The sequence below is a fragment of the Myxococcus sp. CA056 genome (assembly GCF_013336715.1).
Classification (GTDB): Bacteria; Myxococcota; Myxococcia; order Myxococcales; family Myxococcaceae; genus Myxococcus; species Myxococcus llanfairpwllgwyngyllgogerychwyrndrobwllllantysiliogogogochensis.
Genome location: NZ_JABUMT010000001.1, coordinates 571,015 through 626,374, shown reverse-complemented (window position 1 = coordinate 626,374; position 55,360 = coordinate 571,015). Strand labels below are relative to the sequence as shown.

At 69.6% G+C, this 55,360-nt stretch carries 51 protein-coding genes (2 of these 51 running past the window's edge); 29 read left to right on the top strand and 22 right to left on the bottom strand.

Annotated features, from left to right (window positions below):
* Positions 1–292 carry the 5' end (the start) of a hypothetical protein gene (locus HUA76_RS02540; RefSeq protein WP_174457353.1) on the bottom strand. The gene continues 320 nt to the left of window position 1, outside the view, so only the first 292 of its 612 coding nucleotides appear in the window; its start codon is at positions 290–292; its stop codon lies beyond the left edge, outside the window.
* Positions 293–393: 101 nt separating this feature from the next.
* Between HUA76_RS02540 and HUA76_RS02535 the strand changes: the two genes are divergently transcribed.
* Positions 394–1,167: a hypothetical protein gene (locus tag HUA76_RS02535; protein ID WP_174457352.1), complete on the top strand. Its 774-nt coding sequence runs from the start codon at positions 394–396 to the stop codon at positions 1,165–1,167.
* A gap of 11 nt (positions 1,168–1,178) precedes the next feature.
* On the opposite strand, the gene HUA76_RS02530 is transcribed toward HUA76_RS02535, so the two are convergent.
* From HUA76_RS02530 to HUA76_RS02510, 5 genes are read right to left on the bottom strand one after another with little or no spacing between them, the layout of a single operon-like run.
* Positions 1,179–1,379: a hypothetical protein gene (locus HUA76_RS02530; protein WP_174459892.1), complete on the bottom strand. Its 201-nt coding sequence runs from the start codon at positions 1,377–1,379 to the stop codon at positions 1,179–1,181.
* Positions 1,380–1,381: 2 nt separating this feature from the next.
* The gene (locus HUA76_RS02525) at positions 1,382–2,230 is read right to left on the bottom strand and encodes a hypothetical protein (RefSeq protein ID WP_174459891.1); all 849 of its coding nucleotides are present in this window, start codon (positions 2,228–2,230) and stop codon (positions 1,382–1,384) included.
* A gap of 40 nt (positions 2,231–2,270) precedes the next feature.
* Complete coding sequence (locus HUA76_RS02520; protein ID WP_174459890.1) at positions 2,271–3,431, bottom strand: TadE/TadG family type IV pilus assembly protein; 1,161 nt, start codon at positions 3,429–3,431, stop codon at positions 2,271–2,273.
* Positions 3,432–3,441: 10 nt separating this feature from the next.
* Entirely contained in the window at positions 3,442–5,070 is a 1,629-nt protein-coding gene (locus tag HUA76_RS02515) for a TadE/TadG family type IV pilus assembly protein (RefSeq protein ID WP_174457348.1), read from the bottom strand.
* A 26-nt stretch (positions 5,071–5,096) separates the two neighbouring features.
* Positions 5,097–5,936 carry a TadE/TadG family type IV pilus assembly protein gene (locus tag HUA76_RS02510; RefSeq protein WP_174457347.1) on the bottom strand — a complete coding sequence of 280 codons (840 nt, stop codon included), beginning with the start codon at positions 5,934–5,936 and terminating at the stop codon, positions 5,097–5,099.
* A 351-nt stretch (positions 5,937–6,287) separates the two neighbouring features.
* Between HUA76_RS02510 and HUA76_RS02505 the strand changes: the two genes are divergently transcribed.
* The 3 genes from HUA76_RS02505 (at position 6,288) to HUA76_RS02495 (ending at position 10,939) form a co-directional block, all read left to right on the top strand.
* On the top strand, positions 6,288–9,431 hold the full coding sequence (locus tag HUA76_RS02505; RefSeq protein WP_174459889.1) for a PAS domain-containing protein: 3,144 nt from the start codon (positions 6,288–6,290) through the stop codon (positions 9,429–9,431).
* Positions 9,428–10,573, top strand: a complete 1,146-nt coding sequence (locus HUA76_RS02500; RefSeq protein WP_174457345.1) for a HAMP domain-containing sensor histidine kinase — start codon at positions 9,428–9,430, stop codon at positions 10,571–10,573. Before HUA76_RS02505 ends, HUA76_RS02500 begins: the two co-directional genes overlap by 4 nt.
* 159 nt (positions 10,574–10,732) lie before the next feature.
* Positions 10,733–10,939 (top strand): hypothetical protein, encoded by a 207-nt coding sequence (locus HUA76_RS02495; protein ID WP_174459888.1) that lies wholly within the window; start codon positions 10,733–10,735, stop codon positions 10,937–10,939.
* A gap of 12 nt (positions 10,940–10,951) precedes the next feature.
* Here the strand turns inward: HUA76_RS02495 and HUA76_RS02490 are convergent, their stop codons facing one another.
* The 3 genes from HUA76_RS02490 to HUA76_RS02480 form a co-directional block, all read right to left on the bottom strand.
* Entirely contained in the window at positions 10,952–11,740 is a 789-nt protein-coding gene (locus HUA76_RS02490; RefSeq protein ID WP_141643021.1) for an FRG domain-containing protein, read from the bottom strand.
* Positions 11,741–11,814: 74 nt separating this feature from the next.
* Positions 11,815–12,225, bottom strand: coding sequence for a response regulator (locus HUA76_RS02485; RefSeq protein ID WP_256433617.1), 411 nt, complete (start codon positions 12,223–12,225; stop codon positions 11,815–11,817).
* Between the two features lie 159 nt (positions 12,226–12,384).
* Complete coding sequence (locus tag HUA76_RS02480; RefSeq protein ID WP_141643023.1) at positions 12,385–12,621, bottom strand: hypothetical protein; 237 nt, start codon at positions 12,619–12,621, stop codon at positions 12,385–12,387.
* Between the two features lie 348 nt (positions 12,622–12,969).
* Here HUA76_RS02480 and traC point away from each other — a divergent pair, with 348 nt between their 5' ends.
* Together traC and HUA76_RS02470 are read left to right on the top strand one after the other, a co-directional pair.
* The gene (traC, locus tag HUA76_RS02475; RefSeq protein WP_371746238.1) at positions 12,970–14,730 is read left to right on the top strand and encodes an outer membrane exchange accessory lipoprotein TraC; all 1,761 of its coding nucleotides are present in this window, start codon (positions 12,970–12,972) and stop codon (positions 14,728–14,730) included.
* 284 nt (positions 14,731–15,014) lie between these two features.
* Complete coding sequence (locus HUA76_RS02470; RefSeq protein WP_174457343.1) at positions 15,015–16,478, top strand: M57 family metalloprotease; 1,464 nt, start codon at positions 15,015–15,017, stop codon at positions 16,476–16,478.
* Positions 16,479–16,556: 78 nt separating this feature from the next.
* Here the strand turns inward: HUA76_RS02470 and HUA76_RS02465 are convergent, their stop codons facing one another.
* Together HUA76_RS02465 and HUA76_RS02460 are read right to left on the bottom strand one after the other, a co-directional pair.
* The gene (locus tag HUA76_RS02465) at positions 16,557–17,816 is read right to left on the bottom strand and encodes an MFS transporter (protein WP_174459887.1); all 1,260 of its coding nucleotides are present in this window, start codon (positions 17,814–17,816) and stop codon (positions 16,557–16,559) included.
* Between the two features lie 329 nt (positions 17,817–18,145).
* Positions 18,146–18,733 (bottom strand): hypothetical protein, encoded by a 588-nt coding sequence (locus HUA76_RS02460; protein ID WP_174459886.1) that lies wholly within the window; start codon positions 18,731–18,733, stop codon positions 18,146–18,148.
* 131 nt (positions 18,734–18,864) lie between these two features.
* On the opposite strand from HUA76_RS02460, the gene HUA76_RS02455 reads away from it, so the two are divergent.
* The 5 genes from HUA76_RS02455 (at position 18,865) to HUA76_RS02435 (ending at position 23,029) form a co-directional block, all read left to right on the top strand.
* Positions 18,865–19,836 (top strand): LysR family transcriptional regulator, encoded by a 972-nt coding sequence (locus tag HUA76_RS02455; protein ID WP_174459885.1) that lies wholly within the window; start codon positions 18,865–18,867, stop codon positions 19,834–19,836.
* On the top strand, positions 19,833–20,738 hold the full coding sequence (locus tag HUA76_RS02450) for an AEC family transporter (protein WP_174459884.1): 906 nt from the start codon (positions 19,833–19,835) through the stop codon (positions 20,736–20,738). The genes HUA76_RS02455 and HUA76_RS02450 overlap by 4 nt, the downstream gene beginning before the upstream one ends.
* A gap of 90 nt (positions 20,739–20,828) precedes the next feature.
* Complete coding sequence (locus tag HUA76_RS02445; protein WP_141643628.1) at positions 20,829–21,683, top strand: nucleotidyltransferase family protein; 855 nt, start codon at positions 20,829–20,831, stop codon at positions 21,681–21,683.
* A 100-nt stretch (positions 21,684–21,783) separates the two neighbouring features.
* Positions 21,784–22,455 (top strand): hypothetical protein, encoded by a 672-nt coding sequence (locus HUA76_RS02440; protein ID WP_141643627.1) that lies wholly within the window; start codon positions 21,784–21,786, stop codon positions 22,453–22,455.
* A 181-nt stretch (positions 22,456–22,636) separates the two neighbouring features.
* A complete protein-coding gene (locus tag HUA76_RS02435; protein ID WP_141643626.1) occupies positions 22,637–23,029 on the top strand; it encodes a hypothetical protein in 393 nt (130 codons plus the stop codon).
* 54 nt (positions 23,030–23,083) lie between these two features.
* Here HUA76_RS02435 and HUA76_RS02430 read toward each other — a convergent pair whose 3' ends face one another.
* The gene (locus HUA76_RS02430; RefSeq protein ID WP_141643625.1) at positions 23,084–23,293 is read right to left on the bottom strand and encodes a hypothetical protein; all 210 of its coding nucleotides are present in this window, start codon (positions 23,291–23,293) and stop codon (positions 23,084–23,086) included.
* 242 nt (positions 23,294–23,535) lie between these two features.
* Here HUA76_RS02430 and HUA76_RS02425 point away from each other — a divergent pair, with 242 nt between their 5' ends.
* Both HUA76_RS02425 and HUA76_RS02420 read left to right on the top strand, forming a co-directional pair.
* Complete coding sequence (locus tag HUA76_RS02425; protein ID WP_174459883.1) at positions 23,536–23,730, top strand: hypothetical protein; 195 nt, start codon at positions 23,536–23,538, stop codon at positions 23,728–23,730.
* A 100-nt stretch (positions 23,731–23,830) separates the two neighbouring features.
* The gene (locus tag HUA76_RS02420; protein ID WP_141643623.1) at positions 23,831–24,109 is read left to right on the top strand and encodes a hypothetical protein; all 279 of its coding nucleotides are present in this window, start codon (positions 23,831–23,833) and stop codon (positions 24,107–24,109) included.
* A gap of 10 nt (positions 24,110–24,119) precedes the next feature.
* Here HUA76_RS02420 and HUA76_RS02415 read toward each other — a convergent pair whose 3' ends face one another.
* Positions 24,120–25,319 (bottom strand): hypothetical protein, encoded by a 1,200-nt coding sequence (locus tag HUA76_RS02415; protein WP_174459882.1) that lies wholly within the window; start codon positions 25,317–25,319, stop codon positions 24,120–24,122.
* A 99-nt stretch (positions 25,320–25,418) separates the two neighbouring features.
* On the opposite strand from HUA76_RS02415, the gene HUA76_RS02410 reads away from it, so the two are divergent.
* The 5 genes from HUA76_RS02410 to HUA76_RS02390 all read left to right on the top strand — a co-directional run bounded on the left by HUA76_RS02410 (position 25,419) and on the right by HUA76_RS02390 (position 36,042).
* On the top strand, positions 25,419–28,496 hold the full coding sequence (locus HUA76_RS02410; RefSeq protein WP_174459881.1) for an MG2 domain-containing protein: 3,078 nt from the start codon (positions 25,419–25,421) through the stop codon (positions 28,494–28,496).
* Complete coding sequence (locus HUA76_RS02405) at positions 28,493–30,922, top strand: alpha-2-macroglobulin family protein (protein WP_174459880.1); 2,430 nt, start codon at positions 28,493–28,495, stop codon at positions 30,920–30,922. Before HUA76_RS02410 ends, HUA76_RS02405 begins: the two co-directional genes overlap by 4 nt.
* A 200-nt stretch (positions 30,923–31,122) precedes the next feature.
* Entirely contained in the window at positions 31,123–32,157 is a 1,035-nt protein-coding gene (locus HUA76_RS02400; protein ID WP_174457335.1) for a trypsin-like peptidase domain-containing protein, read from the top strand.
* Between the two features lie 44 nt (positions 32,158–32,201).
* Complete coding sequence (locus tag HUA76_RS02395; RefSeq protein WP_174459879.1) at positions 32,202–34,805, top strand: hypothetical protein; 2,604 nt, start codon at positions 32,202–32,204, stop codon at positions 34,803–34,805.
* A gap of 184 nt (positions 34,806–34,989) precedes the next feature.
* Complete coding sequence (locus tag HUA76_RS02390) at positions 34,990–36,042, top strand: alpha/beta hydrolase (RefSeq protein ID WP_371823419.1); 1,053 nt, start codon at positions 34,990–34,992, stop codon at positions 36,040–36,042.
* Here HUA76_RS02390 and HUA76_RS02385 read toward each other — a convergent pair.
* Both HUA76_RS02385 and HUA76_RS02380 read right to left on the bottom strand, forming a co-directional pair.
* The gene (locus HUA76_RS02385; protein WP_174457333.1) at positions 35,988–36,320 is read right to left on the bottom strand and encodes a hypothetical protein; all 333 of its coding nucleotides are present in this window, start codon (positions 36,318–36,320) and stop codon (positions 35,988–35,990) included. The two genes, HUA76_RS02390 and HUA76_RS02385, sit on opposite strands and share 55 nt — an antisense overlap.
* Positions 36,317–37,366, bottom strand: coding sequence for a triacylglycerol lipase (locus HUA76_RS02380; protein WP_254613964.1), 1,050 nt, complete (start codon positions 37,364–37,366; stop codon positions 36,317–36,319). Before HUA76_RS02380 ends, HUA76_RS02385 begins: the two co-directional genes overlap by 4 nt.
* 712 nt (positions 37,367–38,078) lie before the next feature.
* On the opposite strand from HUA76_RS02380, the gene HUA76_RS02375 reads away from it, so the two are divergent.
* Genes HUA76_RS02375 through HUA76_RS02365 form a run of 3 tightly spaced genes read left to right on the top strand, consistent with a single transcriptional unit; the run spans position 38,079 to position 39,836 of the window.
* Positions 38,079–38,393, top strand: a complete 315-nt coding sequence (locus tag HUA76_RS02375; RefSeq protein ID WP_174459878.1) for a double-CXXCG motif protein — start codon at positions 38,079–38,081, stop codon at positions 38,391–38,393.
* A gap of 45 nt (positions 38,394–38,438) precedes the next feature.
* Positions 38,439–39,110, top strand: a complete 672-nt coding sequence (locus tag HUA76_RS02370; RefSeq protein WP_174460438.1) for a TIGR02269 family lipoprotein — start codon at positions 38,439–38,441, stop codon at positions 39,108–39,110.
* Between the two features lie 6 nt (positions 39,111–39,116).
* Entirely contained in the window at positions 39,117–39,836 is a 720-nt protein-coding gene (locus HUA76_RS02365; RefSeq protein ID WP_174459877.1) for a double-CXXCG motif protein, read from the top strand.
* 21 nt (positions 39,837–39,857) lie between these two features.
* Here the strand turns inward: HUA76_RS02365 and HUA76_RS02360 are convergent, their stop codons facing one another.
* Positions 39,858–40,667, bottom strand: a complete 810-nt coding sequence (locus tag HUA76_RS02360) for an SDR family oxidoreductase (protein ID WP_174459876.1) — start codon at positions 40,665–40,667, stop codon at positions 39,858–39,860.
* Between the two features lie 158 nt (positions 40,668–40,825).
* On the opposite strand from HUA76_RS02360, the gene HUA76_RS02355 reads away from it, so the two are divergent.
* The 6 genes from HUA76_RS02355 to HUA76_RS02330 all read left to right on the top strand — a co-directional run bounded on the left by HUA76_RS02355 (position 40,826) and on the right by HUA76_RS02330 (position 48,811).
* Positions 40,826–41,500, top strand: a complete 675-nt coding sequence (locus tag HUA76_RS02355) for a MotA/TolQ/ExbB proton channel family protein (protein ID WP_141643607.1) — start codon at positions 40,826–40,828, stop codon at positions 41,498–41,500.
* Between the two features lie 2 nt (positions 41,501–41,502).
* Entirely contained in the window at positions 41,503–41,928 is a 426-nt protein-coding gene (locus tag HUA76_RS02350; RefSeq protein ID WP_141643606.1) for a biopolymer transporter ExbD, read from the top strand.
* A gap of 10 nt (positions 41,929–41,938) precedes the next feature.
* Complete coding sequence (locus HUA76_RS02345) at positions 41,939–42,727, top strand: energy transducer TonB (protein ID WP_141643605.1); 789 nt, start codon at positions 41,939–41,941, stop codon at positions 42,725–42,727.
* 164 nt (positions 42,728–42,891) lie between these two features.
* Positions 42,892–45,618 (top strand): TonB-dependent receptor, encoded by a 2,727-nt coding sequence (locus tag HUA76_RS02340; RefSeq protein WP_174459875.1) that lies wholly within the window; start codon positions 42,892–42,894, stop codon positions 45,616–45,618.
* Positions 45,618–46,541, top strand: coding sequence for a hypothetical protein (locus HUA76_RS02335; protein ID WP_174459874.1), 924 nt, complete (start codon positions 45,618–45,620; stop codon positions 46,539–46,541). Before HUA76_RS02340 ends, HUA76_RS02335 begins: the two co-directional genes overlap by 1 nt.
* Before the next feature lie 95 nt (positions 46,542–46,636).
* Positions 46,637–48,811: a caspase family protein gene (locus HUA76_RS02330; RefSeq protein WP_174459873.1), complete on the top strand. Its 2,175-nt coding sequence runs from the start codon at positions 46,637–46,639 to the stop codon at positions 48,809–48,811.
* A 10-nt stretch (positions 48,812–48,821) separates the two neighbouring features.
* Here the strand turns inward: HUA76_RS02330 and HUA76_RS02325 are convergent, their stop codons facing one another.
* Complete coding sequence (locus tag HUA76_RS02325) at positions 48,822–49,601, bottom strand: alpha/beta fold hydrolase (RefSeq protein WP_174460437.1); 780 nt, start codon at positions 49,599–49,601, stop codon at positions 48,822–48,824.
* A 95-nt stretch (positions 49,602–49,696) separates the two neighbouring features.
* Here HUA76_RS02325 and HUA76_RS02320 point away from each other — a divergent pair, with 95 nt between their 5' ends.
* The gene (locus HUA76_RS02320; RefSeq protein ID WP_174459872.1) at positions 49,697–50,215 is read left to right on the top strand and encodes a nuclear transport factor 2 family protein; all 519 of its coding nucleotides are present in this window, start codon (positions 49,697–49,699) and stop codon (positions 50,213–50,215) included.
* A gap of 64 nt (positions 50,216–50,279) precedes the next feature.
* On the opposite strand, the gene HUA76_RS02315 is transcribed toward HUA76_RS02320, so the two are convergent.
* On the bottom strand, positions 50,280–51,116 hold the full coding sequence (locus HUA76_RS02315) for a ceramidase (protein WP_174459871.1): 837 nt from the start codon (positions 51,114–51,116) through the stop codon (positions 50,280–50,282).
* 32 nt (positions 51,117–51,148) lie between these two features.
* Positions 51,149–52,519 (bottom strand): hypothetical protein, encoded by a 1,371-nt coding sequence (locus tag HUA76_RS02310; RefSeq protein WP_174459870.1) that lies wholly within the window; start codon positions 52,517–52,519, stop codon positions 51,149–51,151.
* Positions 52,520–52,715: 196 nt separating this feature from the next.
* Between HUA76_RS02310 and HUA76_RS02305 the strand changes: the two genes are divergently transcribed.
* Complete coding sequence (locus tag HUA76_RS02305; protein WP_174459869.1) at positions 52,716–53,099, top strand: hypothetical protein; 384 nt, start codon at positions 52,716–52,718, stop codon at positions 53,097–53,099.
* A gap of 63 nt (positions 53,100–53,162) precedes the next feature.
* Here HUA76_RS02305 and ureG read toward each other — a convergent pair whose 3' ends face one another.
* The 3 genes in view from ureG to ureC are tightly spaced (at most 16 nt apart) and all read right to left on the bottom strand, a layout consistent with a single transcriptional unit that may run on beyond the window.
* The gene (gene ureG / locus HUA76_RS02300) at positions 53,163–53,900 is read right to left on the bottom strand and encodes an urease accessory protein UreG (protein WP_141641000.1); all 738 of its coding nucleotides are present in this window, start codon (positions 53,898–53,900) and stop codon (positions 53,163–53,165) included.
* 12 nt (positions 53,901–53,912) lie between these two features.
* Positions 53,913–54,575, bottom strand: coding sequence for an urease accessory protein UreF (locus HUA76_RS02295; protein WP_174459868.1), 663 nt, complete (start codon positions 54,573–54,575; stop codon positions 53,913–53,915).
* 16 nt (positions 54,576–54,591) lie between these two features.
* Positions 54,592–55,360: the final stretch of an urease subunit alpha gene (gene ureC, locus HUA76_RS02290; RefSeq protein WP_141640998.1), read on the bottom strand. The gene runs 947 nt beyond the window's last position; 769 of the gene's 1,716 nt are visible here — the last part of the coding sequence; its start codon lies beyond the right edge, outside the window; its stop codon occupies positions 54,592–54,594.

Below are 55,360 nucleotides of genomic sequence, written 5' to 3'. Positions count from 1 at the left end.
GGACGTTGTTGGAGCCGAAGCGGTCGCCCTCGACGAGGAATTGGATGGTGATGCGGCCCGAGGAGGGGACCTCTATCTCCATCTCGAGCCATCGTCCGCGCTTCTCCTGATAGCGCCCCGGCGCGCCGACCTTGACCACGAAGCGCGAAGGGCCGTCCGTGGCGAGGGCTTCGTAGCGCGCCCAGCCTCCCTCGCGCGGAACGATGGGGAGCTCGGGAAAGCCCTGGGGAGTCGCCACCTGGGCCTGGACCAGCACGGCCAGCAGGGAGAGCAGCGCCGCGGCACCCATCATCCACATCCTTCCCATTCGCAACCCCTCGCAGTGGAGGAGGTCTCCAAATCAAAGACATGCATTGGATTGGGGCGCGAGGGGGAACCATATAGGATTGCCCCATGTCCCGCATTCCGACGGCCTTGAGTGTTTCCTTCCTGCTGTTCGGTGCCTGCTCCGACTCCCGGCGGGGAGCGGAGGACGCCGGGCAGGGATTGGCCCTGGTTCCCCTGACGCCGCCGCCCGCCCCACTTCCGGTGGCGGAGGTCGAGGACGCGGGAACCACCGCCCCGGCCGCGCCCATCATGGTGGACTCGTCCCGCCTCAAGGAGGCCCGGGCGCTGGTTCCCGCGCCCTTGCTGTATGGCCAGCTTCGCCCCGTGCTCGGGACGTGGGTCGACTATGCGCTGCGAAGCAAGGAGACCCAGTCGCGGGTCCGTATCTCCCTGGTGGGGGAGACGGTCCGGGAGGATGGCACGCCGCTGTATCAGCTGGAGCTGGACCATGAGACCTCGCCGCGCACGCTCGTGGTCCTCTGGGTCCGGGGAGGAGCGCGTCCCTTCGTCGACCGGCTCGCCATCTCCGTACCGCCCCATGCGCCCCTCTCCATTCCGGTGGACCTCCATGTCGACCAGCCAGAGCTCAGGGGCGTGCTGGAGGGGGAGCGGGACACCGTGCTGCGCGAGGGGCCCTTCGCGGGCAAGGCGCGCGAGCAGACCTTCCGTCGGGAGGATGGAGGCCTCGTGGGTGTGGTGAGCACCGAGCGGGTTCCGCTGCTCGGCGTGGAGTCCATCCGCGATGCGGAGACGACCTGGGTGGTCCGGGCGACGGGGACGGGCGCGAAGCCCGCGCTGGACTCGGTCCCCATCGCCATTCCCCGCGTGCCCGGGCAGTGAGGGCGTGCCACTCAGCCCAGAGGATAGCCGAGCACGACGTAGAAGCCGCGCACGTAGATTGTGTACACGGCGAAGATGTCCGGCGCGAAGGCGGACAGACCCAGGGTCCCCACGATGAGCACCGCCAGCAGCAGGGAGAACTCCGTCAGCGCCTGTCCGCGTGAGCGAGGGCGGCGCAGCCAGCGGTAAGAGGAGGTCAGCCATCCGTTCATGTTCAGGGCTCCTGAGCTGAGTCGGTCCGTTCGAGGACCACGGTCACGAGTGTCTCCCCCGACTCCGGGCCACCCATGGGGGACAGGGACAGGGAGATGCGCTCCCCGGGCTTCTGGAAGTCGAGCAACTGCACGCCCTCGGCTTCGGAGCGTGCGTCCTTCTGGACGTAGCCGCGCTGTTCGAACTGTTGCCGGTAGAAGCTCGCGAGGCCGACGGGCGTGCCTTGCGCCACCTCGGTGATGGTGGTGTTGCCCTCGGTGGGACCCTTGTTGCGGTCCTCGAGGCGCAGCATCGTCGTGGCGCCAGGGGGGCGCGGCAGCGAGGCGGGCACCACGGCCTTCAGGTGCATGCCTTCGGGAGCATCGATGATGGAGGGGAAGACCTGGGTGCGGGGAGGCTTGCCGCCGATGCCCACGGTGGTGACGGAGACGAGTGCTCCGCGCTTCGCGTCGTAGTAGCTGATGGCGCCACCCCCGGCCCCATCCGGCTCGGTCGCGGTGCGGTGGCCCTGCCGGCGGAACTCGCGGGCATAGAACTCCATCACCTCTCCGGCGGAGTCGGTCGTCTCGAAGTACGCCATCTCCATCGGGTTGCCGTTGGCCTCCAGCCGTCCCATGGGAATGGCCTTCGCGCGCGGATAGGCGGGGAGGAGTCCCTGGAAGCGCTTCGTCATGGGCTGCGCGTTGGGCGGCGCGGAGACCAGGGCTCCCGTCGTCGTCGGAGGCTTGGGGCGCGGAGGTGGCTCGGGAGGAGGCTCACGGAGGGTGGCCGCCGTGGCCACCACCAGCAACACGCCGCCCAGCCCGATGACGCGCGTCAGGGCGCCCGTGCGGTCCGCCAGGCGCTTCATCGTGTGCCCTCGGAAATGGAGACCCACGTGCGCACTCGCGCTACTCCTCTTTCTTCTCGGAGCACGCGAGGTCTCCGTAGGTGAAGTAGTCCTCGCCCTTGCGCTTCGAGCGCGCGTACTCGGACTCCGGCTCCTTGGAGTCCACCGTGCCCTGGAAGTATTTGCCTCGGCAGTTGTAGGCCCGCATGGGCCAGTTGAAGTGGCCATACTCCGTGCGGGCCCTCCCGCGCTTCTCCTTGATTTCGTCGGGCTCGCAGCTGTCGAAGCACGCCCGGGTGTCGTTCTTCCAGTAGGCCGCCAGGAGCTTGTCGCCGGGGACGGTGCGCGTGTCGCCACCTCGGGGCTTCCGGACGGCATTGTAGCGGCCCCCTTCCTTCACGTGACGGATGAGGACCGAGTCGCGGATGTAGTCTGACTTCAGGGGGAAATCCAAACCCAGCACGGAGAGCACCGCGCCAATGGTATCGAGCGCACCGCCTTCGGACGCGAGGCCCGCGTAGGCGATCTGCTTCACCCGGTCATGGGTGAGCTGCTGGACGCGAGGATACGAGTTGGCGGGGTCGTCGCCATGGCCCCAGGCGCGCCACGTGTCGTGGACCAGGAAGAACGTCTCCTTGAAGTTCAGGTCCAGTCGGTCGTCGTCGATGCGGCTCGTGAGGAAGGCGATTTGCGGGGGGATGATGCCGTTCTCGATGTGGACCTCCACCTGGGCGCGAACGGCGCCCTCGTCGGGGTCCAGGCCCATGGCCTTCGCGACATAGCCCGCTGTCGAGCCCAGGACTCCCAGCACCTTGCCCATGAACTGGGTTGCTCCTCCCTTGCTCCCGCGTTCGGAGAGGGATTCCTCCTGGAGCGCCGCGTTCGCGTTCTCGACGCGCACGTTGAGCGTGAGCCGGTTCTGATGGCCCAGTCCGGTGGGCAGCTCTCCCGTCTTGGTGGAGCCGTCGAGGTCCTGGTAGCGCTCCTGCGCTTCGGCGGTGATGCGGCCCAGGTCCGGGCGCACGGTCCGCTCGAAGGCGACGTAGCGCGCGAGCTCCGCGGCCTTGAGGCGCACGTGCTGCACCTCCCAGAAGTAGCTCGTCCCCAGGATGAGCACGACCATGACGGGGGCCAGGAGGGCGAACTCCGTCGTCGCCGCCCCCCGGCGTGCGCGCCTGCCTGGTTGCCAGCTTCTTCGCTTCGTGGCGATTGGAGTCGTCATGGCCATCCCGTCAGTAGTTGAGGGCGTCGGCGAATTCCGACTCGGCGGTGTGCCACCCATCAATCAGGTCGCCCAGGGCGCTCTCCTCCCAGTGGGTCTTCGCGGGCGCCAGGCGGGCGGTCCACAGGGGGTTGAAGAAGTTGGGCTCCTCCTTCCAGTCACCCGGGCGGTGGTAGATGGCGCGGCCCACGGCCATGGCCATCATTCCCCCCGTCTCCTCGCGGAACTTCTGGGCCTTCTTGTCCTGGACCCCGCCCGCGAGCCTCCAGGTGATGTCGAGAAAGCCTCCGGTGACCTTCTCTTTCTTGTCGTCGTGCTTCCCGGAGCTGGAGCCCGCCATGAAGCCCTTCTGGCGCATGCCCTCGAGGTGGAACGGCGGGATTTCATCCCCCGCGCTCGTGGGAATCATGTTCTTGGACAGGATGGTGAGGTTGCACGGATAGCTGAAGTGGTTGTGCCACGGGTCGACGAAGCTGGTGTCCGACGTGAGGAAGGGCGTGAGGCCCCACCAGTTGTGATGGTCATCCGTCTTGCGTCGACCGTAGGTCTGGTGGAAGCCGCCCTGGTTGTCCGCGGCGACCCGGAAGTTGATGGACAGGATGTTGTTCCAGCCATCCTCCCTGCCGCCGAAGAGATAGGGGCAGGGGCTTCTCCACTGAATCTTGATGTCGTCGGAGGCGAAGAGCTGGTCCCTGCGGTTGTCCTCGAACCCCTCGTCGAAGCTCTTGACCTGGCTGTCCGCGACCTTGGCGACGCGCAGCTCCACGAGCAGGACGCAGAGGTTCAAGGACCACTTGCGGCCAATGAGAGGAATCTCCTTGCCCACGGCCGTCCATTCTCGCCGTGCGCCATTGACGAGGTTGCCCATCAGCAGCCGGTACTTGGCCATGTCGGGCTTGGACAGCTTGTTGTCGTCCTTGCTCAGGAGCTTGGAGCGCTTGCCCAGGCCCGTGGGGTCGGTGAGGTCGAACGTCTTGTCCTTGCTCGCGGGGCCGTCGTCGATGACGTGCAGGAAGTTCTTCAGGTTGGAGAAGTTGACGTTGTACTTGCCCATGATGGCCCCGAGCCCCGGGCCGGCGGACATGACCGAGCCTGGCCTGGCCTTGGGGTCCGTGCCTCGGATGACGCCCTCGCTCGAGTTGAGCAGCAGGTCCTTCATGGTCCCCAGCATCATGGCTTCCTGGGCGAGCCATAGGCCCACGTTGAGCGCCGATAGGATGGGGATGAGGAGTCTGGCGACCCACTCCACGGCTTTCTTCCAGGCTTTGATGACCTGCTCGACGGCGGTGAAGATGGCGCTGACGACCGGGATGTACTTGGCGTACTTGGCGATCTTCCCGATGGTCATGTCCAGGTACAGGGCATGGCTCACGTACGACATGAAGGTGAGCATGGCCGAGTAATGAACAATCATCGCGCGGTTGGTGTAGGCCAGGAAGTTGTAGGCCCGGGCTTCCTTCACCGCGAGGGAGTACGCCTGCGCGTCGGCGGCGTCCTGGAGCTTTATCTTTTCATAGACACCGTGGCCAATGCTGACGGAGGCCATGACGGTGACGGCGAGCACGAGCATGGCGACGGTGCCGATGACCAGGGCCTGACCCCGTTCGTCCCTGCGCAGCCTTCGAAGTAGCGAGAACATGGTCATCCCCCGGGAGCGGTGACGGGTCAGCCGTCGACGGCGCACCGACCAGGTCCGTGCTGGTCATTGTTGAGATAGTTGGACTGCATGCGCATGGACCAGGTGGCGACCAGCGGCATCACGTACTTGCTCTTGTTGCCGCCCAGCCGTGCCAGCGACACGATCTTCCCGTGGTCCGGGCTCAGGTTGCGGCCTCGGTCCTGGAGGTACTGGGTCGCGTTCCTGCCACCGACGCGCTGGCTTTCGAACTGGAAGCCCTTGAGCTGATCCAGATAGTCGCGCCCCAGATAGAAGCTGTGGAGCTGCCAGTTGGCGAAGGGGATGCGCAGTTCGTAGAAGTAGGTGAGCCGCACCGAGAGAAGGTTCGCCTCGATGACGCGGTCATCCCGGACGTCGTCGTAGTCGATTTCTCGCGCATCCAGGTGCGAGCCGTAGGTGCCGAAGAGTTCGTCCAGCTCCCCCTTCTTCGGGTTGACGACGTCGACGCGGAACAGGGGCAACCCCACGTCCGTGTAGAACATCTTCATCACGCTCGTCGCGAGCAGCTTCCGTGAGTAGGCTTTGTGGACACCCACCGCGTACTTCACCGTGTCGACGCGGCCTTCCTTGCCATCGAGCGGCGGCAGCGTGGGCAACAGCGACGCGAGCGCCGCCTTCTCCATCAGCTTGCAGTCGCCGTGATTCACGATGCCAGCCCGCACCGCGCGGTAGGCGCCGTACTCGGTCATCAGTCTGGCGTTGTGCACCATGCCGAGCTGGATGATGCCCAGCACCATGAACACCATCATGGGCGCGATGAGGGCCGTCTCGACGGCGGCTTGTCCGGACTGTCCGGAGGCGACTCCAGGTCTGTCTATCGAGCGCATGGCCCTCCTCGGGCACGACTTCACTGCACCCCCGGCCCTCCCCACCCGCTGAACCCAGACTCTATGGAAGAACGCGCTACGAAGGAAACGTGTGGCTCCATTTGAAGTCGCAAGGATTCTGGAAATCCGCCAGTTCGTGGCTTTTGCAACACCGTGGCTATGACGTCAGGGTTTCCCGGTGGGTGTGCGGGGCATCCCCGGTCCGGCGAGACACCGGAGGCACCGGAGACACCGGAGACACCGGAGACACCGGAGGCACCGGGTCCCTGGGGACCGATTGTCGGGTGGTGGAAAGCGCGCGGGGCCCGAAAGGGTGGCGCGGGTGCGGGCTGTTAATGTGAGGTGCGTTCCATGTTTCCGTCCCATCCCCGCCCGGAGAAGGTGGCCGAGGAGTTCGCCGTGTCGTCGGAGCTGTCCCAGGGAGCGTTGTCCTGGCAGGTCCTGGAGAGTCTTCCCCAGCTTGTCTGGATGACGCGGCCGGATGGGCAGCACGTCTATTTCAACCGGCGCTGGTACGAGTTCACCGGCCTGTCCCCCGAGCAGTCGCTCGGCGACGGCTGGCGGCGCATCTTCCATCCGGACGACATGGCGGAGGCGGACAGGCGCTGGGCACACTCCCTCCGCACGGGCGAGCCCTACGAGGTGGAGTTCCGCTGCCGGCGCCATGACGGGACGTGGCGGTGGATGCTCGGTCGCGCCAATCCGCTGCGGGACGCCGAAGGCCACATCCTCCAGTGGTTCGGCACCACGACGGACATCGAGGAGCCGAAGCGGGCCTCGGAGTCCATGCGCTTCCTCGCCGAGGCCGGCGCGCTGCTGTCCTCCTCCGCGCTGGATTTGGAGGGCACGCTGTCGTCACTGGCGCGGCTCGTCGTCCCGAGGCTTGCGGACTGGTGCGCCGTGGAGTTGGTGGAGGAGGACGGCCGCTCACGCCAGGTGGCGGTGGCCCACGTGGACCCCAGCCGGGTGCGGCTGGCCGAGCAGGTCCGAGAGCGCTACCCGCCGCGCCCGGATGACCCCCACGGCGTGCTGGCCGTCATCCGCACCGGCGCGCCCGTGTTGCAGGAGGTCATCTCCGAAGAGACGCTGGTCTCCGGCTCCCGGAGCGCCGAGCACCTGGACTTCCTGCGGCAGCTCGGGCTGCGCTCGGCGGTGATTGTCCCGCTGAAGGCGCGCGGACGCATCCTCGGCGCGCTCACGCTGGTGACGGCGGAGTCCGGCCGGCGCCTGGGCCCGCAGGACCTGACGCTGGGCGAGCAGCTCGCGTCGCGCGCCGCGCTGTCCGTGGACACCGCGCGCCTGCACCGCGAGACGCAGGAGTCGCTGCGCCGCAGTCAGGAGGAGCGCCGCACCGCGGAGACGCTGCTGCGCATCGGCGTCTCGCTGTCCTCGGAGCTGGACGCGGCGGTGCTCGTCCAGCGCATCACCGACGAGACGGTGGCCCTCACCGGTGCGGGCTTCGGCGCCTTCTTCGAGAACCGGGTGGACGAGCGAGGTGAGTCGTACCTGCTCTACACGCTGTCCGGCGCGCCCAGGCAGGCTTTCGCCCACATGCCCATGCCGCGCAACACCGCCATCTTCGGCCCGACGTTCCGGGGCGAGGGGACGCGCCTCTACGACGACGTGACGCTCCAGCCCGACTACGGCAAGAGCGCGCCCTTTCACGGGATGCCGCCCGGCCACCTGCCGGTGCGCAGCTACCTCGCGGTGCCCGTGAAGGGCCGCTCCGGCGAGGTGCTCGGCGGCCTGTTCTTCGGACACGAGGAGCCCGGGCGCTTCCGGGAGGAGCACGCGCGACTGGTGGAGGGCGTGGCCTCGCAGGCCGCGGTGGCCCTGGACAACGCGCGACTGTTTCGCGACGCGCGACGGGCCGAGGAGCGCTTCCGCTCGCTCGTCACCGCCACCGCCCAGGCGGTGTGGGTGACGCGCCCGGATGGCCTCATCGAGGAGGACAGCCCCTCCTGGCGCGCCTACACCGGGCAGACGTATGAGCAGTGGCGGGGACAGGGGTGGTTGGACGCCATCCACCCGGAGGACCGCGAGCCGGCCGCCCGCGCGTGGCAGGCGGCGGTGACGGACGTGCGCCCCTACGAGGTGGAGTACCGCCTGTGCCGTCCGGACGGCTCGTACTCGCCCACGCTGGCCCGCGCCGTGCCCGTGCTCAACGTCAGCGGCACGGTGCGCGAGTGGGTGGGCACCAACACGGACATGACGGCCCAGCGCCGCGTCGAGGAGGGGCTGCGCCGGTTGGACCGCGAGCAGGGGGCGCGACGGCTGGAGGCCCTGCGCGCGGAGGTCAGCGGCGCGCTTTCGCGCGAGGGCACCGTCGGCGAAATCCTCCAGAGCTGCGCGGAGGCGCTGGCCCGTCACCTGGGTGCGCAGGTGGCGCGGCTGTGGATGTACTCGCGGGACGCGGCGATGCTGGAGCTGGTGGGCAACGCGGGGCCGTCCGCCCCGCCTCCGGACCGCTGGGCCCGCGTGTCCCTGCATGGCCCGAGCCTGGTGGCGGAGGTGGCCCGCAAGCGGGAGCAGGTCTGGGTGGACCAGATGGAGCTGGATGCCCGCGTCCTGGACCGGGCCTGGGTGCGGGAGCAGGGCGTGCGCTCGTTCGCCGGCATTCCCTTGCTGGTGCGCGGTCAACTGGTGGGTGTCATGGGCCTCTACAGTCGCGACGTGCTGGGCGAGGACGCGATGGCGGCGCTGGCCACGGTGGCGGACGCGCTCGCCCAGGGCCTGGAGCGCCGCAGGGCGGAGGAGGCGCTCCGGCTGCGCGCGCGGGAGCTGGCCCACTCCAACGAGGAGCTCCAGCAGTTCGCCTACGTGGCCTCGCATGACTTGCAGGAGCCCTTGCGCATGGTGGCCAGCTACACGCAGCTGCTCGCCCGTCGCTACCAGGGCAAGCTGGACGCGGACGCGGACACCTTCATCCACTACGCGGTGGACGGCGTCACCCGCATGCAGCAGCTCATCCAGGACCTGCTGGCCTACTCACGGGTGGGGACGCAGGGGCGGGAGCCCAGGCCCGTGGACGCGAACCAGGCCCTGGCCCGCGCGAAGGCCAACCTCCGGGTGGCCCTGCAGGAGTCCGGCGCGGACTTCCGCGCGGGGCCGCTGCCCACGGTGCTCGCGGACGAGACGCAACTGGCGCAGCTGTTCCAGAACCTCATCGGCAACGCGCTCAAGTTCCATGGTGATGCGCCCCCGCGCGTGGAGGTGACGGCGGAGGCGCGAGGCGCGGAGGTCCGCTTCTCCGTGCGGGATTGGGGCATTGGCATCGACGCGCAGGACTTCGAGCGCATCTTCGTCATCTTCCAGCGCCTGCACGGCAAGGAGGCCTTCGCGGGGACGGGCATCGGGCTGGCCATCTGCAAGAAAATCGTCGAGCGGCTGGGCGGACGCATCGGCGTCGAGTCGCGGCCGGGGGAGGGGAGCACGTTCTGGTTCACCCTGCCCTGGCCGGCGGCCGGAGCCACGGTGTCCGAGGCGTCGTCATGAGTGAGATTGGCTCGAACGAGCGTCCCCTGCGCCTCTTGCTGGTGGAGGACAACCCGGGTGACGCGCGGCTGCTCCAGGAGGAGCTGCGCGAGGTGGGCACCACGCGGTTCGAGGTGCTCCACGTCGAGCGACTGGCGGACGCGGTGCGCGTGGTGAGCACCGACCCCCAGGTGGACGCGGTGCTGTTGGACCTGTCGCTGCCGGACGGGCACGGGCTGGGCAACATCCCGCCCCTGCTCCAGGCCGCGCCGTCCATCCCCCTCGTCGTGCTCACCGGCACCGACGACGAGCGACTGGCGGTGCGCGCGGTCCACGAGGGCGCGCAGGACTATCTGGTGAAGGGCCAGGTGTCGGGCCCGCTGCTGGTGCGCGCGCTGCGGTATGCGATTGAGCGCAAGCGGGTGGAGGAGGGCCTCAAGCGCGAGGAGGCCGCGCGGCGCACGGCGGTGTTCCGCGAGCAGTTCCTCGGCATCCTCGGCCATGACCTGCGCAACCCGCTCCAGGCCATCTCCGGCAACGCGTCGCTGCTCTTGCGCCACGGCGGCCTGAGCGAGCCCCAGCGCAAGGCCATCAACCGCATCTCCATCTCCGCGGACCGCATGGCGCGGATGATCAACGACCTGCTGGACTTCACCCGCACGCGGCTGGGCTCGGGCTACGTGCTCGAGCGCGCGCGGATGAACCTGCACGAGGTGCTGCGCCAGGTGGTGGAGGAGCTGGAGGTGGCGCACCCCCGGCGTCAGTTCGAGCTGAGCCTGACGGGCAACGGCTGGGGGGACTGGGACGCGGACCGCATCGCCCAGGCGGCGTCGAACCTGGTGGGCAACGCCGTGCAGTACTCGCCGGAGGACACCTCCGTGCGGGTGATGGTGGCCGACGCGGAGAGCGGCGTGAGGGTGGAGGTCCACAACTGGGGCCTGCCCATTCCCACCGAGCGGCTGTCCTCCATCTTCGACCCCTTCGTGCGCGCCCAGGACATGCGCAGCGCCCAGCGCAACGGCCTGGGCCTGGGGCTCTACATCACCCACGAAATCGTGCGCGCCCACGGGGGCCTGCTGGGCGTCTCCTCCTCCTCCGAGGAGGGCACGTGCTTCTGGCTCAGCCTGCCGCGCCAGTACGTCGCCTCGGGTCTGGGCGGTTGAGCGACGACGCACGGCGCCTGCCTGCCCGTGGTGAAAGCAGGCGAGCCGCGAGGGAGGAAGTGAGCGCGTGTCGCGGCGCGCGGAGGGAGGACCCATCTTTGACGGGTGCATTCAACCCGGCCGTCGTCTCCAGGCGGCCCCACTCCTGGAGGTCCGGCGATGGTGATGCTCGGTGCAGCCCTCTTTGGTACCCTCTTCTTCCTCGTGGCCCTCTTCGCCGTCATCCTGCTCGGCGCCGCGGGCAACAAGTGGGAGAAGGACATTCGCGCGGTGACGGAGCGTGAGCGCGCCAACGGCCTGCTCGGTGATGTCACCTTGAAGGACCCCGACATCGCGCGGGGGCCCCACGTCCACGCGCACGCCTGAGCCACGCGGGCTTCAGCGGGGCCGCGGGCTGTAGTAGCGACGCAGCCAGCGGCTCAGCCCGTCCAGGCCGGGGAAGAGCACGCGCTCGGTGACGTTGGCCTGGTCCAGCTTGTCCCGCACCTCCCACTTCAGGGCCGCGGGGATGATGAGCTTGCGCACGCCCTGCTTCTGCTTCTCCAGGAAGGTGTCCAGGCGCAGGTCCGGCCCGTTCATCACCGAGAAGAGGGCGAACTGGTTGACGATGCGCGCGTCCAGCGACGGCGGCTCGAAGAAGAGCACGAAGGGGTGCTGGGTCAGCCGGTCCAGCTCCGCCATGGAGCCGGCCGCCGCCGCCAGCATGTCCCCGGTGAACACGTCCGCTCCCTCCTTGCGCAGCTGCGCCTTGAGGGGGCGGGGGAGCAGGCGGTTCGTCTCCCGGTAGTCCACGCACCACACCACGCCGTCCGCGCCGGCCAATTCGCTGTCCTCGGTGAGGAAGTGCAGCGCGACGTAGGGGCTGAACGTCCAGTCGAGCATCCGCGTGGGCAGGCCGTGGTGCTGGGCCAGGGCCAGCCAATCCCAGACGGAGTCCAGGGGCTCGCGAGGCGTGCCCCGCGCGTACTTGCGAAAGGCGCGCAGGAGGTCGCGCTCCTGGCGGATGAACATGCCCTGGCGGTTGAGCGCGGTGGACAGGTCGTGCTCGACATGGGGCATGCCCCGGAAGACGAAGTTGGAGCGGTGACGGCCGAGCGCCTCGTTCCAGGAGTCGGAGAACAGGGAGTCCTGGAGCTCCAGCCACGTGGTGACGCGATGCTCTTTCATGACGAGGGCGGGCAGTGCCCTCGGGCCCGCTGTCCCCGAAGATGCGGCGTGCCGGGCGGGGACGGAAGCGGGCGTCAGGCCACGCGTTGGTCGCGGGGCGCCACGGTGGCCGGAGGCGGGCCCGGCTGGGTGAGGCGGTGCAGGATTCGCGACAGCTCACCTGGGGCGAAGGGCTTGCGCAGCAGGCACACCGCTCCCTCGAAGCTGGGCAGCTCCAGGTCGAGCCCCGTCGTCAGGACGATGGGCAGCTCCACCAGCGAGCGCTGCGCGTGCAGCATCCGGATGAGGTCCTGGCCCTCGATGTCGGGCAGCAGCCAGTCCAGCACCAGCACGTCCACGCGAGGCTCGGAGAAGAAGGCCTTCAACGCGGTGAAGCCGTTCTCACAAGCGAGGACCCGGTAGCCCTCCAGCTCCATGGTCTCGGCCATTGCGTCTCTGAGGAGGCCATCATCCTCGGCCAGGACGACCACGGGGCGATAAGGCATGCGCAAGGCTCGCGAAGACCGGAGGAGAAGGGCTCAAGCGGCGCGCGGGTCCGGGCTTCCCACCGCCACCGTTGGGCAAGAACCCCGGAGGCGGTGCGCCTCGTCCCGGCCTCCACGCGAAGGTGGAGGGCCGGCACGTCGGCTGCTCTTCGAACCGGGCTAGGGCCTGCCCGTGTCCGCTGGCTGGTTGAAGGCGTACTGGTCCGCGCCCGGCGCGGCGTCCTGCTGGAACATGGGGCACTTGGCGCAGGTGAAGCTGTCCCAGTCCTCACGCACCGCCATGTCGATGCAGCCGCCGTAGAAGCGGCAGTGCACGTTGCGGTGGTCCTCGACGGAAAAGGACTCCGCGCGCATGGGCAGGCGGAACTCTGTGGGACGCGGTTGTGGACAGGACATGTTGTCTCTCTTGCCCCCCTCGTGGGTGCGTTGAATCGTCTACCGGCTGTTGCGACGCGTCATTCCCGGGGCGGACTCCCAGGCCCGCGCGATTCACGGCGAACCTCATAAAGGCCAGCAGCAGGGGTTGCCATCCACGCCGGCCGTCCGGCCGTGGGGCGGGGGACCGGGCTCGGGGCGCCTCCGAGGCGCGACGGGTGGTGGATCACGCCCGACAAGCCCGCCGAGGGGGCCAGGCAGGGGGCGTCGACATGCGAACACTTCACCCGGTGCCGGCTTTCCCGGAAGATGCGAGGCGTGTCCGCCCCCCTTCGTCCCCTTCGTTCGGCTCCTGGCGCATCTCGTGGCGTGCTCGGCGCCCTGGCCCTGGCCTCGCTGCTCGTCCTGACGGCCTGTTCGGCCTTCTCCCGCGCCGTGAAGGAGGGCGACTCGGCCAGCCAGCAGCAGAAGTGGGCGGAGGCGGAGGCGGCCTACCTGCGCGCGCTCGCCGCGGACCCGGAGGCCTCCGAAATCACGGTGAAGCTGCGCGAGGTGCGCCGCGCGTGGAGTCAGGTGGTGCTGGAGGAGGCCCGGGGCGTACACGACGCGGGGGACCTGGATGGCGCCATGAAGCGGCTGGTGCGCGCGCTGGAATTGGACGCGGAGAACACGGCCGCGCGAGAGCTTCTGGGGGTGACGCTGGATGAGCGCGTCGCGGCGGGCCTGGAGGCGCTGAAGGCGGACAAGCTCCAGGAGGCGCGCGCGGAGCTGGACGCGGTGCTGTCGGTGGCGCCGGACCACGCGGGCGCGAAGAAGGGCGTGGACCTGGTGCAGGTGGCGTGGGCGAAGCGCTGGTTCAACACCGGAGACGGCCTGGAGAAGGCCGGCAAGCTGGGCAACGCGCTGGTGGCCTACGTGCGCGCGGACCAGGAGCGCGTGGGCGCGACGGCCGCGCGGGAGCGGGCGGAGGCGGTGCGGCAGAAGCTGCGCGACGAGGTCGCCTTCCTCGTCGTCGCGACGCCGGTGGAGGACAACGCCGGAGCGCCGGACGTGGCGCAGCGGCTGGCGGCCGGCAGGCTCGCGGCCATGCTCCCCACCCAGCTCCCCCTGCGCGTGGTGACGGAGGCCCCCGAGGGCCGCGAGGGCGTGAAGCTGGACCTGTCCCTGGAGCGGGTGCTGCCCCTCAAGGCGGTGGAGGACTCGCAGCGCTCGCACCGCTACCTCGCCGGCAAGACGTCCGTGCCCAACCCCCGCCGCGCCGGCTTCGAGACGAAGCTGCTCCAGTCCGAGCGCGCCCAGGAGGAGGTGGACCGCAAGCAGGCCGCCGCCCTGCGCGAGTACCTGCGCATGCAGACGGAGATGAACCTGCTGCGCGCGGGCGCCGAGCGCTGCCGTGAGCGCGAGCGCCGCGAGTGCCTGGAGGCGCTGCAGGAGTGTGGCGAGGCCGCGCGCGAGGCGGAGAAGCCCGGCACGCTGCCCGGCGAGTGCAGCCCCGCGCGCTGCGCCAGCGGCCTGTGCGCGAAGGAGGAGCAACTGCTGACGCTGATGGTGGTGGCGGTGAAGGACAAGGAGACGAAGCTGGAGGCCGCCCTGGACAAGTCGGAGTCGCAGCGCATCGAGGTGCAGCGCCACCGCGATACGACGTTCCGCGAGCCCGTCACCGTGGAGGAGCCCATGTTCTCCGACTTCGTCTACGACGTGCAGCTGCACCGCCTCACCGTGACGGCCTCCGTCACCGCGGTGATGCGCGATTTGCTCAAGGCCCAGGTCCCCGCGCCCCACACCGACGACTTCGCGGTGACGCACGAGGATATGGCGCACAAGGGCTACGACAGGTACGGCGTGCTGGCGGACCCGGTGCAACTGCGCAACGAGCTGGAGCTGCGCGTGGAGGTGGGGGACAAGGCCGTCTCCGACCTGGCTCGCCGCGTGAAGGAGCGCTTCGACGCGTACCGTGGCAAGCGCGTGGAAGATGCCCGCCGCGGCATGGTGCGCCCCGGCGCCGAGGATGTGGTGGAGACCGCCGTGCGAGCCCTGCTGCTCACCGCGGACGCGCCCCCGCCGGATGTCCTCCAGCCCCTGGCCCGCGCCCGCGGCCTCAACCGCCCCGAGACGCTCCTGGGCCTGTAGTCCGGCCTGACCCGCGACACTTTACAACGGGGGTGTCCTCTTCCTGGACACCTCCGCCGCGGCGTTCCAAACATTTGAAATCAAAGGAGTTTTGTTTCGGAATGTTACGGGGTTTTACAGCCGGGGCGTGAAACGTGGAGTCAGCGTGCTCCGGGTATCTCCAGCGTTTCCGTGAAAAGCGTGAGGGAAATCCACTAGTTGCGGGCTTGGCATGGCGGCTGCTTCGTCGCCGGTCCCCGAGCTGTGGGAGCTCTGGCAGTACCCCCTCTGCAAGAAGGATGTTCATGTCCCAGTCCAAGTTGATCGGTGCCCTCGCGGGCCTGGCGCTGCTGGCCGGTTGTGGTGGCGGCGAAGGGTCCACCCCCGCCCCCGAGGCCGTTGGCCAGGGGATGTCGTGGGAGCAGTTCCTCTCGGTCGTCTACCAGGAGCCGGACACCGGCATCTTCATCGCGGATGGCGACACGACGTTCGCCAACGAGAAGCTGCTGCGCGAGTTCTACGAGAACAACGTTCGTAACGGGCAGCTCATCGTCCATACGGCCGGCGGCGCGGATGCCGCGTGGAACGCGACGCAGAAGAAGAACATCACCTACTGCGTGAGCACGACGTTCGGCTCCAACTACAACGCGGCCGTGCAGGCGATGGCGAACGCGGCGGCGGCGTGGGAAGCGGCGGCCAACGTCGACTTCGTCTACGTCAGCGCGCAGGACGCCAGCTGCACCGCGAGCAACGCGAACGTGGTGTTCGACGTGCGTCCGGTGAACTCCGGTGGCCAGTACCTGGCGCGCGCGTTCTTCCCGAACGACACCCGCGCCAACCGCAACGTGCTCATCGACAACACGGGCTTTGGCAACACGTCGCCCTGGACGCTGACGGGCATCATCCGTCACGAGCTGGGCCACACGCTGGGCTTCCGCCACGAGCACACCCGCCCCGAGTCGGGCACGTGCTTCGAGGACAACAACTGGCGCGCGCTGACGACGTACGACTCCGCGTCCGTCATGCACTATCCCCAGTGCAACGGCTCGCAGACGGGTGACCTGGTCCTGACGGCCAAGGACATCCAGGGCGCCGTGGCGCTCTACGGCGCGCCGGGTGGCACGGACCCCGAGCCGCCGGGTCCGGGCACGGGCACGCCGACGACGGAGACCCGCTCGGGCTCCGTGGCGACGGGCAGCAACACCAGCTACGGCCCCTTCAACGTGGTGGCCGGCACCAGCTTCAGCGTGGCGATGACGGGCACGGGCGACCCGGACCTGTACGTGCGCTTTGGCGCGGTCCCCACCACGACGACGTATGACTGCCGTCCCTACCTGAGCGGCGCGTCTGAGTCCTGCAACGTGACGGTGCCCGCGGGCGTGACGACGGCGTACATCATGGTGCGTGGCTATGCGACGGGCACGTTCAACCTGACCATCAACTACACCAAGCCCGCGGCGGGCGGCACGCCGGCCACGGATAGCAAGACGGGCAGCGTCGCGGCGAACACCAACGTGAACTTCCCCGCGTACAGCGTGCTGGCCGGCTCCACCTTCCGCGTGGCGATGACGGGCACGGGCGACCCGGACCTCTACGTCCGCTTTGGCGCGGCGCCCACCACCGCCACGTACAACTGCCGTCCGTTCCAGACGGGCGCCACGGAGACGTGCGAGCTGACGGTGCCCGCGGGTCAGACGACGGCGTACGTCATGGTGCGCGGCTACACGGCGGCCACGTACAACCTGGCCATCAACTACACCAAGCCGTAGTCGCTTCCGGCTTCCGGTGTGGAACACGGGCGGTCTCCTTCGCGGGAGGCCGCCCGTTGTTTTCGTGGCGTGGCGCTTTCAGTCGATGAGGGGACTCAGGTCCGTGCGCACCGCGCGCTGCGAGTCCAGGCGTCGGCGCCGGGGGCCCGCGATGGCCAGCTGCCAGACGGCGCAGACGAGCCCCAGCGCGAGACAGCCGAGCCACAGCGCGGACGTGCCGGCGCGGCCGAGCACCCAGCCCCCGAGCGCGGGCGCGGCGCTGGACGCCAGGCCCCAGAGCATGTGGTACGCGCCCTGGTAGCTGCCGCGCAGTCCGGACGGGGCCAGGTCCGCGACGACGGAGGGCGCGACGGGGGCCTGGGCCATCTCTCCCAGCGTCCAGATGGCCACGGCCAGGGCCGCGAGCGCGACGTTGCCCGTCAGCGCGTGCAGGCCAAAGCCGATGCCGGTGAGGACCGCGGCCAGGGCCAGTGCCTGGGCGCGGCGCAGGCGGCGCAGCACCGGGTTCGTGAAGGGCTGGAGCGCGACGATGAGCAGGCCGTTGACGGACAGCACCGCGCCGAACTGCGCCTCCGTCAGCCCGCGCGAACTCAGGTCCATCGGGAGCGACACCTGGCTCTGGTAGAAGATGAGCGCCACGCCGAAGTAGGGGACGGCGAAGGCGACGAAGCTCGGGTCCAGGAAGGGGGCCAGCAGGGAGCCCATGGCGCCCGGTGCCTGGGTGTCCGACGTGGCCGGAGGCTTCGCGGGGCGCGTCTCCGGCAGGAGCAGCCAGATGCAGCAGCCATAGGTGAAGGTGGTGATGGCGTCGACGATGAAGAGCGTCAGGTAGCCGTAGCGGACCATCAGTCCGGCCATGGGCAGGGCGATGGCGAAGCCCACGTTGACGACCCAGTAGAGCAGGCCGAACGCGCGCTGACGGTCCTCGGGGGAGACGACGTCCGCGACGGCGGCGGACACGGCGGGACGGTAGACCTCTCCGCAGATGCCCAGGCAGAAGGCCGCCGCGGCGATGGCGGCGGGCTCGCGCGCGAAGCCGAGCAAGAGCATGCCCACCGAGCCCAGCCACAGTCCGCCGGCCAGGGTGATGCGGCGGCCCACGCGGTCCGCGAGCATGCCGCCCAGGGGACTCGCGATGACCGCGCCCACGCCATAGAGCGACACGGTGAGCCCCGCGCGCTCCACGCTGAAGCCCCGCTCGCGGGTGAGGTACAGCGCGAGGAAGGGGACGACGAAGCTGCCCAGCCGGTTGACCAGCGTGCCCACCCACAGCACCCAGTACGTGCGAGGCAGTCCGCCGGCCATCTCGCGCAGCGCCCGTCGCAGCGCGCCCGTCATGAGCGCCCTCCCTTTGTTGCCGCGAGGAGATGCGAGGGGCACCGGAGGACGAATCGAGAAGCCATGGCCGCGCGCGAGCATGCGCCAGCGTGTCTCGCGCTCCAAGCCATCCTTGAACAGGGCGCCAGAGTCCGGAGAGTCGATGTCTTGCTTTGGGTTCCGAGCATTTGCGCGGGAATGACGAAGAGCCCGGGCCGCGCCTGATAACGCGTCCGGGGCCTGGGGAGTCCGACGCCGCGTGGGTTGCGACCCATGCGCACCGTCACCTCAGGGGCGCCGTCATCGCCGTACGGCCGCGACGGCGCATCCCATGCCAGGGCTGACGCGCTTCAGTGCTTGACGACGGGGTGGGTGGCCAGGGCTTGCGGACGCTTCTCCGGGGCGCACAGGTCATTGTCGGCGGGGCGCTGGCCAAAGAAGAGCTGGGTGCCTTCCACCTTCACCACGTCGTGGTCCCTGCCGCACTCGGTCAGCGGCTTGAATGACAAGCACGCGCCAGGGACGGGCTGCTCCACGCCCACCGTCCACGCGCCCGTGCCGCAGCCCGACTGGGTGAAGACGTCCGCCAGCGGCTGCAGGTGCGCGGTGAGGTAGCGCTCGCCGAAGGTGAAGGTGCCCTCGGTCGCGCCCGACACCTTCTCCGAATCCTGTCCCAGGCTGTAGGGGCCGACGACGCGCGCGGTGAACAACTTCGTCTGGCAACCCGCGTCGCGGAAGAAGTCCAGGCGGAGCGTCCAGGCGGACTCGGTGAGCTGGAAGTGGCGCTGGAGGTAGTTGTTCGAACCGTCGCCGTTGGGGACGGCTTCACATGTGGCGCTGTCCCAGGTGCCGGCGAGGTCCTGGGGGCGGACGTGGGACTTCGCTCCTCCGCACGCGGCGGCGCAGAGGGTGACGAGGGCAATGGCGAGGATGCGCATGGCGAGACTCCGTGGGTGGCTCGGGAGACCGCGAGTCGCGGCCTGTTTCCGGTGACGCCATGAATGCGCCAGGAGGCGGCCTGCGGAAACGCTGGAGGTTGCAGGGAGGGGCTGCGAGATTGCAGGGCACCATGCTGGACTGGAACGACCTGCGGTACTTCCTGGCGGTGTCGCGAGAGGGGACGCTCGCGGGCGCGGCGCGGGCGCTGAAGGTGGATGCGACGACGGTGGGGCGCAGGCTCGCTGTGTTGGAGGAGACGCTGGGGGCGCGGTTGTTCGAGCGGACTCCGGGGCGGCTCGCCCCGACGGCGGCGGCGCGAGGCATCCAGGGGCCCGCGGAGGAGATGGAGGGGGCGATGCTCGCGGTGGAGCGTCGAGCGGGAGGGGAGGACGCGCGGCTGGAGGGCGTGGTGCGGGTGACGACGACGGAGGCGTTCGCGGTGAACACGTTGTTGCCGCGCTTCGCGCCGTTCCGGGAGCGGCATCCGGGCATCGAGGTGCGGTTCCTCACGGACTACGGTGCGTTGGACCTGACGCGGCGTGAAGCGGACGTGGCGGTGCGGCTGACGCGGCCGAGCGAGGCATCGCTGGTGGCGCGCAAGGTGGGGGACATCGCGATTTCGCTCTATGCGTCGGAGGCGTACGTCGCGCGCCGGGGGTTGGCGGACCCGGCCACGGGGTTCGCGGGGCATGACGTGATTGGGTACACGGGGGCGGCGGCGAAGTGGCCAGAGGCGCGGTGGTTGGAGTCGGTGGGGTCGTCCGCGAGGGTGGGGGTGCGGTGCAACTCGTTGCTGTCGGTGATGGCGGCGACGGGTGGGGGATTGGGGTTGGGGTTGATGCCGTGTCTCCAGGGAGACCTCACGCCGGGTTTGCGGCGGTTGTTGCCTCCGGTGGTGGCGTTGCGGCGTGACATCTGGCTGGTGGTTCACGCGGACCTGCAGCAGAACGCGAGGGTGCGGGCGGTGATGGATTTCCTGGCGGAGCTCATCCAGCGCGAGCGCGCGTTGTTGTCGGGAGGCGGGGTGGTGGGCGTTGGGAAACAGGAGTCACGGTCGCCGCGCGCGGGACAGCGTCGACGCGGGAAGGCGCGGGCGTCATGAGTCAGGTCATCGGGTTGTTGGGGACGTGTCTGGTGCTGGGGGTGCTGGCTCGGCGCAGTGGGAAGTTCCCCGAGGGCTCGGCGGGGCCGTTCAACACGTTCGTGCTGTACGTGGCGTTGCCGGCGCTGGTGTTGCGGGTGATGCATCGGCTGGAGTTCGTGCCGTCGCTGCTGGTGGCCGCGGTGGTGCCGTGGCTGTACTACCTGGCGGCGGGGCCGTTCTTCCGGTGGCTGGGGCCTCGTCTGGGGTTGTCGAAGGAGTCGGTGGCGGCGTTGGTGTTGACGGGAGGGTTGGGCAACACGGCGTTCGTCGGCTTGCCGATGGCGGAGGCGTTGCTGGGTTCGGAGGGGCTGGCGGTGGCGGTGGTGGCGGACCAGCTCGGCTCGTTCCTGGTGCTGTCCACGTTGGCGACGCTGGCGGCGGCGCGAGCGAGCGCGGAGGTGGAGCTGCCGCTGAGCGCGCTGGCGAGGAAGGTGGCGACGTTTCCGCCGTTCGTGGCGTTGGTGGTGTCGCTGCTGTTGCGGCCGGTGGGGTATCCGGTCTGGGTGGAGTCGGTGCTGGAGCGGCTGGGGGCGTTGTTGACGCCGCTGGCGTTGTTCTCGGTGGGGTTGCAGTTGCGGCTGTCGGGCGTGAAGGCGCGATTGCCGGCGCTGTCGCTGGGGCTCTTCTACAAGCTGGTGCTGGTGCCGGGGGTGGTGACGCTGGGGTTGTTGGCGTTGCCGGGGTTGTCGCCGGTGGTGGTGCAGGCGACGGTGCTCCAGGCGGCGATGGCGCCCATGGTGAGCGCGGCGATTCTCGCGGCCGAGCATCGGTTGGACCCGGAGCTGGCCGTGCTGATGGTGGGCGTGGGGATTCCGCTGTCCTTCGTCACCGCGCCCCTGATGTTGTGGCTGGTGCGGTGAACCAAGTGGGCCGTCGCCCGCTCGCCTGCCCTTCGGGCGGGTGCGCGGACGACTCGCTGACGTGCCGGCCCTGCTCCCCTATCTTCCCTCATGGCCGAGCAACCACCGAAGGCCTCCGGGGCACCCGGAGGAGACCCGAGGCGGATGGAAGTGCGGCGCTCCGTGGCGGAGCTGGGCGCGCGCACCTACGCCATCCAACTGCTTTCCGACGCTGGCATCCCCTTCCTCGTGGGCGGCGCCTACGCCTTCGCTCACTACACGGGCATCTATCGCGATACCAAGGACCTGGACCTCTTCCTCCACCGCAAGGATGGAGACCGCGCCCTCGAACTCCTCGCGCGCAACGAATGGCGCACCGAGAGCGAGGTCCACGGCTGGCTCCACAAGGCCTTCTGGGCGGACTTCCTCGTCGACCTCATCTACGGCTCCGGCAACGGCATCACCGCCATCGACGAAGCCTGGTTCGAGCACGCCGTCCCCGCGCAGGTACTGGGCTGCCCGTGCCGCGTCCCTCCCGCCGAGGAAATCTTCTGGAGCAAGGCGTTCGTCCTCGAGCGAGAGCGCTTCGATGGCCACGAACTCACCCACCTGCTCCTGAAGACCGGCGCGACGTTCGACTGGGAACGCCTGCTGCGCCGCTTCGACCGCTACTGGGAAGTCCTCCTCTCCCATCTGCTCTTCTTCCGCTTCGCCTATCCATCCGACCGCGCCATTGTCCCCGACTGGCTGATGCGCGAATTGCTCTCCCGCGCGGACAGCTCCGTGGACCACGGGAACTGGCAGGAGCGCATCTGCCGGGGACGACTGCTCTCACCCACCAGCTACCGCGTCGACGTCGACGAGTGGGGCTACGAGGACGGTGACTCCTGGGACAAACGCGAGCGCAAGCGCGATGACCCGTCCCTCGCGGCAGGCGGCGCTCCAGGCGCTCACGGGCCCCACTGAGCCCGTCCCTCCATGCGAGCCCACGGGGTGCACGGCCATGCCCGCCCCGGGCTCGCGACCCTACCTTCCCTCCAGTGCCCAGAGGAAAGGCAGGTGCCCCGTGTCACGCCCCGAATCCGGACCCCGAGGAGCGCTCGGCAGGCTGAGCGCGGTGCTGCTGTCGCTCGGACTCGCCGCGCCCGCGAGCGCGCAGCTCGCCGTCTCCGAACGCGGCGGTCCCATCCGCTTCCAGGTAGGCGAAGAGTCCCTCACGGTGTCCCTGAGTCGCGACGTCGTGCGCGGCGGAGGCTTCGACCTGCGTCGCACCGGCTCCTCGCTCAAGGGCCGCCTGCGCGGCGGTGACGTGGACCTGCGCTGGCCCCAGGGGCCCATCGTCGGACGCGTGGGCGTGGAGGACAGCCGGCTCGAACTGTCCCGCATGGCCTCCGAGCAGGGCCTGCGCGTGGATGGCGAACTCGCCCACTGGCCCACCTCGCTCGTCATCTCCCCCGTGGGCATCTCCGGCGACGTGGGCGGCTGCAGCTACACCCTGACGGTGGCGGGGGGCCACTACACCGGTTGGCGCACCTGTCAGCCCGACGTGGACGGCGAGCCGACCTCCGTCTCCCTCAGCCTGCCGAAGACGATGGAGGTCCTCGGGGAGAAGGAGCAGGCCGCGCTGCTGTCGCTCTTGCTCTCCGCGCAGGGCCTGCCGCCCGCACCGCCTCGGGAGGCCTCCGACTCCGGGCGCACCCTGGAAGGCCCCGGCCTCGACGAAGGTCCGCGCAGGTGAGGCCCCCGCACCCCACCGTGTCCGCTCTGCTCGAAATAGTGAAATCGAAGTGCAGATGCCACGGTGAGTCATGGGCCCGTGCCTGACGGGGCACCCGCGGGTCATGCTTCAATCCCTCTCCAGCGCGCACGCACGTGCGTGATGGGCCATCGCCCATCCTTCGCTGAAAGAGAGCCCACCCATGAAGCTGTCCCTGACGGTGCTGTCGGCGCTGGTCGTGTCCGGTCTGCTGGCCTGTGGTGGAACCGAGGCCGTCGAGGCGCTGGAGCCTCTCGCCCAGGAGGAGAGCGCGCTCGAAACGTGTACGACGACCTGTTCGAATGGGTCGACGGTGTCCTGCACGGGCACCACGTGCAACACCTACCCGGGCGAGTCCGTCGAGTGCGATGGGCTGCACAAAATCTGCCCCATTTCGCTGCCCTCCATCTGCCTGCAGCCCAACAGCTCCTGCTTGAGCCTCGCGGGCAAGGCGTGCTCCCCGGCGGGCAGCGGCACGCGCTCGTGCTGCATCAACCGGCGCGTCGGAAACTGCTTCTGCACCATCCAGGGGGTCTGGGCCTGCTCCGCGAATTGAGCCTGCCCGTGGGGTGAGCGCGTCGAGCCTCGTGGATGCTCGACGCGCGGGACATCAAGCCGTGGCCGCCGCGCCGAAGGACAGCTCCACGCCGTTGTCCTTCACGCGCATGCGAGGTTTGGACAGCCAGTGGCAGTGGGCGCAGTAGCTGTGCGCCCCGGAGGGGCTGGCGCGCACGTTCACCGCCCCACCGCAGAGCACGCAGCCGTCGGGAAGGACGAATTCGGCGAACCGCTCGCCGATGTTGCTCTCGAATTCAGTCATGCCTCTGAGTTAACGCAGGAATCGCGCGGCACAAGCAGACCGCTCCGGGCCCTGGGTACGCGCCCTGGAGGGCATCGCACCCTTCCACCCCACGAGCAGGCAGGCAGGCGAGCGTGGCTGCATTCCTTACCGCCTCGCGGCCGACTGACGTCCCGTGGACACCGCAACCCCGGGCATCCGCGTGGACTGACTGGCACGGTGATTGATCTCCAAGACGCCAGGAAACGGGAGAGGGGGACGGCATGGGTGGCGTGGAGCGCGTGGACGTGAGCGAGGACAGGAAGGGCTGGGGGGTGGAGGTCGTCACGCCGGAGGGCGAGGTGCGGCGCTACCGGTACCGGAGCGAGGCCCAGGCGCGCTACTTCGCGGCCGTCTTCGCGCTGGGGCCCCGGGTGCTGCCCCCCGTGCGCCGGGGGAAGGCCCGGAAGGCCGCTTGAGGGCCTCATTCCGGGGGGATGTCCGGGGACCAGGCCTCCAGGCGCCGTCACCGTGGCTTCCCACTACCCTTGCGGGCGGGTTTCGGGGAGGCTTTGCGTCATGAGCGACGCGAGCAAGCCCTTCCTCATCCCCGCCAACCGGCAGTACATCACCAAGGAGCCGGACCCCGCGGGCCGCTGGTCCACGCTGTTCCCGGACATGATTGGCTACAAGAACCAGGGTGGCGGCAAGGTGCCGGCGGACTTCGGCTGGAACACCAACCCCAAGCAGTGGCAGGAAGAGATGACGCCGGGCACGCTGGCCGAGCGCTTCAACGAGCTGCGCGTGCTGCCGTCGAAGGCGGAGGCTCCCGCGCTGCCCGCCGACACGAAGAAGTAGTCGCGGCCGCCTAGCTGAAGGGCAGGGCCGCGAGGCGCTCCCGGAAGCGCTCGAGCAGGCCGTATGAGCCCGTCTCGGCCAGTCCCTCGGCGGCCTCCTGTCGCGCCTTGCGCAGGAAGCCGTCGAACGGCGCCGAGCGGCCGTACAGCGCCGCCGCCGTGTCCACCGCGTCCGCCAGCACGCGCGCCGCGCCTGGCGAGCCGAGCGTCAGGTGCATCTCCGCCTGCTCCAGCTTCGCGCCACACGCCGCCCACAGCTCGCGGTCATGCACGACGAGCCACGTGCGCGTCACCTCGTCCATGGCCTCCTCCAGGAAGGCGAGGAAGGGCTCGACGAGCGAGGGCAGCACGTCCGCCGCCAGCTCGGGCTGTCCTCCCGCGTCCTGGAGGCGCGCGCGGAAGGTGAGCACGTGGTGCTTCTGCGGCGTGCGCAGCGCCACCGAGGCGGACAGGGTGATGAAGGCCGACACGCTCTCCGCCATCTGTCGGGCCAGCGGGGGTCGTGACGGGGCCTCCGCCTTCGTCGCGCGCTCCAACCGTCCTTGCAGCGAGCGGCGCAGGTCCGCCGCCGCCCCGCGCAGCGCCGAGCGCGCGCCCACCTGGTGCACGTAACCGGGCACCACGTCCTCGCGGCGCACGTCCTCGAAGGCCGCCGCCGTCAGGTAGACGAGGTCGCCGATGCGCACGCGGAAGTCGGCGCGGAACGCCTGGAGCTTGGCCATCAGCGTCCAGCGGTCGCTGACGACCTCCGGCTTTCGCATCTGCTGGCCCAGCTCCGACACCCGCTTGGACAGCCGCTCCGCGGTGGCGTGGAGCACCGCCTCCACCTCCTGCGCCAGCCGCTCATCGGAGCTGGCGGGGGGCGGTGCCCAGCCGGTGTCCCCGGTGCTCGCGGCGCGCGCGGGCGGAGGGAACTGCTGGTGGATGGCGCTGACGAGCTGGTTGACGCCCACGAGGGTGTCGCCGATGGCCGGGGCCATGGTCTCCCAGAGGGACAGGTCCGCGCCGCCGTCCGACTCCAGGGAGGTGGGCTCGTAACGGGCGATGCTCAGGTGTCCCAACTGGTCGATGGCCACCGCCGCCGCGCGATGGACGCGCTCCAACCGGTCCGCCAGGTGCCGGTCCGTGAGCGACTCCAGCAGCGTCTCCAGTCGCGAGGGCAGGGCATCCGGGGGAGCTCGGGCGGCACGGGGCTTGGGCGACGGGAGCATGAGACGCGGGACGCTACCGCACCGGCGCCGGGTGCGCGAAGAAGGGGGCTCGGCAGCCAGGGGGACTCCCGGCATAGAGTGCGGCCTCGGGGAGGATGCATGACAGAGCGTTTCCGCCGTCGGGCGAAGAAGGGGGGGCTGGCGGCCCTGCTGCTGGTGGGGGTCTGGGCCTTCGCGGCGTGGGACGTGTGTTTGAGCGCCTGGGTGCTGCGTGGGGTGAAGGTGCCCCAGTGCCCGGACGGACAGTTCCGCCAGACGGTGGGCCTGGATGTCCGCTCGGTGGCACGAGGGCTCTCCGGACGCGTCATCATCTGGGCGGACGCGCACGCGCCGGACGCTCGGGGCAGCCTGATGACCGCGCGGGTGCGGCGGGGCTCCGCGGAGCTGTTCCTGGTGGATGCCGAGGGGAAGCAGACGCCCCTGGAGCCGGAGAAGAAGTCCCCGTGGACGCGCGACTCCGACGACACGCTGGGGGCCGAGGTGAAGCTGCCCGAGGTGCCGGACGGCGACTACAAGCTGCGCGCCCGCGTCACCACGCCCCTGGGCACGGACACGGTGGACGCGACGCTGCCGCTCTACGCGCCCGCGGTGGCCCATGTGCTGACGGACCGGCCGCTCTACGAGCCGGGCAACGAGGTGAGCTTCCGCGCGGTGGTGCTGCGCACCCGGGATTTGTCTCCGTTGGATGGGCGGCCCGGGACGTGGTTCCTGAAGGACGCGACGGGAGAGACGGTGCTGGAGGAGCGAGCGCCCGCGGGGCCGTGGGGCGTCGTGGCTGGCAGCTTCCCGTTGGACCGGGGCGCGCCCGTGGGGGTGTGGACGCTGGTGTGGAGCAGCGGGGATACGCAGGCCAGCGCGACGTTCCAGGTGAAGCCCTTCACGCTGCCGCGCTTCCGCGTGGAGGTGTCCAGTCCCCGGCCCTCCTGGCGCGCGGGTGACACGCCCGAGGTGGAAGGCCAGGTGGTGTACGCGTCGGGCGCTCCCGTGACGGACGCGGAGGTGGAGCTGCGGTGGACTGTCTCCGGGGCGTGGCCGCCGCCTCCGGAATGGAGCACGGGAGGACTGCCGCTTCGGGCGCGCTCGGACGCGGCGGGGCGCTTCCGCGTGACGTTGCCTCGCGTGCCGGAGGACCTGCGCGGTCAGGTGACGCTTTTCGCGAGTGTGTCCGCGCGAGACGCCGCGGGGGACCGGGTGGGAGGCGCGGTGGCGCTCCTGCTCTCGGAGGATGCGCTCGCCATCTCCTCGGTGACGGAGCTGGAGGACGGGCTGGTGGATGGCTTCAGCAACCGCGTCTACCTGCGCGCCACCACGCCGGACGGCCGGGTGCTGCCGGGGGCGGAGCTGACGGTGACGCGCGCGTGGGATGCTCGGGACGAGGGCGTGCGCGGCGTGACGGACGAGGACGGCGTGGCGGCCTTCCAACTGGACCCGGGACCGCCCGTCAACGTGGTGGTGCCGCCGTTGCCCGTGCGCCGCCCGCCACGGCCGCCTCCGGTGCGGCTGGTGACGCTGACGAACCTGTTGGAGGAGGACAGCCAGGCGTCGCTGAAGGAGCGGCTCGTGGTGGAGGGCTGGCTGACGTCGCTCTTCCCGTGCGCGCGCTTCATCCCGCCGGATGAGGAAGAGCGGATGGTGAAGCTGGGCGTGCGCGTGGGCGCGGGGGGCGCGGTGACGGAGGTGGGGGGCGAATTGGACGCGCTCACGGCGTGTCTGGCCCAGGGGGTTCGCGCGCGCACGCTACCCGCGGGTCGAGAGCGCGTCCTCGCTCTGACGTTCGAGGTGCGGGATGCGGGCTTGCCTTGGATGGAGCTGGTGGCGGAGCCGGCCTTTGGTACGGGCACGTCGCTGACGGACGCGCTGGCGCCCCTCGTCAGTGACGCGCGTGCGTGCCTGCCGTCGAAGCTGGAGTCGGGAGATCGCCTGCCGGTGGCGCTGAGCTGGCGGCTGGGCGCGAAGCGGGAGTTGACGACGTCCTGGTCCGCGCTGCCATGGGTGAAGAGCACGCTGAGTCCCTCGGTGGTGGCGTGTGTCCAGGAGCGCCTCGCGCGCGTGAGGCTCACGGGTGACATCGAGGAAGAGGAGTCGATGGGGGTCGTGGGGTTCACGGTTCATTCCGGTGACGATGACTCGGAGACGGAGGGGCAGGCACAGGCCACCACGTTCCTGGGCTACGAGCTGAAGGTCGTGGCGAAGGTGGACGGCAAGCCGGTGGGGGACACGAAGTGGATGTCGCGCCCGGCGATGCTGCCGCCCTTCCGGCTGCGCGCGACACCGGTGCTGGCGCGCGCGGGCGAAGAGGTGCGCATCGACCTGATGCGGGGCCCCGCGTTCGAGGGGACGCTGCCCAAGGAGCTGCACCTCACGGTGGGCAAGCAGGAGCTGGTGGCAAAGCTGGAGAAGGGCTCCACCACGGCGCGCTTCCAACTGCCCGCGGACTTCGAGGGCTGGGCGGAGACGTCGTGGGCGGGGGCTCGGGCGCGGGTGTACGTGGCGCCGCGCGCGCAGCTCTCCGTGGAGGTGTCGTCGGAGAAGCCGGCCTATGCCCCTGGTGACCTGGCGCGGCTCCAGGTGCGCACGCGCGTGGATGGGAAGGATGGGCCCGCGGCGGTGGGGCTCATCGGCGTGGATGAGACCTTGAGCCAGTTGGTGCCGCTGCCGGGCACGGATGCGATGGCGAGCGTGAGGCCCGCGCCGACGGTGTCGCAGCCCGCCTTCGGGGTGCTGGATGGCGTGGCGCTGGCGCAGGGGCGCATCCGGGGCTCCAACGCGGCCGCCGCGGCGCTGCTGCGGGTGAGCGCGGTGCCGACACCCGAGGATGCGGAGACGCGCGTGAGCGCGCGGGCGCGGAGTGAGTTCGACCCGGAGTCCGAGCTGACGGAGCCCTTCTACGCGGTGCTCGCGGAGCTGCACGCGCAGGTGCGTGAGTGGGAGGAGAAGGCGCCGGAAGGTGAGACGCTGAACCCGGCGGGGCTCGCGAAGCTGTGGACCCAGGCGCTGGCGTCCTGCGAGCAGCGGGGCGAGAAGGTGAAGGATGCCTTCGGCCAGCGACTGAGGCTGTCGCGGCTGCCCAGGGAGTTGCTGGAGCTGACGGACCCGCGTGCGGTGGTGTCGCGCGGGACGCGACTGCCAGAGGACGTGGAGAACTGGAACGCGTGGGTCGCCCGGGAGGCGCCATGATGCGCAAGATCATCGTCGGGGCGGTGTGCCTCATCGTGGCGGCCGGGCTCATGCTGACCCTGTTCGGGGACAACCTCCGGGGCCTTTTCGGAGCGTCCGCGTCCGCGCTGGGAGGCGACTGGGAACCCAATGCCCAGACGATGGGAGTGTCGGCGGACTTCGCCCTCAAGGAGTCGGACGCCCTCGAGGTCGCCGCCGCGCCCATGCAGGCCCCCATGGGAGGGGGCGCGGCGCCGGAGGAGGAGAGAGAGGGCGGCTCCGACAAGCGCCTCGCGCGGGGGAAGGGGGGAGAGCGCTCACCGGGCGGTGGTGGGTTGCTGGAGGAGAAGCCCGCGGCCCCAGGGGCGCCGAGCCGCGCGTGGTTCCCGGAGACGTTCCTCTTCGAGCCGCTGGTGGTGACGGATGAGTCCGGTACCGCGACGCTGCCGGTGCGCGTGCCGGACCGGCTCACCCGCTGGCGCGTGCTGGCGCTGGCGCACTCGCGCACGGGCGCCCAGGCCGGCGCGGTGACGAGCTTCGCGGGGACGCTGCCCACGTACGTGGACCCGGTGCTGCCGGCCTTCCTGCGCGCGGGCGACTCCGTGCGCGTGCCGGTGCAGGTGGTGAACACGACGGATGCGGCCGTGGAGACGTCGCTGAAGGTGGAGGCCACGGGTGCGGCGGTGGAGGGCGCCACGCGCACGGTGCGCGTGCCGGCGCGAGGCAGCGTGGTGGAGTACGTGACGGTGCGCGTGTCGGGCCCGGGACCCATCGCGGTGCGCGCGGCGCTGGGAGACGCGGACAGCGTGGAGAAGCCCCTGGACGTGTGGCCCACCGGTCGGCCCGTGGTCCAGACGTGGAGCGGCACGCTGGCGGCGCCGCGCACGCTGTCGCTCACGGGCGCCGCGGATGCGCAGGCGGGCAGTGAGCGCGTGCGGCTCCAGGTGTATCCGGGAGGGCTGGGCGTGCTGCGCTCGGAGCTGACGTCGGCGGGGGCTCGCGGGGGTTCGGAGGATGTGGCCTATGCGCTGCTCCTGGCCGGGCGCGCGCCGGAGCTGCTGACGGCGCTGGGCGAGCCCCAGGCGGCCGAGGTCCTGAAGGCGGCCCTCTCCCCGAAGGGCGCGCGCGTGGCGTCACCGCCGGAGGCGGCGGGAGGGCTCGTGGACGCGGAAGGCGTGCGGGTCCTCGTGGCGCAAGCGACGCAGCGCGCGCTGCGGCTGGGGCGCACGCCGGACGTGGTGTCCGCGACGCTGCTGGTGGAGGGCACGCTGCTCCATCCGGACAACCCGGTGCTCGCGCGGCTGGGCGAGCGGCTCGCGGGCTGGGTGGCCGCGGCGCAGCGTCCGGACGGCACGTGCCAGGGGGGCGAGGGTTGGACGCTCCAGCGACTGCTGGTGGCGACGGCGGATTGCGCGCGAGCGGTGGCGGCGGCGTCCGGGACGCCTGGGGGGCAGCGGCGCGCGGCGCGCTTCTCCACGCTGGCGTCGGGCGCGTTGGAGCGCAACCGGGCGCACGTGAAGGACGGCTACACGGCGGCGTCCCTGCTGGCGAGCGGCATCGTGACGGGCGCGCTGCGGGACTCGCTGCGGGCCCAGGTGCGTGACGCGCTGAAGAAGCGCGAGGACGGCGCCGCGTACCTGCCGGTGGAGTCGGGCGTCGTGGCGGCCAATGGGGAAGCGCCCTCGGAGGCGGAGGCCACCGCGCTGGCGGTGCTGGGCCTGGAGGGTGACGCGAAGGCGCCGCTGGCGGACCTGGGTGCCTCGCTGCTCGCGGGCTACGGGCCGGCGCGCGGCTGGGGCGGAGGCCGGGCGAACCGGCTGGCGCTCAAGGCCGTGGTGTCGCTCTTCAAGGAGCCGCTGCCCGCTCGGGTGCGCGTGGTGCTGGAGCGCGACGGGAAGCCCGTGGCCGAGGGCACCTATGACGCCAAGGCGCTGCGCGAGGTGCTGTCGCTGGAGGCCCCGGCGGCGGGCTCGGCAGGCGCGCATGTCTGGACGGTGCGAGCGGAGCCCGCGGTGCCGGGCCTGGGCTTCGCGCTGGCGTTGTCCGCCGCCGTGCCGTGGAAGCAGGAGGCGCAAGGGGGACTGGAGCTGGCCGTGGACTCGCCCCGGGAGGCGAAGGTGGGGCAGCCCGTGGAGGTGACGATGCAGGCCTCCACGCCCTCGGGCCTCGAGTTGGAGCTGCGGCACGGGTTGCCCGCGGGCGTGCAGGTGGACGCCGCGAGCCTGGACGCGCTGGTGGCGGTGGGGAGTGTCGCGTCGTGGACCTCGGAGGATGGCGCGGTGACGCTGAAGCTGCGGCCCCGGGGACAGGGAGAGCCCTTCCAGGTGCGCTTCCGCGTCATCCCCACGCTGGCGGGGACGCTCCAGGCGGGCGCCTCCTCGCTGCGGGTGGTGGCGCGGCCGGACCTCGTCTCCTACGTACCTCCCGCTACGTGGGCGGTGCGCTGAGGCGGGGTCCTCGACGACTTCGGACCCGGGCCTCGTTGCGGAGGGCCCGGTAACGAGTGTCCGCTCGCGGGCTTCTGGACCCGGCACATCAGGGCAGAAGGGCGGCTGCCACTGGGAATCCGCTCGGCGAATACAGAAGATTCATCGCAGCGTCGGCAGGCCGGGGAAGGCTTCGTCAGTGGTTCTTCACGGGTGACACCATGGAGCTCGACGGCGCGGAGAGAGACGAGTTGCTGTTGGCGATGCTGGGGGCGTTTCCCTCGGTGGAGGACCTTCGCCGGGTGGTGGCCTCGGTGTGCCACCGGGATTTGGAAGCGCTCGTTCCCACGGGCGGCCCGAGGGAGCGGGCGTCGGGACTCATCCATCGCGCGGAGTCGGAAGGCTGGACGCGGGAGTTGGTGACGGGCATGCATGGTGCCCATCCGCGCCATCCGCGGCTGCATCGCTTCATGCAGGGCTATCTCGCCTCGGTTCAGCGGAGCATTCCGCGGCGCAGCCTGGAGCGCATCGTCGGTGCCTGGAGCGAGGCCGGCGGCGCGGACGGGTGGCGCCGGAGGCTGGCCGCGATAGAGCGGCGCGTGTGCCGGGTGGAGCCGGTGCTGGGCGCATCCCTGGGCACGGGGTTCCTGGTGTCGCGCGACGTGGTGCTCACCAACTTCCACGTCATCGAGAACCGGCTCCTGGAGTCGCTGCGCGTGCGCTTCGACCACAAGGTGTTGCCGGACCGGACGTTGCTCCAGCCGGGGACACGCTACGCGGTGAAGCGGTGCATCGCGCGCAGCTCGTACAGTCCCGCGGACCTGATGCACCCCCGGCCCCGCGAGGCGACGGTGGACGAATTGGACTACGCCTTCCTCCAGGTGGAGGGCGCGCCGGGCGACGAGCGGGTGGAGGGCGAGCCCCGGGGCTGGCTGGAGCTGCCCGAGGAGGAGGTGCCCTTCGTCGTGGGCAGCCTGGCGCTCATCGTCCAGCACCCGGAGGGACAGCCGATGAGCGTGGTGCTGGACGAGTTCCTGTCCGTCAACGCGTCACGCACGCGTGTGTCCTATCGGACCTCCACGAGCCCGGGGTCCTCGGGCGCGCCGTGTTTCACCCAGGACTTGCGGCTGGCCGCGTTGCATCACAGCGGTGGGCCGCGCCTGCCGTCCGCCACGGGACACAACGAGGGCATTCCCACGGACACCATCCGCCGCGGCCTGTCCCCGGAGGTGAAGGCGCTCCTGGGTTGGGAGTGAGGGTGTGAACTGGAGGCGGGGGACGCGCCTGTTATCGTCGGTGGATGTTCGTCCTCGATGCCCGTTGCCGCCGCCGTGGTCAGGGCCTCCCGCGCCTGGTGTTGCTCGTGGTGCTCACCGCGTCGAGCGTCGCGCTGGCGCAGACGCGGCTGCGCGTGGCCGGCGCCACGGCCAGCAACGAGGTGAAGCTGCGCACGACGTCGGAGGACTTCCGGACGGTGCTGCGCGTGGACCTGCTGTCGCCGCCTCCGGGTGACGCGGGCGTGGAGGAGGCGCTCCCCGGCGGCGTGACGGTGCTGGTGGACCCGCTGCAGGCGAGTGACGGCTCCCAGGTGACGCTGACGGCCGTCGTGCGCGAGGCAGGCGCCGAGGACGCGGGCACGGCGGTGTCCACCTCGCCGTCCATCTCCGCGAGAGCCCCGCTACACCTGGAGGTGAGCGGAAAGCTGCCGACGGCGGGGGACTACACGGGGCAGTTGGTGCTGGTGCATGCGGGTGGGCGCGAGACGACGGCGCTCATCGTCACGCGGACGCAGGCGGTGCCAGTGGTGCAGTTCGTGGCGACGTCGCCCGCGGTGGCCTCGTCGGGCTGGGGCCTGGGCACGGTGGATGCGACGGTGCGGCTGCCCTTCAAGGAGACGGCGGGCGTGACGGGGAAGGTGGCCGCGCCCCGGTTGCTCCAGCTTCAGCACAAGGCCCCGGACCTGGGGGCGACGCTGGTGCAGCCGCGCTTCGACGGCGCCAGCTTCTCGCTGGAGGGCGGCGGGAAGGACGGCAAGGACCTGGAGCTGTCGGCCGCGGTCGACTCGGTGCTGGTGCCGGCGAATGGCAGCGGCACGCTGTTGTTGCATCTGCGCGGGTTGGACGGGCCGGGCGAGTACACGGGCACGGTGCGCATGGCGGTGCCGCAGGGCGTGGCGGTGGAGCAGCCCTTCACCGTCTGGGTGAGGACGCCGTGGCTGTGGGGAGCGTTGCTCATCGCGGCGGGCGCGGTGTCGTCGTATGGCGTGCGCCTGTACACGCAGAACATCCGGCCCCGGGCGCAGCAGCTCCAGCGGGCGCAGGCGCTGCGGCGGCGCGCGGCGGTGCTGCTCAATGGTCAGGACGCGGAGACCCGGCGGGTGGGGCTGGAGGTGCGCGCGCGCATCGACTCGCTCGTCTCCCGGATTCGTGGGCCGTTGCGAGGGGGCCGCGTGGCGGAGGCGGAGCTGGCCCGGGTGGAGCCGGAGCTGCGGTTGTACGAGGCGTGGTGCACCGGAACGCGAGAGCTCCAGGCACTGCCCCGGGAGTTGCGGCCGGCGCAGGCGAGCACGCTGCTGGACGAGGCGGAGACGTCGCTACGCATCGGGAAGGTGCCGACGGAGCGACTGGAGGAGCAGCTCAAGGCGCTGCGCGGGCAGAACGTGGAGGAGCTGGCGAGGGCGGGGCTGAAGGCGAAGCTGGCGGAGCTGGAGACGCAGGCGCGCGCGCTGGCGCAGAAGCTGGGGGATGACAGCCTGGGCTTCCGGCTGATGTACGAGCTGTTGCCGCTGCTCCAGGACGTGCGCGCGCGGCTGGACCAGGGAGACCTGGCGACGGCGCGGCAGCAGTTCGAGATGGCCCGTCGCTCCTACTTCGACGTCCTCTGCGCGGAGCTGTCGCTGGCGGTGGCCTCGCCGCGCAATCCCCGGGGTTTCTCGCTGGAGGAGTGGCGCGAGCTCACCACGGACGTGAAGGAGCGGCTGAAGCAGGCGCGGGCCCGGGCGGACGTCAGCGTGGACGATGGCTTCCGGCTGTACCAGGGCGCGTATGCGCACTACGTGCGGCGGCTCCTGCTGGAGCTTCGTGGAGCCCTGGAGGAGGCGCGGAGCACGGCCAGCGATGCGCAGAAGGCGGAGCTGGACAACGCGGAGGCGAAGCTGCGCGAGGCGATGCTGGCGCTGGCGGCGGAGTCTCCACACGAGGCCGCCGCGAAGTACCGCGAGGCACGCGACATCCTTCATCACGCGCAGACGGGCCAGGTGCGCAAGCGCATCGACGGACTGCGCGAGGAGGTGGCGCGCAAGCGAAGCGAGGCCACCGCGGACTCCGAGCTGCATGAGCTGGGGCACATCGACTCGCTGCTGAACGAGGCTCAGCTGGCGCTGACGCCGGAGACGCTGCAGGACGCGGACTACAAGGCGGACAAGGCGCGGCTGGCGCTCCAGAGCTACCCGAGTCCACAGAGCGCCAGCATGAGCGGCAGGATGGGGATTCCCGCGGGGAGGGAGTCGCTGTTGGCCAATGCGGCCTCCGCGCCAGAGGTGCCCTCGGCCAGCGCGCCCACGGGAGGCAGCCTGCCGTCGCTGCCGGAGGCTCCGGGCGATGACGACGCGGATTCCGCGGGTGGGCTCGGCGCGCTGGAGGGCATGCCGCTGCCTTCGCCGCGTCATCTGTGGCTGGTGGAGCTGGCGCTGCTGGTGCTGCTGACGGGCGTGGCGGTGGTGCTGGGACTCCAGCTCCTCAACGTCTTCTCTCCGACGTGGGGAGGCTTCGGCGCGGGCATGACGGCGTTCCTCTGGGGCTTCGGACTACACCAGGTGGGCAATGCCAGCTTCGAGGGCCTCTCCGGCCTGTTGACGCGCGTGGAGCGGCGGGGCGGCGCGAGTGACGGGGGCGGCGGTTCCTGAGCGCCCGCGTCATGCCCGGCGGCTCGAGAGGCCGGGCCTGGGCGGCAATTTATGACGGCGCCGCAATAGCTGTCATGGCTCGGGTTGATTTGTCATTCCTGGGGACTTGCGCGATTTGAGTTGAATCCCTAGTGCTGGGCGTATGTCCAAAGACAAGGCAGTCCCCCCTGTCCGTTGCTCGGCGGTGTCCTGGCGTTCCACGGTGGTGAGCGCGCTTGCCCTGGTCGCCGTCTGGGTGGGCGGCGCGCCCCAGGTGGCTCATGCGGAGGAAGACGCGGCGGTCTCCACGCTGGAGGCGAGTCTGGCTCCGTTCTTCGGCTCGGGCCATGGCATCACCGTGCACGCGGTGCGGCCCATCACGGACCGGCTCATCGACGTGGAGATTTCCACCGCGCTCGTCTCGCTCAACGCCGTCTATGACCCGCGTCACCATGTCCGTGTGTTGTTGCCCACGGGCTACGAGCGCAACCCGGGCCTGCGCTATCCCGTCGTGTACCTGCTGCATGGAGGCGCTGGAGCGAACTCCGCGCAGTGGGTGGAGTTCGGTGCGGCGTATGCGATTACGGAGAACATGCCGGTCATCACCATCATGCCGGATGGTGGCAAGGTGGGTTGGTACACGAACTGGGTCTTTCCTCGCGGGGTGAATCAGGCGTGGGAGGAGTTCCACCTGAACCAGTTGATTCCGTGGGTGGACCAGAACCTGCGCACGCTCGCGTACAAGAAGGGGCGGGCGATTGCGGGCCTGTCGATGGGAGGCTTTGGGGCCATCAGCTACGCGGCGCGGCGGCCGGACCTGTTCGCCTATGTGGCCAGCTTCTCCGGGGCGCTGGACCTGGGGGACTCGGGCATCCGCGCGCTCATCACCGAGGAGGCCACGCGGTGGCTCCAGAACTCGGACGGCCCGTTTGGCTCGCCGTTCTGGCCGTTCGACCAGGCGTGGAACATGAACAATCCGCTGGGGCGCGCGGCGGGGCTACGGGGCGTGGCGGTGGCGCTCTACGCGGGTTCGGGCACGTGGGATGGAGATGTGCTGGAGCGTGTTCCGGGAGCATCGACGGACCGCTTCCACCACGCGCTCAACGGCGCGGGGGTGCCGCACCACTACGAGATGTATGGCCGCCCCCTGCCGGGGCAGAAGCCGTTCGGCTGCGACGGCGGCCACAACTTCAGCTGCTGGAACTACGCGTTCTTCGACGTGCTGCCGAGGATGTTGTCGGTGCTCGACGGACCCTGAAGTTCCGTCTGGGAGAGCTGGCGTTGCTCGAAGAGGTCCAGGGCGACGTCCAGCGTCCCGTCGACGGCGCGGTTGACCCAGCGGACCATTCCATAGGTGCCGGAGAGGGCGGCGTCATGGAGGGATTGCAGGGCGCCCACGGGTGCGTCGAGCGTGGGAATCAACCGCAGCACCTCGAAGGGCTTCGCGGCGCTGGAGCGGTGGATGCGCTCCACCGCCATGGCGCCCTGCTCCACGGCATCGTGTACCAGGTCCTTCACACCACGTAGGCGAGTCATGAGGCCTCCACTGCGAGCGACTCGCGGAGCCGCGCGTAGACATCCGCGTGGTGGGCGAGGGTGACGTGGTCGATACCTGTGACCACCTTGACGTTTTCCGGCGGGAACAGCGGGCTCGTATCACGCGGGCCGGTGCGGCCGGAAGCGCTCGCCAGGGAGACGACGCCGTCACCGAACATGGCGGACAGCCACTGTCCCTGCTGGCCGAGCGCCCCGACGATGAGGTGGTGGGCGATGCCCGGCGGAGGGAGCAAGGGCTTGCAGGGAGACTCGGTGTCTTCCCAGTCCTGTCGGCGGAGTCGGGCGACGCCCAGGTCCTTCACGCCGCTGCTGCGCAGGTCGACGACATCGGCGACCAGTCGCGTGTAGGGATTGGGCACGGCGCGGAGCACCTGGGCGACGACGGTGCCCATGCGCTCCAGGGGGCTGCCGAAGTGGGGCACGCCGATGGAGTACGAGCGGCGCACGTGGGAGAGCCAGGAGAGGCAGCTCTCGGAGGCGATGTGACAGGCGCTGCGCAGGACGAGGCCGCCCATGCTGTAGCCGACGAGGACGAGCTCGGTGATGGGGACGGGGAACTCGGCGATGAGGCGTTGCAGGAGGTTCGCGAGGGCCTCGCCGTTGTCGGAGATGTGCAGGCCGGTGTTGTAGCGGAGGTAGAGAGGGGTGAAGCCCGCGTCGCGCTCCAGGAGGGTGCCGTAGTCGGTGGTGGGCTCTGTGGGGAAGGCCCAGACGGCCTCGGTGACGGCGAGTCCGTGGACCCAGAGGGTCACGCGTCCCGTGGAGTGGGGATGGGCGGTGCGCAGGGCCTCGCGCTCGACGGGGAGGGGGCGGCCCTCGTGGTAGAGGCCCATGGGCGTGGCGAGCGCGTTGTTCTGTCGGTGGAGGTAGTCGCCCAGCACGCCGTTGAGCACGCCGAGCGCGACGTCCACCTTGCCCACGCGAGGCTTTGGCGGAGCGGGGAGCGCCGTTCCGGCGGGAGAGGACGAGACCACCGGGAACCCAGGCTCGGAGTCTGGGGTTTCAGGCCCTTCCGAAGTCGTCATTCAGTACCTCCACGCGCAGCGTGACACGTTGCGTCATCGAAGTCGAATCACGGCCTGGACGCAGGGAAGCTCCCTCTCAGGGCGGCCGTCCTTGCCACTGGGTGCGCACCCCTGAGGCCGGGGGCAGCGCCCCGCATCTTCTGGGGGGTGATCGGGAAGGCACAGCTTCATGACCTGGAAGGTCTCCGAGCCGGCGGGAATGGAGACCTTTCCTTGGACGCAGCGATAGCCGTCCCGACAAGTGCTGGCGTCGCAGCTGTCGTAGCAGCCCCAGATGACGGAAATCCCTCCTGCCTGGGAGAGTCGTTGAGCGGAGTCTGGGTCAATGCACCTCTCGTCGGCATCACACTCCGGTTCTGACGAATCGACCCAGCCGCATACCTTGGGGCAGTACCTCTCCCCGACCCATTCGCCCCGAGGGGTGCAGGTGCGAATGAACCGGGTTCGCTCGGGCATCTCGCGGACGGGGTGGCTCTCTTCGGTGAGTGCCTGCAGGGGAACCGCTTCGGGTGCTTCCTTCATGCAGGCGAAGGCGCTCAGCATCAGGGGCACCAGCGAAAGAAGCCTCAGCATCGTTCTCCCGGGCCATGTCAACGAGTGCCTCATGGGGAAGTTGAAGGCCATTCGAGGTCGGGTACAGCGGCCTCATCGTTGATGGGTGGAATGATGGGGTTGGTGAAGCCATGCGACGCTGTCTTGAAGGGCTTGCTATATGACGTGCGGCCGGTTCGGCCGCGCCTGTCCCCATGAGCCCATCATAGACGAGGCCTCGCTCCCGACGGATTTGGACCTGTTCCGAGTGGGCAACTTCGCTACGATGATCATCGGCGCCGAGCGGTTCGTCGACTCCGTCAGCCCCGCCAGATTCCGACATGCCTCGTCGCTGCCGACGAATAGGCGACGACGGCCACGTCTATGTCATTTCATTAGGGAGTTTGGATTCAACAATGGCGCAGGGGCAGGATTTCGAATGGGGCTGTGGAGCGGTTTTGGTGGAGTCCTGATTCCTGATTCTGGGAGTATTTGAGTGAGTGTTTCCTTGGGACAGGTTGAGGTGATAGGGATTCGATTCATGCCGGCTCGGTCTGCCCTGTGGCTCCTGATTCTCACTGCTTCCTGGTTGGGCTGTTCGAGCGTTGGCAAACCGCCCATCGAGCAGGCGTGGGAAACTGGAGGAGCGGAGTGCGACGACCCTGGGAGCGACCAGTGCGTCACCCTCCTGTGCTTGGACGACGGCTGTGGCTTCTATCGCTGCGAGGACATGCTCGCGGAGATCGTACAGGCCCGGTTTCCTCCTTCGCGCCCACCTGCGGCGGCTGCGGCACCGGGAAGTGGCCCTCGGAGAAACTGGGGAGGCGTACAGAATCTCCCTCGCGGCGCGGTGATGACGTTCCCGCATTGGAATGGCGCCCCTGCGCGGATCATTCCGCCTTCACACCAGCTCACGTCTGGGCGTTGGGAGAAGCACCACATCTTCCCGCAGCAGAACGAACTCAAGCTGTGGTTCGAGCGTCAGGGCGTCAAGATCCACGACTACACCATGCCCATCCCGGTGGAGGTTCATCGCCGGATTCATCGAGATGGGGGAAATGGGGGGCCCTGGAATGAGGCTTGGCGGGCGTTCAGGAAGAGCAGTCCCAACGCCACGCCCGCGGCCATCTTCAAGCACGCAGGAGAGCTCATCTATCGTTTCGAACTCATCGGCGGGCCCATCCAGCCCTACTATTCCAGGCCAGGAGCGTGAGGGCGGATGAGGCGATTCTTCTGGGTGGATGAGGACAGCGCGGTCGCCGCGAAACATGGCGGCGAAGCGCACGGTGCGCACCGGTGGGGACTGCCGGGAGCGACGTGCCACGATTGCGGCGCCACCTGGAGCGGCGCTGGCCACCATTACCCCGGGGTGGACCTGTCAGCCCTGCCGGAGCGGCGCGAGTTCGAGAAGGCCCGACCCGAGTCCTTCCATGAGTTCGCCCGTCTCCGAGAGATGGTGCGTCCCCTGGCTCCCCCGAATGCGACGATTCCTCCAGGCGCGGGCCTGGGGCCCTTGGTGGGAACCGCGTTCGGGAAGCTCCCTGCCTTCGCGTGGATCATCGAGGTACTTCTCGTGCATCGCGAGGCGTTGGAGCGTCTTCAATCCGAGGGCGTGAGTGGCCTGCGTGCCTACCCAACCGCCCTGCGATTCCGCCAGAAGAGCCCACCGGAGTTGCTGGAACTCCAAGTGGACCCTCACGGGCGGCTCCATCCCGACTGCATTCCTCCCGATGAGCCGCCACCGTGCCCGACATGTGGCCGGTTCGGCCTCACTCGACCCGATGCGCCCATCCTGGATGCGGCCTCGCTCCCAACAGAGCTGGATCTGTTCCGAGTGGGGAACTTCGCCACGATGGTCATCGGCACCGAGCGGTTCGTCGACTCTGTCAGCCGACTGGGACTGGATGGCCTGAGCATCCGTGAGCTGCCGACGCGTTAGGACGGCAGCCTCAAGCCCCGCTCACTTCCGCCGTTCCTGAATCGCCTTGAACACGATGCGGTCCAGGAAGCCCGGGGTGAACAGCTTCAGGTACTGACCCACCTTGCCCTTGGTGGTCATCACCACCTCGCGCTCACGCTGATCCATGGCCTTCAGGATGATGGACACGCACGTGCCCACGTCCATGTTGCCTTCCGTCTCGTCGTGCGCGCTCACCTGCAGCGGCTTGCCGTCCTTGCCCAGCGCGTTGGCGCGCACATTCGTCGCCACGAAGCCCGGGCACACCACCGTCACGTCCACGCCCGTCCCCATCAACTCCACGCGCAGTGAGTCGAAGAACCCGTTCATCGCGTGCTTGCTCGCCGCATAGCCCGAGCGAGTGGGCACGCCCGTCTTCCCCGTCAGTGACGACACCGCCACCAGCAACCCGCGCCGTGCCTTCAGGTGCGGCAGCGCATGGTGCGTGCAGTACACCGAGCCCAGGTAGTTGATGCGCATCAGCCGCTCGAAGAGCGTCAGGTCCGTGACGTCCTCGAACCGCGCGTCCATGGAGATGCCCGCGTTGTTGACGAGCACGTCCACGCCGCCGTACGCCTCCACCGCGCGGTCCACCATCCGCCGACACGCCTCCGGGTCCCCCACGTCCGTGGCGACCGCGATGGCCTTCCCGCCCGCCGCCTCGCACCGCTGCTTCACCCGCTGGAGGGCATCCTCACTCCGCGCGGCCAGCACCAGATTCGCGCCCCGCGCCGCGAGCGCCACCGACAGCTCCTCGCCGATGCCCATGGAGGCACCGGTGATCACCACGCTCTTGCCTTGCATGGCCCGCATTGTCGCCCCGCACTCCCAGCGCGTCGAGGACGTCGGCCCAGGCCTACACCCGCGCACAGCGCGCACAGCGTCCCGCTCCGAAAATAAACCCGGTAACACTTTCCGGAGCCCGCGGTGTTCCGTTCGCGCCAACGCATTTCGAGAGGGGAACGAACACCATGTCGTCCATCGCGGTCATCGCCCAGGTCCCAGCCGAGAATCTCGGCTGGCTCAGCAGCAAGCTGCTCGGTGTCACACTGACGTCCGCCGAGTGGGTGCTGTGGATCCTGGTCGTCCTCTCCGTGCTCTCCATCGCCATCATGTTGGAGCGCACGGTGTACTTCGCCCGGAATCGCCTCCCGGACTCGGAGTCGCTCGCGGTGCGACTGGCGCGCGGCGAGCTCGAAGCGGTGCGCGTGGCCATCCAGGGACGCCGAGGCATGGAGGCCGCCATCATCCGCGAGGGCCTCGCCTCCGCCGAGCAAGGCGCCGACTCCGTTGAGCAGGTGATTGCCTCCACCATGGCTCGCGAGCGCCCCCAGTACGAGCGCTTCCTCTCCTTCCTCGGCACGCTCGGCAACAACGCGCCCTTCATCGGCCTGTTCGGCACGGTGCTCGGCATCATCAAGGCGTTCCACGATTTGGGCTCCGCGGGCGTGAAGGGCGCGGCGATTCAGCAGACCGTCATGGGCGGCATCTCGGAAGCGCTTGTCGCCACGGCGGTGGGCCTGGCCGTCGCGATTCCCGCCGTCGTCGCCTTCAACATCTTCAACCGCCAGCTCAAGACGCTCACCAGCCGCGCCAACGCCCTGGGCCACGCCCTGGTCGGCAGCCTGCGCGCGGAGGTCCGCTAGTCATGGCCGGCGGCTCGCAGCAGGACGACGAGGAAATCACTGGCATCAACGTCACCCCGCTCGTGGACATCGTGTTGGTGCTGCTCATCATCTTCATGGTGACGGCCAACTTCATCGTCCGCGAGACGGTGGAAGTGGACCTGCCCCGCGCGGCCAACGGCGGCGAGACGGTGCAGGGGCTCGTCAACGTGGTGCTCGACAAGGAGGGCAAGCTCTACTTCGACGGCGCTCCGGTGAGCGAAGCCGAGCTGTCCACCAAGGTGTCCGAGGCCGTCGCCAAGGACAAGGACACTCGCGCCATCATCAGCGCCGACCAGAGCATCGCGTACGGCCAGGTGATGCGGCTCATCGACACCGTGAAGGGTCACGGCATCGCCAAGTTCGCGCTCAACATCGAGAAGGACGTCGCGCCCGCGCCGCGGGGCTGACGCGAAGGCCATGAGTACGAGCGTGCTCGAAAGTGGTGTCCTGCCCCGACGAGGCGGCAGCGGATTGTTCATGGGCTTCGTCACCGGCTCGTTCCTGCTGCACGGGCTGGGGCTGGTGGTGTTGCACACCCGCCCGCCGGAGCGTCCCGCGCCGCAGCGTCCCGTGGAGTTGGTCATGGTGGAGGTGACGAAGCCGCCTCCGCCCCCGCCGCCCGTGGTGGAGGAGCCGAAGCCGGAGCCTCCGCCGCCGCCCAAGGTCCGCGTGAAGCCCCCACCCATCAAGGTGGCCGAGGCGCCCAGGCCGCTGCCTCCACCTCCCGTGGATGCGCCGCCTCCGCCCAACGAAACCCCGCCGCCGAGCGCGAAGCCCGCGCCCCTGGTGGTCGGCATCTCCATGTCCTCCACCACGAGCGCGGGAGGTTTCGCGGCGCCGGTGGGCAATACCCTCTATGGTCGCAACGCCGAGAAGGCCAAGGCGCCGCAAGAGGTGAAGGCGTACAGCGCGCCCAAGTACACGCCCATCTACCAGGTGGACCGTGAGCCGCAGCTCGCCAGCGAGGTGAAGATTCCCTACCCGGATGAGGCACGCCGCGCGGGAATCGAGGGCACGGTGACGCTGTCCATCACCATCGACACCGAAGGCCGCGTGGTGAATGCGCGCGTGCTGAATGGGCCCGGGCACGGTCTGGAAGAAGCCGCGCGCACCGCCATCCTCCGCTTCCGCTTCCGTCCCGCCTTCAAGGGAGGCGAAGCAGTGTCCACGGAGATGAAGTACGCCTATACGTTCCTGCTCGATTGAACATCCGCTCCCGCCGGGAGAGGGTCGGAGCGGGGGAGTGCACCGGTGGGCCCCATCCACATCCACGGCCCGTCCATGCCCGCCGGCTCCTCCTGCACGCCTTCACTCCGCCCCTCTGCCGTCGGGAGCCCGACTCTCTTCACGCCCCTGTCCCTGAAAGCCCCATGTCCTCGAACGTGAAAGCCCGCGTCGCGCTCGCCGCCGCCTCCCTCTGGGTGGCGACTCCGGCGCTCGCCCAGGCGCCTCAACCTGGAGCCCCCGCCGCCGAGTCACCTCCGGCCGCGCAGCCCACCATCACCAAGCCCCCGGAGCTGGTGCAGCAGGTCCAAGCCCAGTACCCCGCGGAGGCGCTCGCGCAGGGCCTCACCGCCTCCGTGCGCCTCATCATCACCATCGCCGAGGATGGCGCGGTGACGGACGTGCAGTCCGCGGAGCTCGCGGGGCACGGCTTCGACGAGGCGGCAATCGCCGCCGTGCGCCAGTTCCGCTTCTCGCCCGCCGAGGTCGACGGCGTGCCCGCGCCGGTGCAGGTGGAGTACGTCTACCACTTCACCCTCAACGCGCCCCCGCCGGCGGAGGGCCAGGTCGCCGCCGAGCCCGAGGCGCCCAAGGCGACGCTCACCGGTCAGCTCATCTCCCGAGGCAGCCGCTCGCGCGTGGCCGGCGCCACCGTGCGCTGCGGTGACGACGCGGACGCCGCCGAGGCCGTGTCCGACGCGGACGGCCGCTTCACCCTGGAGGTCCCCCCGGGCGAGTGCGCCGTGCGCGTCATCGCCTCCGGCCATCAGCTCTACCAGACGAAGGAGACGCTGAAGGCGAACGAGACGACGGAGGTGAACTTCTATCTGGCTCCGGCCGGCAGCGCCTTCGAGACAGTGGTGCGCTCCGAGCGGCCGAAGAAGGAAGTGGTCCGCCGCACGGTGACGCGCGAGGAGGCGCAGAAGACGCCAGGGACGTTTGGTGACCCCATCCGCGTCCTCCAGACGCTGCCGGGCGTGGCGCGCGCGCCCTTCATCTCGGGTGACTTGCTGGTGCGCGGCTCCAACCCGGGCCAGACGGCGACGCTGATGGACGGCGTGCGCATCCCCAACCTCTTCCACCTGCTCGGTGGACCGTCGGTGGTCAACGCCGAGTTCATCGACTCGCTCGACTTCTTCCCCGGCGGCTACGGCAGCCAGTACGGCCGCGCGGTGGGCGGCGTGGTGGACGTGGCCACGCGCAAGGGCGCCGCGGACACGGTGCATGGCTCCGTGAAGGTGGACCTGCTCGACGCGGGCTTCTTCATCGAGGCGCCCATCACCGAGGGCATCAGCGTGGCGGCCTCCGCGCGGCGCTCATACATCGACACGCTGCTGCCCGCCGTGCTGCCGGACGACGAGGGCAGCACGCTCTCCATCGTCCCCGTGTACTGGGACTACCAGCTCCGCGTGGACTTCGGCGCGCCGCGCGGCTCCACGCCGGAGCCGGGGGCCGCGCGCAGCACCGGCTACATCATGGCCTTCGGCAGCGACGACAAGCTGCGCCTGGTGTCCGGTGGCGAGGAGGAGAACCGCGACATCTCCCTGGACACGCACACCGTCTTCCACCGTGTGAAGGGCGACTGGACGTACCGCAAGGGTCCACTCACCACCGTCTTCACGCCGTACGTGGGCCTGGACTTCTTCGACATCAGCTTCGGCCAGTACATCGAAAACGACTCCATCTACTCGCTGGGCGCGCGCGAGGTGGTGTCGCTGGAGCTGTCCGACACGCTCACCCTGCGCACCGGTCTGGATGTCTACTTCGAGCACGTGAGGGTGGACGTGCAGGCCCCGTCTCCGGAAGGCACCGAGTACGTGCCGTTCCCGGGCAATGACCCCGTCGCGGAGCTCATCCACGAGAAGCTCACCATCAACGGCTTCGACGGCGCGCTCTTCGCCGAGGCGGACTTCAAGTGGGGCCCGCTCACCGTGACGCCGGGCGTGCGCGGCAACCTCCAGAAGGTGGGTGGCACGCGCAACCTGCTCCTGGACCCTCGGCTGTGGGTCCGCTACGCGGCCACCGAGCGGACTTCGCTCAAGGGCTCGCTCGGCCTCTACAGCCAGCCGGCGGACACCTTCCAGTTCATCTTCTCCCCCTACGGCAATCCGCTGCTGGGCTACCAGCGCGCGTTCCAGTCGAGCCTCGGCGTGGAGCAGAAGCTGGGGGACGTGTGGAACGTGGACGTCACCGGCTTCTTCAACCGCCGCTTCGAGAACGTGGTGGCGCCGGGTGATGTTCGCGCCACCGACGAGGGGAGCTTCACGCAGGACCGCTTCGTCAACGCGGGCATCGGCAAGGCCTATGGCGTGGAGTTGATGGTGAAGAAGGACCGCGCCGCCGCGACGGACAAGTGGTACGGCTGGCTGTCGTATACGCTCAGCCACGCGGAGGACGGTCGCGCGGGCGCCAAGCCCCGGGTCGACGGTGCCTTCGGCGACGACGGCCCTCCGGGCATCAGCGAGGCCACCTACGGTCTGAGCATCTGGGACCAGACGCACATCCTCACGCTGGTGGCCAACTACGTGCTGGGCAATGGCTGGGAGCTGGGCGGACGCTTCCGCCTCACCACCGGTCGACCGACGACGCCGCTGGTGCATCCGCATGACGTCTACAACTCGGACTCGAACAGCTACGAGCCCACCTATGGCCGCTCGCTCTCGGCGCGGACCTCCACGTTCCATCAGCTCGACGTCCGGGTGGAGAAGGGCTGGCGCTTCGACAACTGGACGCTCGCGCTCTACCTCGACGTGCAGAACCTCTACAACGCGGAGAACGTCGAGTTCGTCTTCAATGACTACCGGTTTCGCGACGAGGTGGAGATACCGGGCATCCCCATCCTCCCCGTGCTGGGCGTGAAAGGAAGCTTCTGATGAATACCTGGATCAAGTATGGGGCGCTGTTGCTCACGCTCGGCGCCGTCGCCTGTGTCGACCCCGATGACCGGCCGTCCATCGTGCATGACCTGCGCGTGCTGGGCATCGCCGTGGAGCGCCCGGAGTTGATGGCTCCGACGTGCGAACTCACCGCGGAGGCGCTGGAGGTCCTCACCGAGGAGGTGTCCTACCGCGCGCTGGTGGTGGACCCCGCGGGCGAGGGGCGCGCCCTCTCCTACACCCTGTGGGCCTGCGCGGACCCGGAGGACTTCCTCTGCGAGAACACCGCTCTGCGCGTGCAACTGGCGCAGGGCACCACGACGGCGGGCGAACTGGTGGTGCCCATCCGGCCCGGTGCGAGCACGCTGCCGGACGGCACGCTGCTGCTGGACAAGGTGCGGCAGGCGGACCCCTACGAGGGCTTCGGTGGGCTGCGCATGCCGCTGGTGCTGAACCTCAGCGCGGGGAGCGAGGCCATCTACGCGCAGAAGCTGATGGTGTTCTCCTGCCCGCTCGTGCCCGGCATGGCGCCCAACCAGCAGCCGGAGCTGCAAGGGCTTCGCCTGGAGGGTCAGCCGTGGGCGGAGGAGGCGCTGCCCGAGTTGACGGGACAGGGGCCGTTCGTGATTACGGCCGAGGACGTGTCCGCCCTGGAGGAGGCCTATGTGGTGCCCGGGTTCCGGCAGGAGTCCGTGTCGCTCAAGGAGGCCTGGTCCATCAGCTGGCATGTGTCGCTGGGAGAAATCCCGGACGAGGAGACGGGCGGCGCCGACTTCAACGGCGAGCCTGGGCGGCACCGCGTGGAGTGGGAGCCTCCCGAGAAGGACGGCGTCGCTCAGGAGGTCACCTTCTGGGCCGTGGCGCGGGACGGGCGAGGAGGCAGCACCTGGCTCATCCGCAAGGCCCGCTGGTCGCCTTAGCGTCGTGAGGATGGCTCGCAAGGGGGCGGCCATCCGAGGTATGCCCCCGGTGCTCACGCGAGGCCGGGCCGGGGCTGGAGCGGGGTGGGAAGCGGATGATGAGACGGAGCACAGCGCGCGGGTGGGGACGCGTGGCCAGCGTGCTGGCCGCGTGGGTGCTGGTGGCGTGGGGCGTGGGCTCTCGGGCCGCTCCGCTCGAGGAGGCGCCTGACGCGGCGCTGCGCCGCTTCGCGCTCGTCGTCGGCTCCAGTGAAGGCGGGCCCGGGCGCGAGCGCTTGCGCTATGCGGGCTCCGACGCGCTGGCCATGTCGCGCGTCCTGGAAGAGCTGGGCGGCGTGGCCACCGCGGACCGGGTGCTGCTGTTGGAGGCGGACCGGGACGCGCTCCTGTCTGCGCTGGAGCGGCTCAAGACGCTGGTGGAGGGCGCGGCCGTGCCCGGCGTGCGGCGCGAGCTGGTGGTGTACTACTCGGGCCACTCGGACGCGGATGGCCTGTTGCCGCGCGGCGAGCGCGTCACCTACGGCGACCTGCGCAAGCTGATGGGCCTGGTGCCGGTGGACGTGCGCATCGCCATCCTCGACTCGTGCGGCTCCGGTGCGCTCACCCGCTTCAAAGGCGGACTGCGGCGTCCGTCATTCCTCACGGACATGTCCGCGCAGGTGCGAGGCCATGCGTATCTGGCTTCCAGCTCCGCGGATGAGGTGGCGCAGGAGTCGGATGCCATCGGCGCGTCCTTCTTCACGCACTTCCTCGTCACGGGCCTTCGCGGCGCGGCGGACACCACGGGAGATGGACGAGTCACGCTGCACGAGGCGTATCAGTTCGCCTTCCACGAGACGCTGGCGCGCACGGAGCGCTCGCAAGGTGGCCCGCAGCACGCGGCCTATGACATCCAGTTGGCGGGCAGTGGCGACCTGGTGATGACGGACCTGCGGGGCTCCAGCGCGCGCCTGCGGGTGGCGGAGGACGTGCAGGGCCGCCTCTTCGTTCGCGACTGGGGCAACCAGCTGGTGGCGGAGCTGCAGAAGCCCGCGGGGCGACGGCTCTCGCTGGGCCTGGAGGCCGGGCGCTACCACGTCACGCTGGAGCGCCCCACGCAGCGCTTCGAGGCGGAGCTGCTGGTGGGGACGAAGGGTGACGCGGAGCTGCGCGTCGGTGACTTCGTTCCGGTGACGCTGACGCGCACGGCGGCGCGCGGAGGCACCGTGTCGTCGGACGCGCCGCTCGCGCGCGAGGGGGCGCTGGAGGACATGCCCTCCGTGCCCATCAACCTGTCGCTGGTGCCGCCGCTGTCCACGAGTGCGTTGTGGGGCGGTGGTGGCCTCAACAACGTGGCGCTGGGCGGGCTGGCGGTTCGCTCGTTCCAGCTCCGAGGGGTGGGCGCGGCGGCTGGGTTGGGCTGGGTGGACGGGACGATGGAGGGCGTGCAACTGGCGGGCATCGCCAACGTCACGGGTGGCGAGGCGCTGGGGTTCCAACTGGCGGCGGGTGGCAACCTCGCCTTCGGTGGAGCGACGGGCGGGCAGTTGGCGGGCATCATCAACTACTCGGAGCGCTCGTTCTCCGGGTTCCAGCTCGCGGCGGTGGGAAACCGCTCGGACGCGGACATGCATGGGCTCCAGCTCGTGGGCGGCGTCAACATGGTGGAGAACCTCACGGGCGCGCAGATTGGTGTCTTCAACCTGGCCGGCAGTGTGACGGGCGCGCAGGTGGGCATCATCAACGTCGCGGGCAACGTGAGCGGAGTGCAGCTCGGGTTCATCAACATCGCCGATGATGTGTCGGTGCCCATTGGCCTGCTCAGCCTGGTGCGCAAGGGGCGCATCGCCTTCGAAATCTGGTCCGACGAAGTCACGCCGCTGTCCGTGGGCGTGAAGTACGGCAGCCGCACGGTGCATGTGCTCGCGAGCATCGGCATGAAGGACCTGGAGGGCGACTCCTGGCGCACCGTCACGTCGCTGGGCGTGGGCGTGCATCTGCCCTTTGGTGACTCGGACCGCTACTACGCGGACATCGACCTCTCCATCGGTGGCTGGCAGCCCAAGCTCTTCGGCGAAGGCACGGAGAACAACCTCTATCGCCTGCGCGGCAGCGTGGGCTGGGAGTTGAAGCGGCGCTTCGCCCTCTTCGGCGGTGTGTCGCTCAATGCCTACAAGCCGCCGGACGACAACCCGGACAAGGGGATGACGTGGATGCCGCAGTGGCAGACGGGGCGCGGGCCCACGGGCACGCGCATGTGGCCCGGCCTGTTCCTGGGTGTGCGCATCTGACGCGCGGGCGTCAGTCGCGCAGCAACCACTCCAGCAGCTCCTTCGCCGCGTCCACGTGGACGAAGTGGCCCGCGCCCGGGAGCGTCGCCACCGGGCAGCCCGCGGCCTCCAGGCGAGCGGCCTCCTCGTCGGAGACGTAGCGCGAGCGGCCTCCCCGGATGCAGCGCATGGGAGGACGGTCCTTGCGCTCCACAGCGGCCCACAGGTCCGTGCCATTCACGCGCGAGTGCAGCTCCGCGAGGGCCTGTCGGTCGAAGCGCCAGCGCACGCCGTCGCCGTCCGCCACCAGGTTCATCACCAGCCAGTCCGCGAGTCCGTCGGACAGTCCCTTGGCGGTGAGCGTCGCTCGCATCTCCTTGCGGTTCGGCGCGCGGGGTGGGGCCTGGAGGAGGATGCCCAGCACCATGCCGCTGTCGGACAAGTCGTAGGGTACGGGGCCGGGGGCGATGTCGAGCAGCGACACGCGGGAGACGGCCTCGGGGACGTGGAGGCTGGCGGCGAGGGAGACACGTCCGCCCAGCGAGTGGCCCACCCAGTCGAGCGCGCCGGTGAAGCCCTGGGCGCGGGCGGTGTCGAGCACGTCGCGGGCGAGGGTGTAGAGGTCGGCGCTCGGGGGTGGGACGGGAGAGGCGCCGTGGCCGGTGAGGTCCGGCATCAGGAAGCGGCGCCGAGGGTCCGCGGCGCTCCACGCCATCGCCAGGGAGCGCAGGTTGCGTCCCGTGCCAAGGAAACCGTGCAACAGCACCGTGGGCACATCCCCCTCACCGACCTGGAAGCTCTCGAGGACCACGCGACTCACGCCTTTCTGGCCGGCCCGGAGTATTGACCTGGGGGTGGGCCGTGCAGCTTCATACCGCGAACTTCTCTTCAACGAGGTCGCCTCGCGTGTCCACTGTCTCCCTGTTGTTGTTCGTGCTCGCCTCCGCTCCCGTGACGGGAACCGCCACGGACCCGAAGGCCGCCATCACCACCGTGCTGGATGACTGGCACAAGGCCGCCGCCCAGGCGGACGAAGCGCGCTACTTCGGGTACTTCACGCCGGACGCCGTCTACATGGGCACGGACGCCACGGAGCGGTGGACGCGCGACGAGTTCCGCGCCTGGTCAAAGCCGTACTTCTCCAAGGGCAAGGCGTGGAGTTTCAAGGCGGTCTCCCGCCACATCACCGTGTCGAAGGACGGCGCGGTCGCGTGGTTCGACGAGACGCTGGACACGCCGAACCTGGGACCCAGCCGGGGCAGTGGTGTGCTGGTGAAGGATGGCGGCACCTGGAAGATTGCCCAGTACAACCTGTCCATTCCGATTCCGAACGACCTCATGGATGAGGTGGTGAAGCGCATCCAGACGCAGGCGCCTGCGAAGCCCGCGCCGGCTCCCGCGCCTCCGGCTCCGAAGAAGAAGTAGCGGTGCGGGGTCGCGATGCGGTGCGCGTGCTACCGCGACCTCACTCAAGGCGCGCTCCTTTTCGTCAGGTGGGATTTGCTCCATCCCGTGACGAGGGCGGTGTCACCTGCTCACCGAGCCGCGAGGGCAACAGCACTCGCGGAATCACTCCGAGCACGGCCCGAAGCTGGGACTCCTTCCCCAGCGTCCTCAACCGCTCCCGCGCGATGACGAGCAGGAGCGCGTTGAATCCGAAGGCCACGAGCACGTGCCACCACGCGTGGAACTGGGGATTGGGGATGCCTCGCGCGGGCAGTGTCTCGTTGAGCGTGGGGCAGAACTGGATGTCGCTCACCCACAAGACAATCGCGAGCGCATAGGCCCCGATGCCGAGCTGGAACAGCCGCTTCGTGCCTGCGTCAGGACTGCGCCGCTGGAGGAAGTACGTCCGCCCGAGCGCGAAGAACTCCAGCGACGCGAAGCTCACCTGGAAGAGGAAGAACTGCACCGCGCCCCGGGTGAACGCCGTCAGGTACGTCACGAGCAGCGCGTGCCCGAACAGCGCCCACGGGAACCAACTCCCGAACCGTCGCTCCGGCCGGTCCTCCAACAGGATGTAGACGATGACGATGGCCAGATAGAGCATCGGCAATTCGTCCAGCATCTGGTGCTCGCGGCGCAGCGTCATGTGGAACGCCGTGCTGCCCACGCCCACCAACGCGAGCAACGCGAAGGCGAGGAGGAACCGCCGCTCCAACACGCGTTGGTGCAGCACGACGCCCAGCACGCCCGTGAGGACCAGGATGAGACTGGACGCCGAGTTGAACAGCTCTCCGATGTGGAACAGGTGCTGGTAGTTCGTCTCGCACCAGTCCACCGTCGAAGTGCTCGGGCCCCAGAAGCCCGTCGTGGTCGAAGACATGATGCCCGGGAGCGTAACACCCGAACTTCAAGTCAGCGCGGCGCGACGATGTAGCGACCCAACCGCGACACGCTGCCGCTCACGGTATGAGTCACCGTGTCCACCTGTGCGCCAGGGACCTCTTGCGCGAAGCTCGTGTCGGGCTTCCAGTAGAGCGTGAGGGAAGCCTCGGAAGCGCCAGCGGGCATGAGGCTCGGCTCGTAGCGCACGGTCAGTCGGACCGGCTTCTGGAGCGGCTGATCGCCCGGCATGAAGGAGTAGTTGTGCGCCCCAGCGAACGTCGACCATCCGGAGGGCACCACCATGCCCGAGCGCCAGCTTCCAGGCTCGACTTGAAGCTCCGAGGCCACGGCCCCTGATGGAAGCTCCCAGCGAACCCGCCCTCCGTACATGGAGACGATTCCCCCTGCCGGTGTGAAGCGCGCGGAGTCACCGCACTGATTTGGACGCAGCTCGCCCGCATCCGTCAGGCCGGTGAAGGTGTCCTCGCCCGCGAGCCCATCCAGGATGCGGTGGTACTGATAGATGGACGTGGCGAGCGGAACGCCCGGGTAGAGCACCTCCACGCCTTGTCCGCTCGACCACAGTGTGTCGATTCGTCGCACGCTCTCCGCGAGATGCGGATAGTCGAGCCCATGCTGCTGGCACAGGTTCCAGGCCGTGGGCGCGAGCAGCTCGTTCGTCGCATCACACAGGCTCCGCGCTTCTCCTCCGACGCGGTAGGAGATCGCGCGCACGAACCATTCGTGCGAGAGCTCATGGCGCAGGAAGAACACGACGTGCGCGTACTCGTGTGCCACCAGCACCTGGTTCTCGCGGGCCAGCGCGTTCTCCACCGTCAAAGGACGCGGGACGCTGGGGGGCTGCACTTGTGAAGCCTCCAGCTCCCAGAGGCAGACGTTCGACCCGGGCCCGGGGCCCTCCGGTGTGGTGTTCATGAACGCCGCGCCCGCGCGGTTCCCTGGACTCCCGCACACGCTGTCCGAGGCGAGGTGGATATCCACCGGCGTCATCTTCGGCACCACATCGACGCCCGTAAGCGACAGCAGGTCGTCCTTCACCGCGCGGAAGCCCTCGTAGCGGGCGAAGATGTACGGCTCCTCGATGGGGCAGGGGACCTGACAGACGATGCGGAACGTGTCTCCGGCGCGTTGGTAGGCAACGTAGGTCTGCCCGCCCAGCGTCACCGTCTGCGCGGGAATCGAGGGCACCTCGATGGGAGGGCCCGCATCGGTTCCGGCGTCGCCCCCCGCATCCATCCCACCATCGCTCCCTGCGTCTGTTCCCGCGTCGTCAGCGTCACCGGGGGACGGGTCCTCCTCGTCGCCACAGGCCGTGAGCAAGAGCAGCGTTCCGAGCAGGGCACATCGCGCGAGGTGAACGAGAGGCGAAGGAGAGGTCATGGGTGTGAGGTCCGGAACGAGGTGGCCTGCTGGGACCGATATGGCCCAGGTCGCGCGTCATGGGGACCCATCGTCCTTGGGGTTTCCGCATGAAATGGGTCGCCCATCGGGCCGAGTCACCACGCGCGGCGCTTTGTCCTGGCGGTGTTGATGGCGTGGGTGGGAGTATCCCTGGCGCATCATTCGAAGGGGCGCCATGTTTGATCATCCTCATCCGTGGGCCTGGGCCGGCTCGAGTTTGCTGGTCATCGCTGTTGGGGCGCTGGCCATCAGGAAGGTCCGGCAGCAGCGCCACCGGCGGAACTGGATCCTCACCCATGGCCGACGGGTGAAGGCCACGTTGCGCGAAGTCACATACGATTCCATGTTCGCGGGCGACGAGGCCACCATGCACCTGCGGCTCCTGATGCACGAAGGGGAGCCGGGCAAGGACTGGCTCGTGGAGCAGGTGCGTCTGGTGCACGGGCGTGAGCTCATCCTCCGGCTGGTGCCCGGCACGGTGTTGGATGTGGCCTATGACCCCGCGGACCGTGAGAATCGTCCGGTGATTCTCCAAGTGGATGGCGACACCCTGATGTGAGTCGCAGCGACAGCGCCTCCCAATCAATGACAGTGGGAGGCACCGTTGAAGACCGCGAGGCGGTCAGGATGCGCGGGCGCCGGTGCGCTGCTTCCACGCCGTGAGCAGGTGCTCGATGACTTCGTCCAGGCCCACGTCCTTCGTGACTTGGGTGAAGACGAACGGCCCGCTGCCGCGCATCTTCTTCGCGTCGCGCTCCATCACACCCAGGTCCGCGCCCACGTGCGGCGCCAGGTCCGTCTTGTTGATGATGAGCAGGTCCGACTGGGTGATTCCCGGCCCACCCTTGCGCGGCACCTTGTCCCCGCCCGCCACGTCAATGACATACACCGTGTAGTCCGCCAGCTCCCGGCTGTACTGCGCCGCCAGGTTGTCGCCACCGCTCTCCACAATCAGCAGCTCCGGCGTCAGCTCCTCCATCAACTGCTCCAGCGCCAGCAGGTTGTGGCTGATGTCCTCGCGAATCGCCGCGTGCGGACACCCTCCCGTCTCCACCGCCTTGATTCGCTCCGGAGACAGCGCGTGGTTGCGGACCAGGAACTCCGCGTCCTCCTTCGTGAAGATGTCATTCGTCACCACGCCCAGCCGGTAGCGCTCGCGCAGCCTGCGGCACAGCGCCAGCACCAGCGCTGTCTTCCCGCTCCCCACCGGCCCACCGATTCCGATGGTGAAGGCCCGCGACTGGTAGTCACGCTTCTTCGGCTCCTCCCGCTCCTCGAAGTGGCCCGGATGGTCCCACTCCTCATGCGTGTGGTCGTGCTCGTCGTCATGGCCATGGCCGCGGTGGTCATCGTCGTGCATGTGCGCTTCACCTCAGGACAGGAAGAGTCTCGAATAGAGCCGGTCGTGCGTGGAACCCAGCAAGTCCAACAGCGGTGAGGGCTGCGCCAGCTCCTCCAACCCCAGCCCCGCGCATCGCTCCAACACCGTGTCCAACAATGACGTCGCCTGATGCTGGAGCTGGTGCGACTCGTGCGTGCCGATGATGCCCAGCCGCACCGCCGCCGACAGCGTGCCTCTCAACGTCAGCGACAGATGCAGCCGCTGCGCCTCCGACAGCTGGACCTCCAACACGTTCAACACCGCACCGAACACCGGCGCATGGTGGAAGCCCAGCCCCGCCGCCCGCGCTGCCTCGCGCAGCGGCCCCACCGGCCCCGGGAAGATGCGCGCGCACGTGTCCAGGAATGCTCGCCCCTGTGTGCGGCTCGCCCGGTGCGCCACATGGCTGGTGAGGAACGCCTCCGTGCGCGCGTCCAGCTCCGGCAGTCGCGACGGCTCGCGATGCGCCGCGCTCAACAACGGCAGCGCCCCGTACCCCGCCTGCCACAGCAGCTCCCGCGCGAAGCGGCGCAGCTCCGGCGCCCCACGCACCTCGCCCGCCTGCACCGCCGCCTCCAGTCCCCCCGAGTGCGCGAAGCCCCCCGTGGGAAACCCCGAGTCCGCGAGCTGAAGCACCTTCCAGGAAGAGCCCATGGCGCGCGGCTCCCGGTCAGAACAGCGAGTAGCGCTGCGCCAGCGGCAGCTTCACCGCGGCCTCACACCGCAACAGCTCTCCGTCCGCCCGCACCTCGTACGTCTCCGGGTCCACCGTGATGACCGGCAGCGCGTCGTTGAGCCGCATGTCCCGCTTGCTCAAACCCCGACACCGCTTCACCGCGACCACCCGCTTCATCAACCCCAGCTCGCGCGTCGTCCCTTCCGCCAACGCACGCGGAGAGACGAACACCACGCTGGTGGCCCCGAGCGCGCGTCCTCGCGCCCCGAACATGGGCCGCATCAAATACGGCTGCGGCGTCGGAATGGAGGCGTTGGCGTCCCCCATCTGTCCCCACGCGATAAAGCCGCCCTTGATGACCAGCTCTGGACGGATGCCGAAGAAGGCCGGCCGCCACAGCACCAGGTCCGCGAGCTTCCCCACCTCCACCGAACCGACCTCGTGCGACAGCCCATGGGCGATGGCGGGGTTGATGGTGTACTTCGCCACGTACCGCCGGATGCGCAGGTTGTCGTTGTCGCCGGCTTCCTGACTCAGCCGCCCCCGTTGCTCGCGCATCTTGTGCGCCGTCTGCCACGTACGACAGATGACCTCGCCCACGCGCCCCATGGCCTGGCTGTCCGAGGACATGATGCTGATGGCGCCCAGGTCATGAAGGATGTCCTCGGCGGCAATCGTCTCGCCCCGGATGCGGCTCTCTGCGAAGGCCACGTCCTCGGGAATCTCACGGTCCAGGTGATGGCAGACCATGAGCATGTCCAGG

What these genes read in the sequence shown, in the direction of transcription:
- HUA76_RS02535 (WP_174457352.1), top strand. Translation starts at nt 394, where the DNA reads ATGTCCCGCATTCCGACGGCCTTGAGTGTTTCCTTCCTGCTGTTCGGT.
- HUA76_RS02530 (WP_174459892.1), bottom strand. Translation starts at nt 1,379, where the DNA reads ATGAACGGATGGCTGACCTCCTCTTACCGCTGGCTGCGCCGCCCTCGC.
- HUA76_RS02525 (WP_174459891.1), bottom strand. Translation starts at nt 2,230, where the DNA reads ATGAAGCGCCTGGCGGACCGCACGGGCGCCCTGACGCGCGTCATCGGG.
- HUA76_RS02520 (WP_174459890.1), bottom strand. Translation starts at nt 3,431, where the DNA reads ATGACGACTCCAATCGCCACGAAGCGAAGAAGCTGGCAACCAGGCAGG.
- HUA76_RS02515 (WP_174457348.1), bottom strand. Translation starts at nt 5,070, where the DNA reads ATGTTCTCGCTACTTCGAAGGCTGCGCAGGGACGAACGGGGTCAGGCC.
- HUA76_RS02510 (WP_174457347.1), bottom strand. Translation starts at nt 5,936, where the DNA reads ATGCGCTCGATAGACAGACCTGGAGTCGCCTCCGGACAGTCCGGACAA.
- HUA76_RS02505 (WP_174459889.1), top strand. Translation starts at nt 6,288, where the DNA reads ATGTTTCCGTCCCATCCCCGCCCGGAGAAGGTGGCCGAGGAGTTCGCC.
- HUA76_RS02500 (WP_174457345.1), top strand. Translation starts at nt 9,428, where the DNA reads ATGAGTGAGATTGGCTCGAACGAGCGTCCCCTGCGCCTCTTGCTGGTG.
- HUA76_RS02495 (WP_174459888.1), top strand. Translation starts at nt 10,733, where the DNA reads ATGGTGATGCTCGGTGCAGCCCTCTTTGGTACCCTCTTCTTCCTCGTG.
- HUA76_RS02490 (WP_141643021.1), bottom strand. Translation starts at nt 11,740, where the DNA reads ATGAAAGAGCATCGCGTCACCACGTGGCTGGAGCTCCAGGACTCCCTG.
- HUA76_RS02485 (WP_256433617.1), bottom strand. Translation starts at nt 12,225, where the DNA reads ATGCCTTATCGCCCCGTGGTCGTCCTGGCCGAGGATGATGGCCTCCTC.
- HUA76_RS02480 (WP_141643023.1), bottom strand. Translation starts at nt 12,621, where the DNA reads ATGTCCTGTCCACAACCGCGTCCCACAGAGTTCCGCCTGCCCATGCGC.
- HUA76_RS02470 (WP_174457343.1), top strand. Translation starts at nt 15,015, where the DNA reads ATGTCCCAGTCCAAGTTGATCGGTGCCCTCGCGGGCCTGGCGCTGCTG.
- HUA76_RS02465 (WP_174459887.1), bottom strand. Translation starts at nt 17,816, where the DNA reads ATGACGGGCGCGCTGCGACGGGCGCTGCGCGAGATGGCCGGCGGACTG.
- HUA76_RS02460 (WP_174459886.1), bottom strand. Translation starts at nt 18,733, where the DNA reads ATGCGCATCCTCGCCATTGCCCTCGTCACCCTCTGCGCCGCCGCGTGC.
- HUA76_RS02455 (WP_174459885.1), top strand. Translation starts at nt 18,865, where the DNA reads ATGCTGGACTGGAACGACCTGCGGTACTTCCTGGCGGTGTCGCGAGAG.
- HUA76_RS02450 (WP_174459884.1), top strand. Translation starts at nt 19,833, where the DNA reads ATGAGTCAGGTCATCGGGTTGTTGGGGACGTGTCTGGTGCTGGGGGTG.
- HUA76_RS02445 (WP_141643628.1), top strand. Translation starts at nt 20,829, where the DNA reads ATGGCCGAGCAACCACCGAAGGCCTCCGGGGCACCCGGAGGAGACCCG.
- HUA76_RS02435 (WP_141643626.1), top strand. Translation starts at nt 22,637, where the DNA reads ATGAAGCTGTCCCTGACGGTGCTGTCGGCGCTGGTCGTGTCCGGTCTG.
- HUA76_RS02430 (WP_141643625.1), bottom strand. Translation starts at nt 23,293, where the DNA reads ATGACTGAATTCGAGAGCAACATCGGCGAGCGGTTCGCCGAATTCGTC.
- HUA76_RS02425 (WP_174459883.1), top strand. Translation starts at nt 23,536, where the DNA reads ATGGGTGGCGTGGAGCGCGTGGACGTGAGCGAGGACAGGAAGGGCTGG.
- HUA76_RS02420 (WP_141643623.1), top strand. Translation starts at nt 23,831, where the DNA reads ATGAGCGACGCGAGCAAGCCCTTCCTCATCCCCGCCAACCGGCAGTAC.
- HUA76_RS02415 (WP_174459882.1), bottom strand. Translation starts at nt 25,319, where the DNA reads ATGCTCCCGTCGCCCAAGCCCCGTGCCGCCCGAGCTCCCCCGGATGCC.
- HUA76_RS02410 (WP_174459881.1), top strand. Translation starts at nt 25,419, where the DNA reads ATGACAGAGCGTTTCCGCCGTCGGGCGAAGAAGGGGGGGCTGGCGGCC.
- HUA76_RS02405 (WP_174459880.1), top strand. Translation starts at nt 28,493, where the DNA reads ATGATGCGCAAGATCATCGTCGGGGCGGTGTGCCTCATCGTGGCGGCC.
- HUA76_RS02400 (WP_174457335.1), top strand. Translation starts at nt 31,123, where the DNA reads ATGGAGCTCGACGGCGCGGAGAGAGACGAGTTGCTGTTGGCGATGCTG.
- HUA76_RS02395 (WP_174459879.1), top strand. Translation starts at nt 32,202, where the DNA reads ATGTTCGTCCTCGATGCCCGTTGCCGCCGCCGTGGTCAGGGCCTCCCG.
- HUA76_RS02385 (WP_174457333.1), bottom strand. Translation starts at nt 36,320, where the DNA reads ATGACTCGCCTACGTGGTGTGAAGGACCTGGTACACGATGCCGTGGAG.
- HUA76_RS02380 (WP_254613964.1), bottom strand. Translation starts at nt 37,366, where the DNA reads ATGACGACTTCGGAAGGGCCTGAAACCCCAGACTCCGAGCCTGGGTTC.
- HUA76_RS02375 (WP_174459878.1), top strand. Translation starts at nt 38,079, where the DNA reads ATGACGTGCGGCCGGTTCGGCCGCGCCTGTCCCCATGAGCCCATCATA.
- HUA76_RS02370 (WP_174460438.1), top strand. Translation starts at nt 38,439, where the DNA reads ATGCCGGCTCGGTCTGCCCTGTGGCTCCTGATTCTCACTGCTTCCTGG.
- HUA76_RS02365 (WP_174459877.1), top strand. Translation starts at nt 39,117, where the DNA reads ATGAGGCGATTCTTCTGGGTGGATGAGGACAGCGCGGTCGCCGCGAAA.
- HUA76_RS02360 (WP_174459876.1), bottom strand. Translation starts at nt 40,667, where the DNA reads ATGCGGGCCATGCAAGGCAAGAGCGTGGTGATCACCGGTGCCTCCATG.
- HUA76_RS02355 (WP_141643607.1), top strand. Translation starts at nt 40,826, where the DNA reads ATGTCGTCCATCGCGGTCATCGCCCAGGTCCCAGCCGAGAATCTCGGC.
- HUA76_RS02350 (WP_141643606.1), top strand. Translation starts at nt 41,503, where the DNA reads ATGGCCGGCGGCTCGCAGCAGGACGACGAGGAAATCACTGGCATCAAC.
- HUA76_RS02345 (WP_141643605.1), top strand. Translation starts at nt 41,939, where the DNA reads ATGAGTACGAGCGTGCTCGAAAGTGGTGTCCTGCCCCGACGAGGCGGC.
- HUA76_RS02340 (WP_174459875.1), top strand. Translation starts at nt 42,892, where the DNA reads ATGTCCTCGAACGTGAAAGCCCGCGTCGCGCTCGCCGCCGCCTCCCTC.
- HUA76_RS02335 (WP_174459874.1), top strand. Translation starts at nt 45,618, where the DNA reads ATGAATACCTGGATCAAGTATGGGGCGCTGTTGCTCACGCTCGGCGCC.
- HUA76_RS02330 (WP_174459873.1), top strand. Translation starts at nt 46,637, where the DNA reads ATGATGAGACGGAGCACAGCGCGCGGGTGGGGACGCGTGGCCAGCGTG.
- HUA76_RS02315 (WP_174459871.1), bottom strand. Translation starts at nt 51,116, where the DNA reads ATGTCTTCGACCACGACGGGCTTCTGGGGCCCGAGCACTTCGACGGTG.
- HUA76_RS02310 (WP_174459870.1), bottom strand. Translation starts at nt 52,519, where the DNA reads ATGACCTCTCCTTCGCCTCTCGTTCACCTCGCGCGATGTGCCCTGCTC.
- HUA76_RS02305 (WP_174459869.1), top strand. Translation starts at nt 52,716, where the DNA reads ATGTTTGATCATCCTCATCCGTGGGCCTGGGCCGGCTCGAGTTTGCTG.
- ureG (WP_141641000.1), bottom strand. Translation starts at nt 53,900, where the DNA reads ATGCACGACGATGACCACCGCGGCCATGGCCATGACGACGAGCACGAC.
- HUA76_RS02295 (WP_174459868.1), bottom strand. Translation starts at nt 54,575, where the DNA reads ATGGGCTCTTCCTGGAAGGTGCTTCAGCTCGCGGACTCGGGGTTTCCC.